The sequence below is a fragment of the Bradyrhizobium sp. STM 3843 genome, from assembly GCF_000239815.1.
In the GTDB taxonomy this organism is placed as follows: Bacteria; Pseudomonadota; Alphaproteobacteria; order Rhizobiales; family Xanthobacteraceae; genus Bradyrhizobium.
The window spans coordinates 56,016-106,951 of sequence record NZ_CAFK01000010.1 but is presented as its reverse complement, the minus strand read 5'-3'; the positions used below and the strand labels follow the sequence as shown (position 1 = coordinate 106,951).

At 64.1% G+C, this 50,936-nt stretch carries 49 protein-coding genes and 3 tRNA genes; 22 read left to right on the top strand and 30 right to left on the bottom strand.

Annotation, left to right across the window (positions count from 1 at the left end; genetic code table 11):
* Positions 1-78: 78 nt before the first annotated feature.
* From BRAS3843_RS02085 to BRAS3843_RS02070, 4 genes are read left to right on the top strand one after another with little or no spacing between them, the layout of a single operon-like run.
* Positions 79-1,089, top strand: a complete 1,011-nt coding sequence (locus BRAS3843_RS02085) for an ABC transporter permease subunit (protein ID WP_008967036.1) — start codon at positions 79-81, stop codon at positions 1,087-1,089.
* Positions 1,086-1,997 carry an ABC transporter permease subunit gene (locus BRAS3843_RS02080; protein ID WP_008967035.1) on the top strand — a complete coding sequence of 304 codons (912 nt, stop codon included), beginning with the start codon at positions 1,086-1,088 and terminating at the stop codon, positions 1,995-1,997. The genes BRAS3843_RS02085 and BRAS3843_RS02080 overlap by 4 nt, the downstream gene beginning before the upstream one ends.
* Positions 1,998-2,015: 18 nt before the next feature.
* Positions 2,016-3,041 (top strand): ABC transporter ATP-binding protein, encoded by a 1,026-nt coding sequence (locus BRAS3843_RS02075; protein WP_035980567.1) that lies wholly within the window; start codon positions 2,016-2,018, stop codon positions 3,039-3,041.
* Positions 3,038-4,015, top strand: coding sequence for a peptide ABC transporter ATP-binding protein (locus tag BRAS3843_RS02070; protein WP_008967033.1), 978 nt, complete (start codon positions 3,038-3,040; stop codon positions 4,013-4,015). Before BRAS3843_RS02075 ends, BRAS3843_RS02070 begins: the two co-directional genes overlap by 4 nt.
* Positions 4,016-4,033: 18 nt before the next feature.
* Here the strand turns inward: BRAS3843_RS02070 and BRAS3843_RS02065 are convergent, their stop codons facing one another.
* Positions 4,034-5,383: an 8-oxoguanine deaminase gene (locus BRAS3843_RS02065; RefSeq protein ID WP_008967032.1), complete on the bottom strand. Its 1,350-nt coding sequence runs from the start codon at positions 5,381-5,383 to the stop codon at positions 4,034-4,036.
* Positions 5,384-5,545: 162 nt separating this feature from the next.
* On the opposite strand from BRAS3843_RS02065, the gene BRAS3843_RS02060 reads away from it, so the two are divergent.
* The gene (locus BRAS3843_RS02060) at positions 5,546-6,373 is read left to right on the top strand and encodes an FAD binding domain-containing protein (RefSeq protein WP_008967031.1); all 828 of its coding nucleotides are present in this window, start codon (positions 5,546-5,548) and stop codon (positions 6,371-6,373) included.
* Positions 6,370-9,093: a molybdopterin cofactor-binding domain-containing protein gene (locus BRAS3843_RS02055; protein ID WP_008967030.1), complete on the top strand. Its 2,724-nt coding sequence runs from the start codon at positions 6,370-6,372 to the stop codon at positions 9,091-9,093. Before BRAS3843_RS02060 ends, BRAS3843_RS02055 begins: the two co-directional genes overlap by 4 nt.
* 20 nt (positions 9,094-9,113) lie before the next feature.
* Here BRAS3843_RS02055 and BRAS3843_RS02050 read toward each other — a convergent pair whose 3' ends face one another.
* On the bottom strand, positions 9,114-9,407 hold the full coding sequence (locus BRAS3843_RS02050; RefSeq protein WP_008967029.1) for a hypothetical protein: 294 nt from the start codon (positions 9,405-9,407) through the stop codon (positions 9,114-9,116).
* 88 nt (positions 9,408-9,495) lie between these two features.
* Between BRAS3843_RS02050 and BRAS3843_RS02045 the strand changes: the two genes are divergently transcribed.
* Entirely contained in the window at positions 9,496-10,698 is a 1,203-nt protein-coding gene (locus BRAS3843_RS02045; RefSeq protein WP_008967028.1) for a urate hydroxylase PuuD, read from the top strand.
* Between the two features lie 170 nt (positions 10,699-10,868).
* On the opposite strand, the gene BRAS3843_RS02040 is transcribed toward BRAS3843_RS02045, so the two are convergent.
* The 4 genes from BRAS3843_RS02040 to BRAS3843_RS42470 form a co-directional block, all read right to left on the bottom strand.
* On the bottom strand, positions 10,869-12,767 hold the full coding sequence (locus BRAS3843_RS02040) for an adenylate/guanylate cyclase domain-containing protein (RefSeq protein ID WP_008967027.1): 1,899 nt from the start codon (positions 12,765-12,767) through the stop codon (positions 10,869-10,871).
* A 209-nt stretch (positions 12,768-12,976) separates the two neighbouring features.
* A tRNA-Gly gene (locus tag BRAS3843_RS02035) sits at positions 12,977-13,050 on the bottom strand.
* 357 nt (positions 13,051-13,407) lie between these two features.
* Positions 13,408-14,016, bottom strand: a complete 609-nt coding sequence (locus tag BRAS3843_RS02030; protein ID WP_008967026.1) for a TMEM175 family protein — start codon at positions 14,014-14,016, stop codon at positions 13,408-13,410.
* Positions 14,017-14,322: 306 nt separating this feature from the next.
* Positions 14,323-15,123, bottom strand: a complete 801-nt coding sequence (locus tag BRAS3843_RS42470; protein ID WP_008967025.1) for a BA14K family protein — start codon at positions 15,121-15,123, stop codon at positions 14,323-14,325.
* A gap of 257 nt (positions 15,124-15,380) precedes the next feature.
* Here BRAS3843_RS42470 and BRAS3843_RS02020 point away from each other — a divergent pair, with 257 nt between their 5' ends.
* Positions 15,381-17,273, top strand: a complete 1,893-nt coding sequence (locus BRAS3843_RS02020) for an acyltransferase family protein (RefSeq protein ID WP_244425097.1) — start codon at positions 15,381-15,383, stop codon at positions 17,271-17,273.
* A 2-nt stretch (positions 17,274-17,275) separates the two neighbouring features.
* Here the strand turns inward: BRAS3843_RS02020 and BRAS3843_RS02015 are convergent, their stop codons facing one another.
* The 3 genes from BRAS3843_RS02015 to BRAS3843_RS02005 form a co-directional block, all read right to left on the bottom strand.
* Positions 17,276-19,174 carry an acyltransferase family protein gene (locus BRAS3843_RS02015; protein WP_008967023.1) on the bottom strand — a complete coding sequence of 633 codons (1,899 nt, stop codon included), beginning with the start codon at positions 19,172-19,174 and terminating at the stop codon, positions 17,276-17,278.
* Between the two features lie 280 nt (positions 19,175-19,454).
* Entirely contained in the window at positions 19,455-21,353 is a 1,899-nt protein-coding gene (locus tag BRAS3843_RS02010) for an acyltransferase family protein (RefSeq protein WP_008967021.1), read from the bottom strand.
* A 182-nt stretch (positions 21,354-21,535) separates the two neighbouring features.
* A tRNA-Tyr gene (locus BRAS3843_RS02005) sits at positions 21,536-21,621 on the bottom strand.
* A gap of 213 nt (positions 21,622-21,834) precedes the next feature.
* Between BRAS3843_RS02005 and BRAS3843_RS02000 the strand changes: the two genes are divergently transcribed.
* The gene (locus BRAS3843_RS02000) at positions 21,835-22,674 is read left to right on the top strand and encodes an RNA methyltransferase (protein WP_008967020.1); all 840 of its coding nucleotides are present in this window, start codon (positions 21,835-21,837) and stop codon (positions 22,672-22,674) included.
* Between the two features lie 60 nt (positions 22,675-22,734).
* On the opposite strand, the gene BRAS3843_RS01995 is transcribed toward BRAS3843_RS02000, so the two are convergent.
* From BRAS3843_RS01995 to BRAS3843_RS01985, 3 genes are all read right to left on the bottom strand, one after another.
* Entirely contained in the window at positions 22,735-23,154 is a 420-nt protein-coding gene (locus BRAS3843_RS01995; RefSeq protein WP_008967019.1) for a hypothetical protein, read from the bottom strand.
* Positions 23,155-23,205: 51 nt separating this feature from the next.
* Positions 23,206-23,670: a hypothetical protein gene (locus tag BRAS3843_RS01990; protein ID WP_008967018.1), complete on the bottom strand. Its 465-nt coding sequence runs from the start codon at positions 23,668-23,670 to the stop codon at positions 23,206-23,208.
* A 212-nt stretch (positions 23,671-23,882) separates the two neighbouring features.
* Positions 23,883-24,578, bottom strand: coding sequence for a hypothetical protein (locus BRAS3843_RS01985; protein WP_008967017.1), 696 nt, complete (start codon positions 24,576-24,578; stop codon positions 23,883-23,885).
* A gap of 181 nt (positions 24,579-24,759) precedes the next feature.
* Between BRAS3843_RS01985 and BRAS3843_RS01980 the strand changes: the two genes are divergently transcribed.
* Positions 24,760-25,221, top strand: coding sequence for a hypothetical protein (locus tag BRAS3843_RS01980; RefSeq protein WP_008967016.1), 462 nt, complete (start codon positions 24,760-24,762; stop codon positions 25,219-25,221).
* 153 nt (positions 25,222-25,374) lie between these two features.
* Here BRAS3843_RS01980 and BRAS3843_RS01975 read toward each other — a convergent pair.
* The 4 genes from BRAS3843_RS01975 to BRAS3843_RS01960 all read right to left on the bottom strand — a co-directional run bounded on the left by BRAS3843_RS01975 (position 25,375) and on the right by BRAS3843_RS01960 (position 27,633).
* Positions 25,375-25,449 (bottom strand) — tRNA-Thr (locus tag BRAS3843_RS01975).
* A 143-nt stretch (positions 25,450-25,592) separates the two neighbouring features.
* A complete protein-coding gene (locus BRAS3843_RS01970; protein WP_035980564.1) occupies positions 25,593-26,174 on the bottom strand; it encodes a DUF2147 domain-containing protein in 582 nt (193 codons plus the stop codon).
* A gap of 56 nt (positions 26,175-26,230) precedes the next feature.
* The gene (locus tag BRAS3843_RS01965) at positions 26,231-26,893 is read right to left on the bottom strand and encodes a DUF3313 domain-containing protein (protein WP_008967014.1); all 663 of its coding nucleotides are present in this window, start codon (positions 26,891-26,893) and stop codon (positions 26,231-26,233) included.
* A 134-nt stretch (positions 26,894-27,027) separates the two neighbouring features.
* Positions 27,028-27,633 carry a TetR/AcrR family transcriptional regulator gene (locus BRAS3843_RS01960; protein WP_008967013.1) on the bottom strand — a complete coding sequence of 202 codons (606 nt, stop codon included), beginning with the start codon at positions 27,631-27,633 and terminating at the stop codon, positions 27,028-27,030.
* Positions 27,634-27,965: 332 nt separating this feature from the next.
* Between BRAS3843_RS01960 and BRAS3843_RS01955 the strand changes: the two genes are divergently transcribed.
* Entirely contained in the window at positions 27,966-28,550 is a 585-nt protein-coding gene (locus BRAS3843_RS01955; protein ID WP_008967012.1) for a hypothetical protein, read from the top strand.
* A gap of 149 nt (positions 28,551-28,699) precedes the next feature.
* On the opposite strand, the gene BRAS3843_RS01950 is transcribed toward BRAS3843_RS01955, so the two are convergent.
* Positions 28,700-28,807 carry a hypothetical protein gene (locus BRAS3843_RS01950; RefSeq protein ID WP_008967011.1) on the bottom strand — a complete coding sequence of 36 codons (108 nt, stop codon included), beginning with the start codon at positions 28,805-28,807 and terminating at the stop codon, positions 28,700-28,702.
* Between the two features lie 179 nt (positions 28,808-28,986).
* Here BRAS3843_RS01950 and BRAS3843_RS01945 point away from each other — a divergent pair, with 179 nt between their 5' ends.
* Complete coding sequence (locus BRAS3843_RS01945) at positions 28,987-29,241, top strand: hypothetical protein (RefSeq protein ID WP_008967009.1); 255 nt, start codon at positions 28,987-28,989, stop codon at positions 29,239-29,241.
* Between the two features lie 89 nt (positions 29,242-29,330).
* Here BRAS3843_RS01945 and BRAS3843_RS01940 read toward each other — a convergent pair whose 3' ends face one another.
* From BRAS3843_RS01940 to BRAS3843_RS01925, 4 genes are all read right to left on the bottom strand, one after another.
* Entirely contained in the window at positions 29,331-29,570 is a 240-nt protein-coding gene (locus tag BRAS3843_RS01940; protein ID WP_035980563.1) for a DUF6719 family protein, read from the bottom strand.
* A 225-nt stretch (positions 29,571-29,795) separates the two neighbouring features.
* Positions 29,796-30,509, bottom strand: coding sequence for an outer membrane beta-barrel protein (locus tag BRAS3843_RS01935; protein ID WP_008967007.1), 714 nt, complete (start codon positions 30,507-30,509; stop codon positions 29,796-29,798).
* 336 nt (positions 30,510-30,845) lie between these two features.
* Positions 30,846-31,259, bottom strand: coding sequence for a hypothetical protein (locus BRAS3843_RS01930; protein WP_139024692.1), 414 nt, complete (start codon positions 31,257-31,259; stop codon positions 30,846-30,848).
* A 206-nt stretch (positions 31,260-31,465) separates the two neighbouring features.
* A complete protein-coding gene (locus tag BRAS3843_RS01925) occupies positions 31,466-31,888 on the bottom strand; it encodes a hypothetical protein (RefSeq protein ID WP_008967005.1) in 423 nt (140 codons plus the stop codon).
* Between the two features lie 291 nt (positions 31,889-32,179).
* Here BRAS3843_RS01925 and BRAS3843_RS01920 point away from each other — a divergent pair, with 291 nt between their 5' ends.
* Positions 32,180-32,731 (top strand): tetratricopeptide repeat protein, encoded by a 552-nt coding sequence (locus tag BRAS3843_RS01920; protein ID WP_008967004.1) that lies wholly within the window; start codon positions 32,180-32,182, stop codon positions 32,729-32,731.
* Between the two features lie 137 nt (positions 32,732-32,868).
* Entirely contained in the window at positions 32,869-34,263 is a 1,395-nt protein-coding gene (locus BRAS3843_RS01915) for a serine hydrolase domain-containing protein (protein WP_008967003.1), read from the top strand.
* Positions 34,264-34,274: 11 nt separating this feature from the next.
* Here the strand turns inward: BRAS3843_RS01915 and BRAS3843_RS01910 are convergent, their stop codons facing one another.
* On the bottom strand, positions 34,275-35,837 hold the full coding sequence (locus tag BRAS3843_RS01910) for a peptidase S10 (protein WP_008967002.1): 1,563 nt from the start codon (positions 35,835-35,837) through the stop codon (positions 34,275-34,277).
* 246 nt (positions 35,838-36,083) lie between these two features.
* Between BRAS3843_RS01910 and BRAS3843_RS01905 the strand changes: the two genes are divergently transcribed.
* The 5 genes from BRAS3843_RS01905 to BRAS3843_RS01885 all read left to right on the top strand — a co-directional run bounded on the left by BRAS3843_RS01905 (position 36,084) and on the right by BRAS3843_RS01885 (position 41,281).
* The gene (locus tag BRAS3843_RS01905) at positions 36,084-36,746 is read left to right on the top strand and encodes a hypothetical protein (protein ID WP_008967001.1); all 663 of its coding nucleotides are present in this window, start codon (positions 36,084-36,086) and stop codon (positions 36,744-36,746) included.
* A gap of 11 nt (positions 36,747-36,757) precedes the next feature.
* A complete protein-coding gene (locus BRAS3843_RS01900) occupies positions 36,758-38,911 on the top strand; it encodes an adenylate/guanylate cyclase domain-containing protein (RefSeq protein WP_035980561.1) in 2,154 nt (717 codons plus the stop codon).
* Positions 38,912-39,129: 218 nt separating this feature from the next.
* Entirely contained in the window at positions 39,130-39,909 is a 780-nt protein-coding gene (locus tag BRAS3843_RS01895; protein WP_008966999.1) for an NAD kinase, read from the top strand.
* A 118-nt stretch (positions 39,910-40,027) separates the two neighbouring features.
* A complete protein-coding gene (locus tag BRAS3843_RS01890; RefSeq protein WP_035980560.1) occupies positions 40,028-40,573 on the top strand; it encodes a response regulator in 546 nt (181 codons plus the stop codon).
* 123 nt (positions 40,574-40,696) lie between these two features.
* On the top strand, positions 40,697-41,281 hold the full coding sequence (locus BRAS3843_RS01885; protein WP_008966997.1) for an Hpt domain-containing protein: 585 nt from the start codon (positions 40,697-40,699) through the stop codon (positions 41,279-41,281).
* Positions 41,282-41,315: 34 nt separating this feature from the next.
* Here BRAS3843_RS01885 and BRAS3843_RS01880 read toward each other — a convergent pair whose 3' ends face one another.
* The 5 genes from BRAS3843_RS01880 to folE all read right to left on the bottom strand — a co-directional run bounded on the left by BRAS3843_RS01880 (position 41,316) and on the right by folE (position 45,627).
* Entirely contained in the window at positions 41,316-41,732 is a 417-nt protein-coding gene (locus BRAS3843_RS01880) for an L-2-amino-thiazoline-4-carboxylic acid hydrolase (protein ID WP_244425096.1), read from the bottom strand.
* Between the two features lie 113 nt (positions 41,733-41,845).
* Complete coding sequence (locus BRAS3843_RS01875; RefSeq protein WP_008966995.1) at positions 41,846-43,021, bottom strand: DUF2336 domain-containing protein; 1,176 nt, start codon at positions 43,019-43,021, stop codon at positions 41,846-41,848.
* 287 nt (positions 43,022-43,308) lie between these two features.
* Positions 43,309-44,310, bottom strand: a complete 1,002-nt coding sequence (locus BRAS3843_RS01870; protein ID WP_008966994.1) for a transglycosylase SLT domain-containing protein — start codon at positions 44,308-44,310, stop codon at positions 43,309-43,311.
* 150 nt (positions 44,311-44,460) lie between these two features.
* Positions 44,461-44,883, bottom strand: a complete 423-nt coding sequence (hisI, locus tag BRAS3843_RS01865) for a phosphoribosyl-AMP cyclohydrolase (protein WP_008966993.1) — start codon at positions 44,881-44,883, stop codon at positions 44,461-44,463.
* A gap of 33 nt (positions 44,884-44,916) precedes the next feature.
* Positions 44,917-45,627 (bottom strand): GTP cyclohydrolase I FolE, encoded by a 711-nt coding sequence (gene folE, locus BRAS3843_RS01860; RefSeq protein ID WP_008966992.1) that lies wholly within the window; start codon positions 45,625-45,627, stop codon positions 44,917-44,919.
* A 185-nt stretch (positions 45,628-45,812) separates the two neighbouring features.
* On the opposite strand from folE, the gene BRAS3843_RS01855 reads away from it, so the two are divergent.
* Complete coding sequence (locus BRAS3843_RS01855) at positions 45,813-46,277, top strand: iron-sulfur cluster assembly scaffold protein (protein ID WP_008966990.1); 465 nt, start codon at positions 45,813-45,815, stop codon at positions 46,275-46,277.
* A 39-nt stretch (positions 46,278-46,316) separates the two neighbouring features.
* On the opposite strand, the gene BRAS3843_RS01850 is transcribed toward BRAS3843_RS01855, so the two are convergent.
* A complete protein-coding gene (locus tag BRAS3843_RS01850; RefSeq protein ID WP_008966989.1) occupies positions 46,317-47,213 on the bottom strand; it encodes a hypothetical protein in 897 nt (298 codons plus the stop codon).
* Between the two features lie 269 nt (positions 47,214-47,482).
* Here BRAS3843_RS01850 and yidD point away from each other — a divergent pair, with 269 nt between their 5' ends.
* Together yidD and BRAS3843_RS01840 are read left to right on the top strand one after the other, a co-directional pair.
* Positions 47,483-47,827 (top strand): membrane protein insertion efficiency factor YidD, encoded by a 345-nt coding sequence (gene yidD, locus BRAS3843_RS01845; protein WP_035980558.1) that lies wholly within the window; start codon positions 47,483-47,485, stop codon positions 47,825-47,827.
* 117 nt (positions 47,828-47,944) lie between these two features.
* Entirely contained in the window at positions 47,945-48,127 is a 183-nt protein-coding gene (locus tag BRAS3843_RS01840) for a hypothetical protein (RefSeq protein ID WP_008966987.1), read from the top strand.
* A 22-nt stretch (positions 48,128-48,149) separates the two neighbouring features.
* Here BRAS3843_RS01840 and BRAS3843_RS01835 read toward each other — a convergent pair whose 3' ends face one another.
* The gene (locus tag BRAS3843_RS01835; protein WP_035980577.1) at positions 48,150-49,367 is read right to left on the bottom strand and encodes a hypothetical protein; all 1,218 of its coding nucleotides are present in this window, start codon (positions 49,365-49,367) and stop codon (positions 48,150-48,152) included.
* Positions 49,368-49,386: 19 nt separating this feature from the next.
* Positions 49,387-50,763, bottom strand: a complete 1,377-nt coding sequence (locus tag BRAS3843_RS01830; RefSeq protein WP_008966985.1) for an amino acid permease — start codon at positions 50,761-50,763, stop codon at positions 49,387-49,389.
* Between the last annotated feature and the right edge of the window lie 173 nt (positions 50,764-50,936).

The window sequence follows — 50,936 nt, the reverse complement described above, 5'->3', positions numbered from 1 at the left end:
CGGGGCGAGGTAATCCCCCAGTCCGCGCGACATGTGTGCACCACGGTAGCCCTTCATGGGGCGATGACAGAGAACGGCATGCTCCGGTTTATTCTTACCCGGCTGAGCCTCGTGGTTCCGACCTTCATCGGGATCACGCTGCTCGTTTTCGTGCTGATCCGCTTGATTCCCGGCGATCCGATCGAGACGATGGCGGGCGAACGCGGCATCGATCCGGCCCGCCTGACGCAATTGCGCAAGGACTACGGCTTCGATCAGCCGGTGCTGGTCCAATACGGTCTCTATCTGTCACGGCTGGTGCACGGAGACCTCGGCCGCTCCATCGTTACCCATGAGCCGGTGATTGCCGAATTCCAGAGCTTGTTCCCCGCGACGATCGAGCTGTCGGTTTGCGCGATCCTGTTTGCCGTATGTCTAGGATTGCCGGCCGGCATCATCGCCGCTGTCAGGCGCAACTCGATCTTCGATCACGGCGTGATGGGGATCTCGCTCACCGGATATTCGATGCCGATTTTCTGGTGGGGACTGCTGTTGATCCTGTTGTTTTCGGTTCAGCTTGGATGGACCCCGGTCTCGGGCCGGATCGCGGTGCAGTACTTCATCGAACCGGTGACCGGCTTCCTGCTGATCGACACGCTGCTGGCCGGTGACTTTGACGCATTTCGTTCGGCCTTGTCACATCTGGTGTTACCTACGATCGTGCTCGGTACGATACCGCTCGCCGTCATCGCGCGCATGACGCGGTCGGCTATGCTGGAGGTCCTGGGCGAGGATTACATCCGCACCGCCCGCGCCAAAGGCTTGCCGCGTTTCCGGGTGATCGCAATTCATGCGTTGCGCAATGCGCTGATCCCGGTGGTCACGGTGATCGGCCTTCAGGTCGGCGTGCTGTTTACCGGCGCCATCCTCACGGAGACCATCTTTTCCTGGCCGGGCGTGGGCAAATGGCTGATCGAGGGCATCAACCGCCGCGATTACCCGGTGCTGCAGGGCGGCACGCTCTTGATCGGCGCGATCGTCATGACCGTCAATCTGCTGGTTGACATCGCCTATGGGCTGATCAATCCGCGCATCCGGCACACAAGATGACCATTGAAATCCTCGAAACCCGCGTCGAAGCGGCGAAAGCGGACGCCCCGCCGCATCCGCTGTTGGAATTCTGGCTCGATTTCAAACAAAATTTCGGCGCGGTGGCGGGCCTTGTCGTGATCGCCATTCTCATTCTGCTCGCGCTCTCAGCCGATCTCGTCGCGCCACATTCGCCTGTTCTGACCAACAACGCGGTCTTTCTTAAACCGCCCTTCTGGCAGCAGGGCGGATCAATGGCCTATCCGCTCGGCACCGATGCGATCGGCCGCGATATCCTGTCTCGTCTCATCCATGGCGCGCGGCTTTCGCTGCTGATCGGCATCGCGGTGGTGACGTTGTCGGTCATATCAGGGACGATCCTCGGTCTGGTCGCGGGCTTTTTCCGCGGCGTGATCGAGATCGCGATCATGCGACTGATGGACATCACGTTGACGCTGCCGAGCCTTCTGCTCGCGATCGTGATCGTCGCGATCCTGGGGCCAGGCCTGATGAACGCCATGCTGGCGGTCGCGATCGTACTCCTGCCGCATTATGTGCGGATCGCGCGCGCCGCCGTGATCAGCGAGGTCGCAAAGGACTACGTCACCGCAGCCAAAGTCGCAGGCGCCAGCCGGCTCCGCCTGATGTTCAAGGAGGTGCTGCCGAATTGCGCGGCGCCCCTGATCGTGCAGGCGACACTGGGCATTTCCACTGCGATCCTGGACGCGGCTGCGCTCGGCTTTCTCGGCCTTGGCGCGCAACCGCCCTCGCCCGAATGGGGGACCATGTTGGCGGACGCGCGCGAATTCGTGCTGCGGGCCTGGTGGGTTGTCACGCTTCCGGGGCTGGCGATCCTCGTGACCGTGCTGGCCTTCAACCTGCTCGGCGACGGACTGCGCGACGCGCTCGATCCCAAGCTCAAACGATAGCGCACTGAAGGCGATCGGATGCCGCTCCTCGAAATTGAAAACCTGTCGGTCGCGTTTCCATCGAGAGCTGGAATGCTGCGCGCCGTGGATGGCGTCAGCTTTGCGCTCGAGAAGGGCGAGGTGCTGGGGATCGTCGGCGAATCCGGATCGGGCAAAAGCGTCGGCATGCTGGCCCTGATGGGACTGGTGCCCTATCCGGGGCGGGTCGAGGCCAACAGGCTGTTGTTCGAAGGGCGGGATCTGCAGACTCTGTCCGACCGCGAGCGGCGCGCCCTCAGCGGCAAGGACATCGCGATGATCTTCCAGGAGCCGACGACATCGCTCAATCCCTCGTTCACGATCGGCTATCAGCTGGCTGAGACATTGCGCATCCACGAGAGGATGGATCGCAAGGCCGCGCGGCGGCGCGCGATCGACCTGCTCGAGCAGGTCGGCATTCCGGCTCCGGAAAGCCGGCTGTCGTCCTATCCGCACCAACTCTCGGGCGGCATGAACCAGCGCGTCATGATCGCGATGGCGATCGCCTGCAATCCGAAGCTCCTGATCGCCGATGAGCCGACGACGGCGCTCGACGTCACCATCCAGGCCCAGATCCTCGATCTTCTGCTGTCCCTGCAGCGCGATCGCGGCATGGCGCTGATCCTCATCACGCACAACATGGGCGTGGTCTCGGACACGACCGAGCGGACCGCCGTCATGTATGCCGGCCAGATCATGGAGCAGCGCCCGACCTCGAGCCTGTTCGCGTCGCCGCAGCATCCCTATACGGCCGCCCTGCTGGCGGCGCGCCCAGAGGCGAGCGACGGCGGACGGCTCGCAACCATCCCGGGCGTGGTGCCGGGCGCTTACGATCGCCCGTCGGGATGCCTGTTCAGTCCACGCTGCATCCATGCGACGCCGCTGTGCGACAATTTGCGTCCTGATCTGCGACCCTGGCGTGACGGCCTGATCCGTTGTCACTATCCGCTGGGCGATCCGACACGGGATGAGCGCATCGCGGCCGATGGCGGAGCGCCGATCCTCAACTCCGAGGCAGTGTCATGACAGCGCTCGTCACCGCCACCGGTCTCAAGCGCAGCTACGAGATCAAGCAAGGTTGGTTCCGCGCACCGGCGCAGCTGCAGGCCGTGGGCGGCGTGTCGTTCGCGCTTGATGCCGGCAAGACGCTGGCGGTCGTCGGCGAATCCGGCTGCGGAAAATCAACTCTCGCAAGGCTCGTGACTCTCATCGAGAAGCCGAGCGCCGGCACGCTCGTTCTCGATAGGCTTGATGCGGTCAATCCTCCGGCCAGCGCTGCGCAGACATTGCGCCGTACCGTGCAGATCGTGTTTCAAAACCCCTATGGCTCGCTCAACCCGCGCAAGCGGGTCGGCGCCATCCTGGAAGAGCCGCTGATCATCAACACCACACTCTCGAAGCGGGAGCGGCGGGTGCAGGCGCTCGACATGATGACGAGGGTCGGGCTGCGGCCGGAGCAATATGGCCGCTATCCGCACATGTTCTCGGGCGGCCAGCGGCAGCGCATCGCAATCGCGCGCGCCTTGATGTTGCGGCCGAAGCTATTGGTTGCCGACGAGCCGGTCTCCGCGCTCGACATGTCGGTGCAAGCGCAGGTTCTCAATCTCCTGGTCGATCTGCAGCGCGAGCTGGGGCTGGCTTACCTGTTCATTTCGCACGATCTCGGCGTGGTCCGTCACATCGCAGATGACGTGATGATCATGTATCTCGGGATAGCAATGGAGCACGGGCCGAAGGAACGCATCTTTGCGCAGGCCTTGCATCCCTATACACGGGCCCTGCTTGACGCGACGCCAGGCCTTGGCCGCAAACGCCAGCGCATGGTGCCGAAGGGCGAGTTGCCCTCGCCGCTCGATCCGCCGAACGGCTGCGTGTTCTCGACCCGCTGTCCTCATGTGACAGACCTCTGCCGTGCGCAGCGTCCACCCTTGCGCCCGCTCGACGGCCGCCTGGTCGCCTGCCACTACGCTGAGCGTTTCCTCGACACGCAGGCGGCGTGATCGGTTAGTAACACCGGCTCACCCTGCCTGCATCTTGCTTGCCGCGGCGCTGTGGCGCCGGATCAAGTCAGCAACATCGAGCCCCGGAATGGCGCCGTCGATGACGCGCCAGTGGCCGCCGACCATCACCCGGTCGGCACGGTACGCACCACAGAGCACCAGCGCGGCGAGTGGATCGCCCGCACCCGAAAAACGCAGCTCATCGAGCTTGAACAGCGCGAGGTCGGCGGCCTTGCCGACCGCAATCACGCCGAGCTCGGGGCGGCCGATGCAGGCGGCCGAGCCTTGGGTCGCCCAGCGTAACGCATCCTTGTGGCTGACCTTTCCGACGCCATAGCGCGCCCGCTGCAACAGGAACGCGGCGCGCACCTCCTGCATCAGGTTGGACCCATCGTTGGACGCGGAGCCATCGACGCCGAGACCGATCGCGACACCAGCCTCTTCCATCTCGCAGACCGGGCAGCAGCCGGAGGCCAGGAGCTGGTTGCTGCAGGCGCAGTGCGTGATGCTGGTCTTGGCCCGGCCCAGTCGCGTCATCTCCTCCGCCGTAAAGAAGATGCCGTGCGCAAGCCAGGTGCGCGGCCCCAACCAGCCGCATTGTTCGAGGTAATCGAGCGGCCGGCAGGCGTGGATCTCCTGGCAGAAGGCGTTCTCGTCCTCGGTCTCCGCCAGATGCGTGTGCAGGCGCACGTCGAGCTTGTCGGCGAGATCGGCCGTCGCGCGCATCAGCGAGGTCGTGACCGAGAATGGCGAACATGGAGCCAGCGCAATCTGCACCATCGCGTCCGGTCCGCGCTGATGATGCTTGCCGACGACCCGCGCGCTATCGGCCAGAATCGTGTCCTGGTCCTGCACCACGCTGTCCGGCGGCAAGCCGCCATCCCGCTGCGAGCGGTTCATGGAGCCGCGCGTCAGCGACACCCGCAAGCCCAGCCGCTTGGCCGCCGCCACCTCGATGTCGACGGCATCCTCGAGGCCTTCAGGGAATACGTAGTGATGGTCGGTGGTCGTGGTGCAGCCGGACAGCATCAGCTCCGCCATCGCCAGCGTCACGCCGAGATCGAGCGCCTCCGGCGTCAGCTTCGCCCACACCGGATAAAGGGCCTGCAGCCAGGGGAACAATTCGCGGTCCATCGCCGGCGGGAAAGCCCGGGTCAGCGTCTGGTAGAAATGGTGATGCGTGTTGATCAGGCCGGGGATCACGACATGCGCGCCGGCCTCGACGACCGCGGCACCTGTGGTCGCGGGTTCGCGCCCTGCCCCGACCAATTCGACGATACGGCCCTCATTGACGACCACGCCGCGTTCGGCGCCGTCGGCGAGAATGGCAAGAGGGTCCTTGATCCAGATCGGCTGCGTCTTGCCCATGCTCCAACTCTCGCTGCCCCGCCTGTCGGCCGCTCACGGAAAATTACACCTGCACGTCAGGTTACACCTGCAATTGGAAGGCCAACACCGTCCTATTGCCAGTTGGCGCCGGTCTTGCAAGGATTTCCGCGGCGGTGGTCGCCTCACGAGCGTCAGTTGATCATGGATCTGAACACCATCACTGAAGTGGTTCGTCCGCAGAGCCGAGCAGACCTGCCGGCCTGGAAGGCGGGCGATGCCTGGCTCGCCGGCGGCACCTGGCTGTTCTCCGAGCCGCAGGCGCATCTGTCGCGGCTGATCGACCTCACCGATCTTCGCTGGCCCGCGCTGGTCGTCGGGGACACCAGCCTGACGATCGCCGCGACCTGCACGGTCGCCCATCTCGATGCGTTCCCCTGCCCTGCCGACTGGCAGGCCGCGCCTTTGATCGATCAATGCTGCCGGGCCTTTCTGGCCTCCTTCAAGATCTGGAAGACAGCGACCGTCGGCGGCAATCTCTGCATGTCGCTGCCCGCCGGACCGATGATCTCGCTGCTGTCGGCACTCGAGGGCATCTGCACGATCTGGAAGGCCGATGGCAGCGAGCAGAAAATGGCCGTTGCCGAGTTCGTCACCGGCAATCAGCGCAACGTGCTTGGCCCGGGCGATCTGTTGCGCCAGATCGAGGTGCCGCTTGCCGCATTGAAGCGCCGCGCGGCGTTCCGCCAGATCTCGTTGACGCCGGTCGGCCGGTCGGCCGCATTGGTGATCGGCACCATCGGACGTGACGGCGATCTGCTGCTGACCATCACAGCCTCCACCGTGAAGCCGGTCCAGTTGCGCTGGCCCACAATGCCCACGCGAGACGCCATGCGTGACTCGATCCTGCGCGACGTTCCAGACGGCCTCTATCATGACGACGTGCATGGCAAGCCTGCCTGGCGCAAGGCGATGACCCGGCGGCTCGCCGAACAGATTCGCGATGAATTGACGGGTAGCGCGCAGGCATGAGCTTTCTGATCAACGGCAAAGACGTATCGGCAACGCCGCGCCCCGGTCAGTGCCTGCGTACTTTTCTGCGCGAGACCGGCCATTTCGGCGTCAAGAAAGGCTGCGATGCCGGCGACTGCGGCGCCTGCACCGTGCTGCTCGACGGCGAGCCGGTACATAGCTGCCTGATCCCGGCGTTCCGTGCCGAGGACCATGCGATCACCACGATCGAAGGCCTGGAATCCGATGGTGGGCTGCATCCGATGCAGCAGGCGTTCGTCGATGCGCAGGGCTTCCAATGCGGCTTCTGCACCGCCGGCATGATCCTGACCTGCGCCTCGCTCAACCAGGCGCAACGGCAGGATCTCGGTGCTGCGCTCAAGGGCAATATCTGCCGCTGCACCGGCTATCGCGCCATCGAGGATGCGCTTGATGGCGTCTGTAACATCGAGGACGTGCCGGCCGGCGAGGCTTTCGGCCGCAGCCTGCCCGCGCCCGCCGGCCCGCAGATCGTGCGCGGCCAGGCCCGTTACACCTTCGACACTGCGGTCGATGGCCTGTGCCACGTCAAGCTCGCACGCTCGCCACATGCCCACGCGAAGATCGTTGCGATCGACAAGACCGCCGCCCTCGCCGTGCCCGGCGTGATCGAGGTGCTGACCCATGAGGATGCGCCGAGCGCGCTGTTCTCGACCGCGCGCCACGAGAAGGCTTGGATGGACCCTGACGACACGCGCGTGCTCGACGATACGGTCCGCTTCATCGGGCAGAAGGTCGCGGCGGTCATTGCGGAGAGCGAGGCGGCGGCCGAGGAAGGCTGCCGGCGGCTCGCGATCACCTATGAGCCTCTGCCTGCGGTGGTTGATCCCGGCGAGGCGATCGCACCGGGTGCACCGGTGATCCATCCCGGCCGCACGCCGCAGGATCGTGTCGCCAACGCCGCACGCAACATCGTCGCGGAAGGCCACGGCGAATATGGCGACGTGGCGGCCGCGCTTGCCGTCTCCGCCGTGACCTACGAGGGCACGTTCACGACGCAGCGGGTCCAGCACGCCGCGCTGGAGACCCACGGCGGGCTGGCCTGGCTCGACGCATCAGGCGTTCTCAACATCCGCAGCAGCACGCAGGTGCCGTTCCTGACCCGGCGCGCGCTCTCCGACATCTTCAACCTGCCGCCGGAGACAATCCGCGTGTTCTGCGAGCGCGTGGGCGGCGGCTTCGGCGGCAAGCAGGAGATGTTCGTCGAGGACATCCTGGCGCTGGCGGCGCTGAAGACGGGCCGACCGGTGAAGCTCGAATTCACCAGAGAGGAGCAGTTCATCGCCAGCTCGACGCGGCATCCGATGCGCGTCACGGTCAAGGCCGGCGCCGACAGAGACGGCAAATTGACGGCGCTGCAGCTCGACGTTCTCTCCAACACCGGCGCCTATGGCAACCACGCCGGGCCCGTGCTGTTTCATGCCTGCGGCGAGTCGCTCGGTGTCTATAATTGTCCGAACAAGAAGGTCGATGCCGTCGTCGCCTATACCAATACGGTGCCAGCGGGCGCCTTCCGCGGCTATGGCCTGCCGCAAAGCCTGTTCGCCGTCGAAGCGGCGATCGACGAGTTGGCGCAGCAGCTCAAGATCGATCCGTTCGAGATCCGACGGCGCAATGTCGTCAAGCCCGGCGATCCCATGCTGTATCCACCGGATAACGGCTATCGCGACGTGATGTACGGTTCCTACGGGCTCGACCAGTGCCTCGACCTGGTCGAGCGGGCGATGTCGGAAACTACGTCGACGCCTGATCTCTCCGCTGAATGGCTGACCGGCGACGGCATCGCGCTGACAATGATCGACACGGTGCCGCCGGACGGCCATATCGCCGACGTCGCGATCGCACTGCGCGACGACGGCGGCTTCGCGCTCACCGTCGGCACGGCGGAGTTCGGCAACGGCACCAGCACCGTGCATCGGCAGATCGCGGCGACAATCCTGGCGACGACAGTCGATCAGATCACTCTCAAGCAGTCCGACACCGCGCATGGCGGCCACGACACCGGCGCCTATGGCTCGGCCGGCACTTTCGTTGCGGGACGCGCCACCCAGGCGGCGGCGGAGCATCTGGCCAACGAACTCAAGACCTTCGCCGCGCAGTTCTGGACCGTCGATCCCAATGCCTGCGCGCTGGCCGATGGCCGCGTCATGCATGGCCGGCAGCGCCTCTCCTTTGCCGAGCTTGCGCGGCAGGCAGGAGCGGAAGGTGTGAGACTGTCTGCCACCGGCAACTCGCAAGGCACGCCGCGCTCGGTCGCCTTCAACGTGCAGGGCTTTCGCGTCGCCGTGAACAAGCACACCGGCGAGATCAGGATCCTGAAGAGCGTGCAGGCCGCGGACGCCGGCCGCGTCGCCAATCCGATGCAGTGCCGCGGCCAGGTCGAAGGCGGCGTGGCGCAGTCGCTCGGCGCCACGCTTTACGAGGAGATGGTGATCGACGCGACCGGCCGCGTGGTCAATCCCAAATTCCGCGACTACCATCTTCCGTCCTTCGCCGACGTGCCGCGCACGGAGGTGCTGTTCGCTCAGACCAGCGATGCGCTGGGTCCGCTGGGCGCGAAATCGATGAGCGAAAGTCCCTACAATCCCGTGGCCGCGGCGCTCGGCAACGCGTTGCGCGCTGCGACCGGCATCCGCTTCACCTCGGTTCCGTTCAAGCCGGACCGGCTGTTTCCGCTGTTGCAGGAGAAATACGGCGATTGAGCAGCGGCAGGACGATCAAGCTATTGCCTCGGCCTGCGGTCATAGGACAGACCGAACAGGCCAGAGCGCTCGGTCTCGGTCTCGGGCTCCGGCTCCGCGGTGGGAGCAGGCTTTGCCTCGGCCTGCGGTGCCGCTGCCGGCGCGGGCGGCTTCGGCAATGTCTCGCATTTCATCGAATAGACCAGCTTGCCGTCCTCGGTCCGTCCGATCGGGGCGCAATTGTCGGCGCGCTTGGCGGCATCCTTCGCCACCGGCTTCATCTGCGCCCAGGCAGGCTGCGCCAGCAGCAGCATGACAAGAACCAGCTTCTTCATCGAACCGCCTCGTTTCATCCTGGCTTATTGAACTTGATCGGGCGCAGGAAGTCCACCGCCTGCCAACCGTACGACTAATGGAGACGATATGTGGGGATCGATCATATCGGAGTGGCTGAGCCTGATCTTCCGCTGGCTGCATGTGGTGGCCGCGATCGCCTGGATTGGCAGCTCGTTCTATTTCATCCACCTCGACCTCAGCCTGAAGCCGCGACAGGGGTTACCCGACGGTGTGTTGGGCGAGGCCTGGCAGGTGCATGGCGGCGGCTTCTATCACATGGTGAAGTATCTGATCGCGCCGGCGCAGATGCCGAGCGAACTGACCTGGTTCAAATGGGAGGCCTACACCACCTGGCTGTCCGGCTTCGCACTGATGATCGTGGTGTACTATCTCAATGCCGACCTGTTCCTGATAGACAAGTCGATCCTCGATCTGACACCGCTGCAGGCCGGCCTGTTCAGCTTCGGCTCGCTCGCCTTGGCGTGGCTGCTCTATGAAGCGGCCTGCCGCAGCGGACTCGCGCGCCACGAACTGCCGTTTGCAATCGGCGGCTATATCTTCCTGGTCGCGCTCACCTATGCCTTCACGCATGTCCTGAGCGGACGCGGCGCCTTCAACCAGATCGGTGCGATTATCGGCACCATCATGGTCGCCAACGTCTTCGCTTTGATCATCCCGAACCAGAAGAAGATCGTTGCAGCATTGCTGGCGGGCGAGGCGCCGGACCCAAAACTCGGCAAGGCCGGCAAGGAACGCTCGGTGCACAACAACTATCTGACGCTGCCGGTCGTCGTGCTGATGATCAGCAATCACTATCCGCTGCTGTTCGCCACCCGCTACAATTGGGTGATCGTCGCGATCGTGCTCGCGCTGGGACCGGTGATCCGGCACTTCTTCAACGAGCGGCACAAGGGGCGGCCCTCGCCCTGGTGGGTCTGGGGCATCGCCGCCGCCGGCATGATCGCGATCGCGCTGTTATCAGCGGCAGGTCCCCGCGACGCCAAGGGCGAGGCCAAGTCCGCGTCGGCGCCGGACACCCCCACTTTCGCGCAGGTGGAAGAGATCGTGCTGTCGCGCTGCAGCATGTGCCATGCCGCCGAGCCGGTCTGGGACGGGATCATCACGGCGCCCAAGGCCGTGCTGCTCGACAGCTCGGAGCACATCCAGCGCAATGCACGGCTGATCGCGCGCAACGCCGCCTGGTCGAGCGCCATGCCGCCCGGCAACATCACCGAGATCACACCCGAAGAGCGCGCGGTGCTCGCCGCCTGGGCATCGAACCAAGATTGACCAGAGGAACGCGTCGGCTTGGCCGGGCATGGAGCCGATGATGCAGCTCTCCTGCGGCCCTCAAGTCCCCAGAGCGACCGATTTGAAAAATGCCTGAAGCGGAAGCTTGGCGGACGGTACACAGCGGCAGCGAGCGCGACCATTGGCGCCGTCCATTGCCCATCAAGCCTCTACTCCGGGAGACCCGCCTTGCCCAACCCTTCAGCGATGCGCTGAAATTCGTCAAGGAAGACGACGTCATCGGACCACGCAGATCCATCCTGCAACCAAAGGGCAACTGTGTAGTTGGGCCTGAGCCGGCGAAGCTCGGCAATTGCCGCTTGAGCTTCATCCTGATGCCCGGTCAAGGCGCTAGCGGCGGCGAGATCCGCGTAAGCGATCCAAAACGGCTTTACTGCGATTGAGCGGCCGCACCAATCGATCGACTCGTTGTATTGAGCGAGGTGGGTGTGCGCATGGCAGACGTAAAAGTACCAGGTGTTTAGGAGGGGATCGCGGGGGCTGAGCTGAATCGCCACCTGGAGAGGTGCAAACGCCTCTGCAGAGCGGCCGACACGTATCTTGGCAGCGCCGAGCGCGCCATAGGCGGGAGCGAGACTCGGATTTATCGCGATTGCCGCTGCATATTCGTTCACCGCAACCTCGAGCTTTCTGCCCTTCGCCCGCTGGATCTCGCCCTTAACAAAGTGCGCCATCGCGTCACTCGGAAAACGGGAAAGAACCTGATCTACCGCATTCTCAGCCCGGCCTAGCTTTTCTCCAGGCGCATCGGTCCAACGATAGTTGACTTCCACTGCCAAAGTATCTGCCAATCCCACGAGAGCCTTGGGGTAGCCCGGGTCGATCTGCAGCGCGCGCTCGAACAGGGCGCTCGATTGAGCCAACTGTTCGCGTGAATAGGGTCTGTTGAGCACGGCCCATCCCCGCATCGTAAGATCGACCGCGTCCGGACTGTTAGGCCGCGCGATCTCGGCGTCACGGCTTTCCTGGTTGGTCAGTTCCAGATCCAGCCGCCGCGCCAGTCGGCCCGTGATCACGTCCTGAAGTTGCATCGACTTGGACCAATCACCGTCGACGCGCTCGGACCATATCTCTGCGCCGGTCCGAGCATCGATCAGTTGGGCATTAACCCGCACAATTGACTGGGTCCTGCGCAAGCTACCGTCGAGAATATAGCGTATGCCGAGTTCGCGGCCGACGCGCTTGGGGTCAACGTTCTTATAGGCGCGGGCTGTGCTTGGCGCGATGACCAAGCTGTCCTCGATGCGTGCGAGATCAGCGCTTAGATCGTCGGCAACACTTTCGGCGAAGTATTCCTGCTCAGGTTCGTTGCTCAAATTCGTGAACGGCAGCACGACAATTGATAGCCGATGGTTCGGCAATTGCAGCTCGCCCCAGCGGGTGTACCAGTAACCCACACCGCTGATCGTCATGAGCAGGAGAATCGCTGGGCCCACCCAGGCTCGCCACGACCACAGACCAGGCGGGAAGCGGCGCGTTATCTTCAGGAACGAAACATTGGGCAGCGGATCGGCGAACTGCAGAGCATAGGCTCGGATCGGGAGAGCGATATTTTTGAGATTCTGCTCGCCCAAATCGGCGAACGCAACAGCGAGCTTGCCACGGACTTGATCATAGGCGGCGGAAGATATGCAGATGCCACCGGGCTCTGCGATGCCCTCAAGCCGCGCCGCAATATTCACACCGTCGCCGAAAATGTCAGTCGGCTCGACAATGACGTCCCCGATATTGATACCCACACGGATAGCAATGCGTTTGGCTTCCGGGTCATCGATTGTAAGTTCCTTGACCCTAGCCTGGAATTGTAAAGCAGCTCGCACCGCTTCGACCGCGCTCGGAAACTCGGCCAAGAACCCGTCACCGGTATTCTTGACGATACGGCCACCGTGTTCGGCAATTGCAGGCGCAACCGCTTCCGTCAGGAGTGCGGTGAGCTTCGCATGCGTAGCCTCTTCATCGCGGTGCATCAGCCGCGAATAGCCCGCAACGTCAGCAGCTAATATCGCCGACAGCCTGCGCTCGACACGGATTGGTCGCTGCTGCTCCATGATCCGTAGTCCACCGAAAAGTAAATGTTACGACGGATCGGCCGTGGCACCAACGAGCTTGAGGTCAGGCAAGAACCGCCGCAAGAGCGCCCATCAAGTAGCGCGCCAGGCAAGCCGAATCCGGAAAGGAAGGGTGAGACCGATAATGAGAATGGAAACGAGTCGCTTGTCCGAACCGAAGCGTACCGGCGCTAAGTCATTGAAAAGATTGGAGCGGGTGAAGGGAATCGAACCCTCGTATTCAGCTTGGAAGGCTGCTGCTCTACCATTGAGCTACACCCGCATTGGGCGGTCTCCCTAACACGCCGCAACGCCCGCCTCAACCTCTCCCGACGCGCCAGCCGGTGTGTCCTGTGGGAACCAGAGGCCGCTTCTGATCACCCCACAGCACGCCGCCACCCTTTCCGCGCCGGGCTCGACCCCCTATATTCAGTTTTCCATCAACAACGAAAGGAGGTGATCCAGTGTCTTTCACCAAGCGCTGTCACCTCGCTGGGATCGCCCGCTGAGCCTGTTTTGAGGGCATGATCCGTCCGGGATCATGCGCCGGCTCGGCCTACGGGGCGGTCTCGGCCCTGGACCAGCGAGTTTCAAGATCGGAACGCGGCGGGTGCAAGCCCGCCGCGTTTTGCGTTTGCCGTCAGCCATCGTTGACGGAAACATCGTCCCACGCGGAATCGGCGCGCGCGAAACGCCGCGCCACCAGCCCGCCGAAGCCGAGCAACCAGAAATATGGCGCATATCCCGGAAGGAACGCCGCGATCACCGTCCCCGGCACGAACACCGTGATCGGAAAGATCGCGCCCACGACCTCGGAGCGCAGCCGGCCACGGCCGGCGATCCACCAGAGCAGCGCATTGAGCGTGGCGATGATCGTCAGATGGGTGCCGTAGAGCACCGCGACCGCGCTGCTCAACCGATAGTTGCTGTAGAGCCCGTTGGTGACCGGCAGCAGGACGATCGAGAGCAGAAAGAACAGATTGAGAATGACGGTCCCGCGGCCGGCATAGGGCTGGCGGGCCAGCCTGCGGTGATGACTGATCCAGAATACACCGGCGATGATGAAGCTCAGGATCAAGCCGGCCAGCCGGCCGGAATAGACGTGAGCCAGATCGTCCCAAGTCGGCAGTTTGTCAAAACTGGCCTTGGGCATGTCATAGGCCAGCAACGTCATCGCCACGCCGAAAATGGTGTTGGACAGCGATTCGAGCCGGCGCATCTCGAACAGGTCGGACTGAGTGTCGCTCATGATTAGACGGCGGAGGTCTGCGCAGCAGACGTTCCGGCCGCGGCAGGGGGGAGCCTCACCTTATAGCAAACTGCGGCGCAGGTGCCGAAGCTTCACGCGGCTCCGCCATTGTGTGGATCTGGGGAGAGTGGCCGCCGACAGCGCCTGCTTGCTTGGAGTCCCCGGAAGCGAGTTTGCCCAGATCACCCAGAGATCAATCTGAGGACTGAGGCGGGCCTCTACGCCATGCACCGCTGATCTCCTATCAGCGGTGCAACCAGAACTGCGTTATGAGCGTGATGCCGGACGCCGGTCGTGAGCTGCCGATCAATGGCAGGCGTACATATGGCCGTCGTAGCCGAGATAGCTCCTGGTCGTCGGATTGTAGCTGCGGAAGTGGGTGCAGGCGGGACCGGCAGCCGCGGTGCGGAGCTTCGCCTTGCTGTCAGCCAGCTGCTTCACCGGCGCAGGCTGTGTCGTCGGTTTCACCATCGCCAAGCGCTTGGGTGCCGGTACAGCTGCGGCCGGCTTGATGTTGCTTTCGCCCTCCTTCGCGGCGTGACGGCTCGCCTTCTTCGCTCCTGCCGTTTGCTGGGCGGCCTTCTTGGCAGGCGGCGCGGCCGGCTTGTCGGCAGCCGGCTTCGCAGCCGCCGTCTCCGGCGCGGGCTTGGAAGCTGCGGTTGCCGTTGTTTCTGTCTCTGTCGTGGAGGGCTTCGGCATCTCGGCCTTCGCAGCGGCCTCGCTCTGAAGCGCGGCCGGCTTCGCCTCCGCCGCGCTGGTCTCCGACGCTACAGCCGGCTTGTCGGCCACGGCGGGCTTGGTCTCGGCACCGACCTGCTTGTCGGCGGCAGGAGACTTCTCATCCGACGCTAGCGGTGTCTCCGCTGCCTTCTTGATGGCCTTTTTGCACTCCAGGGGGAAAACCAGTTCGCCGGACGCGGTCAAACCGATCGGCTCGCAACCGCCGAACGGTCCGCTGTCCTTGGCGGTCTCGCCCGTCGATGCCGGCGCGGCCGCGGCGCTCGACGCATCTGCGGTCTCGGCCCACGCCGCCCCGCATGCAACCTTAAGTAGAATGATGCCGCCAATCACTCCGGCAAGGCCGGCCTTCGGACTCGACTTACGCATGACACTGTACTCAACGAATTGCCTGGAACCAAAGGCCATCACGGCATTGGGGCAAGTCTGTGAACGCAAGCAGAAATTTGTGAGCCACAATCGCGATCGCCAGGCACTGTGCTCTATCTGCAATAGCGGTTGTGCTGTATCGGCTCTGGCCATGCTGGCGTATGCTCGGCAGCCAAGCGGACTAATCAGGGTAATATATTGCAGCAGCTGCTATCACTGCGTGCCGGCATCACCGCCCATCGTTATGGATGGTGACCTTGAGACACCTGTCCTATCGCCCCGATATCGATTGTCTGCGGGCCTTCGCTGTCATTTCGGTGATTGCCTACCACTATGACATCTCGCCGTTCCGGAGCGGCTATGTCGGCGTGGACGTTTTCTTCGTGATCTCCGGCTTTCTGATTACGAGAATTCTGCGGACAGAGATTCTCGCCGGCACATTTTCGATCGCGAACTTCTACCAGCGACGAGTGCGCCGCATCCTGCCGGCCGCGTTCGCGATGCTGGGCACGGTTCTGGTCTGCTCGAGCGTTTTGCTTTTGCCGCAGGACGCCGTCTCCGTTGCGCACCAGGCGCTGGCCGTCGCGACCTTTTCGTCCAACGTCCTGTTCTGGTCACAGCAGGGCTATTTCGATGCGGCTTCCATCACCAAGCCACTGCTTCACACCTGGTCGCTCGCTGTCGAGGAGCAGTATTACCTGCTCTTTCCGGCCGCCGCGGTGGCGGCGTTTGCGCTGCGCCGTTCGTTGACCCTGCTCAGCTTCGTGATCGCAGCTCTTGCTTCCTTTGCGATTTGCGTCCTGCAAACGCCCTTGCAGCCGGCAAGCGCGTTCTACCTGCTGCCGGCGCGCATCTGGGAGTTCGCCCTTGGTGCCCTACTAGCGATCGAGGCGCTGCCGGAACCCGCCACGGAACGGCTCAGGATCGCAGTGGCCGCGGCTGGATGGATTGCGCTCGGCGCGTCCGCCAACGTGTTCTCGTCGCGAACACCGTATCCGGGGACAGCCGCATTGCTGCCTTGCCTTGGCGCGGCGATGGTGATCTGGGCCAATCCGGCACCGAGCAAAGCCGTGCTGACGGCCGCGAAGCCGATGATCACGGTCGGGCTCTGGTCCTATTCGCTTTACCTTTGGCACTGGCCGCTGCTGTCCCTCACCTATGCGGCCTGGGGTCCACCGACGTCAGGCTTCGACAAATTCGTGCTTGTCGCCTTTTGCACGGCTCTGTCGATTGCAAGCTATCATCTGATCGAACAGCCGGCCCGACGGGCAGAGTGGCGGATCACGTGGCGGTGGCTTGGCACGACCGGGATCGCTGCGGTCGCCTTCGCCGCCATCATGATCTGGTCCGCGGGCTTTCCGTTCCGCTTCTCTCCGCAGGAGCTGACGATCGCAGGCTTTCTCGACTACAACTACCGACCGGTTTACGAGGAGCGCACCTGCTTTCTGGATCCGGCCCAGTCGGTCGAGGATCTCGCACCGTCCTGCGTCGCCCCCACTACCAAGCCCAACCTTTTCGTGTGGGGCGACAGTCATGCCGCACACCTGACCCACGGCTTGCGACAAGTCCTCCGGCCGGGTGCCGTGCTGAGGGCGACCATGGCCGGATGTCTGCCCGCCCTGAGCTACGGTCAGCCGGCCCGATGTGCACCTTTCAATCGGCGGGTTCTCGCGCTGATCAGCGAGATCAAGCCGGATGTGGTGCTGATCTCTGGCGACTGGGCCCGCTCGGTGGAAGCGCAGCAAACGCGTCAAAGCCTGCTCGCCGCGATCGGATCGATCACTGCATCGGGAAGCCGCGTCATCGTGGTCGGCCCCGGCCTGCAATATGACGCAGCGATGCCGCGGCTTGTCGTGTCAGCGATGCATTTCGGCGCGGCGCCGGACAGCCATCTCCAGTCCTTCGTTCGGAGCTCGGACGATATCCTGCGCAATCTGCTCAAGGACATCCCGGAAACGGAGTACATCTCGCCGGTTCGGTTGTTGTGCCCGAACGCCGCCTGCCCCACGCTGGCGTCAGGGGCGCCGATTGCGTGGGACCAGGGTCATTTGACGGCGCAAGGCTCCGTGCTGCTGGCAACGCGAATTGTCGAGACATCGGCGAGCTTGAAGTCGGTCCTGGAGCCCTCGCCGACTGCCGAGTCCCCGTGAGGCTAATCGTCCGAGAGAACCCTTGCGAAGATGGTGCGAGCGCGCTCGCCCATGCGCTGCGCGCCTGCCACCGTGAAATGGCCGGCATCCTGGAATAGCCACACGCCGTGCTCGACGACCGGACAATCCTGGTCGCAATAGACCTCGGACGGCCTGAGCAGCTCGACCTTCGCAAACGGCCTGATCGCCTCCGACAACACCGCATCGATGATCTGATTGGCGGCGATCGCCTCACCTTTCGGGACCGGAGCGCATGGCTTGGCCGGCGCGTGCCACAGGGGCCCCGGCAGCATGCGCAGCTGATCGAAGCCGCAGCTTACGGGCCGCACCTGTCCGCCGATGACGAGGAAATGCCGGCCCGGCCGGTCGAGCAGGCGGATCGTCTCGGCGAGATCCTCGGCCACGGCAGCATTGTGCGTCTGCGCCTCCGGCCCGTCGCCGAGGTCGAGATAATGCTGCCAGGCTTGACCGATCACGACGAAATCGGCCTGCGACTGCTGGATGCGCGGAAGCTCGCTGTCGCGTAGTTCCGCGCACACCTGCGCGCGCGGCCCCTGCGCAGTCAGACCGGCCAGCGTCGGACAGCCGCTCATGGTCGAGACATGGCCGATCATGCCACGCGCCTTCAGCGTGGTGTCGAGCGCGGCGACATATTGCTGGACAAAGGAATCGCCGAGCAGTTCGACCCCCCGCGTGCCTTCGAGATCGCCGAACGCGCACAGACGGCCGATGGTCCGGCTGCACTTGTTCAAGCCGAAGCCCTGCAGCCGGAATAGCGCGAGCTGATCGGGCGGCAGCCGCGAGACGACGCCGTCGGCGAGGAACGTCGCATGGGTGAGAGCGGCGCAGACGAGCAGCGTGGTCGCAAAGCCCGCCGCCTGGCTCCAGCGCGGCCAGGGCAGACGACGCAGCGGCTGCTCGACCAACGCGTACATCAGCGCGGTGAATGCGGTCATCAGCACGCATTGCAGGCCAAGGCCGGCGGCAGTCTCAGCCGCATCGCCGAAGATGAAACGGATGAAGAAGATGACGGGCCAATGGACGAGATACAGCGAATAGGACACACGGCCCACGGCGCGCACCGGCTCTGACGTCAAGAGCGGTGCGGGTACGTTGGCGGCGATGATGATGACGGCGGCGATGCACGGCAGCAGTGCGGCGAGGCCGGCATAGGCCTGGTAGCGGCCGATGACGAGAAGGCTGCCGAACAGGACGGCGGCGCCGCAGGCGGCGGCAATGGAGCGCACGCGAGGCAACGATGCGAGACGCGCTTCAAGCGGAATGGCAAGCGCGCCGAGTCCGAATTCGAACACCCGGAATGGGGTCAGGAAGAATACGGCTTCCGCATCGCGCGGGAGCCACACCGCAGCGGCAGCGAAGGAGATCAGACCGATAGCCGCGATGGCGCTGAACACATGCCGGCTCCGCCCTACCCACATCAGGACCAACGGCGCCAGCGCGTAGAACTGAATCTCCAGCGACAGCGACCACAAATGCAACAGCGCCAGCTGATCCGCGCTGGGCGCGAAATAGTCGCTCGCTTCCCGCCAATACTGGACGTTGGCGATCGAGAGCAGCCCGTGTGTCGCCTCCTTTGCCAGCTGGCGCATGGCTTCGGGCGACAGAAAGAGCCAGCCGACGGCGAAGCTCGCCGCGATCGTCACGATCAACGCCGGGAGGATGCGCCGCGCCCGCCGCAAATAGAAGTCGGACAGCGAGAAGCGTTGCGCCGTGACGTCGCGCAGAATCTGTCCGGTTATCAGATAGCCGGAGATGACGAAGAAGATGTCGACGCCGGCAAAGCCGGCCTCGAAGCCCGTGATCCTCAGATGGAACAGAACGACGATGACGACGGCGATCGCCCTGAGGGCATCGATATCGGCACGATGACTGCGTCCCAATGTAGTCCACCCCGCGTATTCTTCGAGGCGCACGAGATGCACAGACACGGATGGCAACAGCGGGAAACAGTCATGACGTCATCGGACCCATCCGGTGACGTCTGGCCGGCACTGGGGTGGCAGAATTGCTTCGACACGACCCACAATGCAGACATGATCGGGACCCTATCCGGTGGGACCAAGCTCATCGGACGGTGGTTGGCTCCGTATTGCCGGCAAGGGCGGATTGTCCGGACATCAGCGATCTTGAAATCGTCCTGGCCCCCCAAGTCCGGTGACGCTATTCGCCCGAGAGAAGCTTGGCGATGATCGCGCTGGCCCGTTCGCCCATCCGTTCCGCGCCGGCGACGGTGAAGTGGCCGGCGTCCTGGAAAAGCCAGACGCGGCCTTGCACCACGGGACAGTTCTCGTCGCAATAGACCTCGGACGGTCTTAGGAGCATGACATTGGCATAGCGCGCGAGCGCCTCGGCGAGACTCCGGTCGATGGCGCCTCCATCCGCGACGGCCGAGGTCTTCGACAGCGGCTCGCAGGGCTTCGGCGGCCGGTGCCATAGCGGTCCTGGCAGCATGCGCAGACGATCGAAGCTGCAGCCGAGCGGGCGGACCTGCGCACCGATCACAAGAAAACGGCGCCCCGGCCGATCGAGAAAGCGGATGGTGGCGGCCACGTGCTCGGCAAGTGCGGCAGCCGGCGTCAGCCCGTCCCGCACCCTTGAGACTTCAACATAGATCTGCCAGGCCTGACCGATCACCACGACATTGGCCGGCGATTGCTTGACGCGCTCAAGCTCGCGGTCCCGATACTCGGCGCATTGCCGTTCGCGCGGTCCCGGCAGCGTGACGCCGATCAGCACGGGGCACCCGCTGACCGTCGAGGTGTGACCCGCAAGCGCGCGCGCCTTCAGCGGCGCGTCCAGCGCCGCGACATATTGCTGGACGAAGGAATCTCCCGTCAGTTCGAGCGAAGGTGATCCATTGATGTCGCCGAACGCGCAGTCGCGATCCGTTCGCGTTGCACATGCCTCCAGGCCGAAGCTCTGCAACTTCAGCAATGCGAGCCGGTCGGCCGGCATCCGCTCTATGACGCCGTCAGCCCGGAAGCTTCCATAGGTGATCGCCACGCAGGCGACGATCACGGCAGCGAAGCCGGCCGCCTGCTTCCATTTGGCGAGATGGAGCCGCCGTAGCGGCTGTTCGATCGTGACGAACTGAACAGCCGTGAGGACCGCCATCGCCGCAAGCTGCGCCGCAATCCCGCCCAACGTTTCGGCTGCGGCTCCGAAGATGAAGCGGGCAAAAAAGATCACCGGCCAATGCACAAGGTACAGTGAATAAGACGAGCGGCCGACTGCCAGCACGGCCGGATTGGCGAGCAGGCGCATCGGCCGGTTGGCCGCGATAATTGCCGCTGTTGCCAGACACGGTGGCAGCGCGGCGATGCCGCCCGCCGCCTGGAAGCGGCCGATCGCGAACAGGCTGCCGATCAGCAGCACGTAGCCTGCTGCGGCGGCAATCATGCGGCCCGCCGATGACGCTGCGAGTCGCCCTTCGAGCGGGATGGCGAGCGCCCCGAGCACGAATTCAAACACACGGAAAGGCGTGAGGAAGAACACGGCTTCGGGATCATGTGGCAGCCAGATAAGCCCTGCGAGCAGCGACAGAAGCCCGGTCAGCGCGATCGCCGAGAACACGTGACGCGTGCGGCTCAACAGGACCAGCACCAGAGGCGAAACAAGATAGAACTGCGCCTCGACCGACAGCGACCATAGATGCAGCAGCGCAAGCTGGTCGGCGCTCGGCGCGAAGTACTGGTCGGCCTCGCGCCAATATTGGATGTTGGAAATCGACAGGAGGCCGTGGGTCGCCTCCTTGGCAAGCTGGCGCAGGAACTCCGGTGCGAGATAGAGCCAGCCGGCAAGCAAGCTCAGCATGATCGTCGCGATCAGAGCCGGCAGGATTCGGCGCGCCCGCCGCAGGTAGAACGCGGCGAAAGAAAATCGTCGCGCGGCGATGTCGCGCAGGATATGGCCGGCGATCAGATAGCCGGAGACGACGAAAAAGATGTCGACGCCGGCAAAGCCAGCTTCGAATCCGCCGATCCGCAGGTGGAACAAGACGACCAAACCGACCGCGATCGCCCGCAGGCCATCAATATCCGCCCGATACCCGCGTTCCACGTCCCACCATCACGCATTGCAGCGCGGTGGGTAAGCACATTGAGATACACACAGCAATATCCCGATACAGTCTAACCGATCAGCGGCAGCTGCATACCGGCTGCTGCGGCGGGCTTACCGAGCACCGATGTCCGCCACGACGAGAGATTGGGGAGAGCTTGGTCTAAAGCTGTCAGTAGGGATGGTGGGGGAGGCAGGACTCGAACCTGCGAAGCCATGAGGCGGCTGATTTACAGTCAGCTCCCTTTGCCACTCGGGACACTCCCCCGTTTCAACGGCATTGCCTGTCCTCCGCGAAAGCGGCGTACGGACCATCAGCGCCATCAAGACGGTAAGACCGCGGGGCCCTTGGAAGCGGGCGCGCGCGGCCGGGGCCGTTATGGTCGAAGGCGGCCCGCAAAGTCAACCAAGGGAATGGTCATTTTCCGCTCCCCGCACTGCCAAATTGCCAGAATCTGGTCCGCATGACACAAGCCATTTCATGAGCGAACGCGATCGAAGGTCCCCTGCCCGGCGTCCGGGCGGCAAGTCGGCCGGCAAACCCTTTGGAAAATCGGGCGGTTTCGGCCGGCCGCCCGCCTGGCGGGAGCGCGAGACCGGCCACGACGGTCCGGCGATCCTTTATGGCTGGCATACGGTGACCCTGGCGCTCGCCAATCCGAAGCGCCGCATCCGCAAGCTTTACCTGACCGAGAATGCGGCGCGCCGGCTCGCCGACGAACGGATCGCGACCCGGGTGACGCCGGAGATCGTCCGCCCCGGCGATATCGACCGGCAGCTCGGGCCGGACGCCGTCCATCAAGGCCTGCTTGCCGAAGCCGATCCCCTGCCCTCACCCGACATCGAGACGCTCGAGACGCTCGGCATGATCCTGGTGCTCGATCAGATCACCGATCCGCACAATGTCGGTGCCATCCTGCGCTCGGCCGCGGCCTTCGACGTGAAGGCGATCGTCACCACCGCGCGGCACAGCCCCGAAGCGACCGGCGTCCTGGCCAAGTCCGCCTCGGGCGCGCTGGAGCTGGTGCCCCTCATCACCGTGCAGAACCTCGCCCGCGCGCTGACGCGGCTGAACGAACGCGGCTTCCAGACCGTCGGCCTCGACAGCGCGGGATCCGCGAACCTCGCTGCGATCGAATTGCACCAGCCGCTTGCGCTGGTGCTCGGCGCCGAGGGCAAGGGCCTGCGGCAGCTGACGCGCGAGACCTGCAGCGCCGTAGCCCGGCTGGATTTGCCCGGCGACATCAAGAGCCTCAACGTCTCCAATGCCGCGGTGCTTGCGCTCTATATCGGTGCGAGCCGCCTCGGGCTCATGACCTGAACAGCAAAACGCCCGCTCGCAGCAAGCGAACGGGCGCCGAAGCCGAAGCGCGAGGCGCGATCAGTAGTAGCGGCGCAGCACCGGGCGACCGTGATAGTAGCGCGAGTGGCCCCAGCGATAGGCGGTGCGATGGCCGTAGACGGCGGGACCAGCGACGCCGGCACCGTGATAGTAATGGGTATAACCGTAGACCGGCAGCGCACTTTCCCGATAGGCCGGATAAGGCGCAAAGGCGCCGGGGCCGCTATAGGTCGGTCCCTGGTTCACGTAGTAGTATTGCGTGGTCGGCTCGACCAGCCGCTCATAGGCCGCGCCGCAGCTCCCGCAGTAAGTGTAGGGATATGCTGGCTGATAAGTATAGGCGGGCTGATAGTAATAAACGGGTGACCCGCATGGGGTATATCCGCAGGCCGCTGCGGGCGCAGTGCCCGCGACGGCCAGGCCGAGAACGGCCACAACTCCTGAAATGATCTGACGCATTACTCTCTCCTGTTCGATCAGACTTTTTATTTTGGTTTGAACGTCTTTCGGCTATCGGCGATGATCCGGGGATGGCCTACGGAAATCACGATGGCCTCCGCCTTCGCGCGGCGCCAGGATCACCTCCGGTGGATACATCGGCACTTGCGGCTGGGCCGGCTGCATCATGGACTCGGCGCCCCACGATCGATGATAGCTCTCGGCCGGCCTGGGAAGCTTGCGGTCGGCGGGCGGCTCGATCTCCATCCGTCCATAGCCCGGCTTCACTCCGAGGCTTGGGTAGTAGTGGCCGACATTGGGCTCGGCATCGATATAACGTCCGCCATAGATGGTCGGCTGCATCTGGTAGCCACGGCCAAGGCCGAATTGACCTTCCACGACGGCGTAGGACGCGTCGATGCCGTTGATGATCACCGGTACGCCGGGACGCATCGGAATAACGATCTCAAACCCTTCGCTGGCGAAGGATGCGGATGCCGTTCCAACAAGGATGGCCAGAGCTGTTGCGAAGCGCATGGAATTCACGTGGCGGTTGTCCCCTCACAATACCCGAACGCGCGCCGGCAAAGGTTAAAGCCACGCGTCAGTCTTCCGGTAAGCCTAACGCGCGCAGCATTCGTCTTCGTTAATGCCACCGATTGTCGCAGCAATCCGGTTGCCACGTGATTGCCATGTCGATGAAACGTGGTTGCGACAATCCGCGGGGCTGCGCTCGTGGACGAACCGTCTCAGGCGAAGGCCGTCATCAGGATGGTGCGGACGCCGATCCCGATGGTGACGACTGCCACCGCAGCTTGCAGGACATGATTGGCCACGGAGAGCCCACGCGCCGAAATCGCGAACGGCACCGCAATCACCGCCGACAGCGCCGCCATCCCGATCATCGATCCCACACCGAACAGCAGGATGTAGATCAGCCCGGCGGCCGGCGTCGGAGCCTCGGCGACCGCGAGCACCAGCAGGGCTGCGGATCCCGCCATGCCGTGCATCAAGCCAATGAACAGGGTCCGCCAACGGAAGCCGTGCGCGTGGGCGTGGACGGCGCGGGCATGCGGGAGTGTTTCGCCGGCGTGGCTATGGGCATGGAAATGCGCGGTGCCGTCGCGATGGCTATGCCGGTGGAAATGCACACGGTCGCGCCACAACCGCCATATCAGGTGCGCACCGAGACCGATCAGCATGATCCCGACCGCCGTCTCGAGCCGGCGGGACAAGAGCTCCGGAATGACATGGCCGACCAGCAAGGCCGCGCCGGCACACACGAACAGCGTCAAGGTGTGCCCCAGCCCCCAGGTCAGACCGTGCTTGACGATGTCGCTGATATCGCTCCGACGGGCCGCGATACTCGATACGGCCGCAACATGGTCGGCCTCCAGCGCATGCTGCAAGCCCAGCACAAACCCCAGTGACAAGATCGCCAGCATTCGCCCCGCCCGATAATCGCGACAGCCTAACACCACAACCGTCCCCGGCAAGCCGAAGCGGGGCGGCATCGTGCGCCTTATGTTCCTGCGTCTCACGCCAGTTTGAATAACGGCGTACCGGTCTGTGGAACCCTATCCCGATATCGGGCTTAGCAGGCGGGGCACAACAACGGAGTTTCCCATGAAAATGATCGCTATTGTTGGGGCAGCGGCAGTGTTGGCGACTGCCTTGTCAGGCCCGGCGCTGGCCAAGCACGTCAAGGGACACCACGGCGTCATGCGTGAGCAGACGATGCCGCAGCGGGCCGACGCCGGCTGGAACAATGGCTGGAATAACAACGGCTGGGACCGCCGCAACAGCGGTTTCTGGCCGGGTGACGTCGCTGCGGGCGCGGTGGGCACGGCCGCCGGAATCGCGGGGGCTGCGGTCGGAACTGCCGGCGCGATCGCCACAGCTCCGTTCCGCGCAGCCGACGCTTATGCCTATGATCCTGGCCCGTACCACTACACCCAGCCGACGTTCGACCGCGGCCCGAACGGCTACTACGGAAATTGGGACAGCTATGCCACCCGCAACGGCATCGCCTGCCGACCGGGCACGATGTTCAAGGGCGCCGACGGCGCGATGCATCTCTGCCAGTAACGAGCAGTCGAGATATTCGGCAAAGGGCGGCCTGCGAGCCGCCCTTTTTCGTTGCGATTGCTCCGAGCGCAATCGACCGTCGCCGGAGCAACGCCTGCAGGCCCTCGGGCAGAGCTTTCTTGATAGCGACATTTTCTCGGCAGCGACGTGCGGTGGTGCCGGCTGAGGGGATTGAACCCCCGACCTTCGGTTTACAAAACCGCTGCTCTACCGCTGAGCTAAGCCGGCGAACGCATCGTCAGGATCGAACCGCCCGCCGGGCAAAAATGAAGCTGACGGAGGCGCGCGGCGCCGTTCCTACCAGAGTTGTCCTGTCGAGGCTACTGCTGTCCGGCGCTCGGTTGTGTCGTTCGGAGCGCGGCTGCGAGACCTTAGCGGGTGCGTGCCTTGGCGGCAGTCGCGGCCGGCTGCCGTGGCACGGCCCATTCGGGGTCGGCAACGGGTCCTGCGGTATCCCCGGTTACGCCGAGCAATTGCCCGATCGCCGCATCTCGCGTCTGCGTCCAGCTTTGCGTTGCGCAGAACAGCCCAAGCAAACAGCCTTTTACGGCCAATTGGCCCGCGCTGTCGCGCCACACCGAGACGCCATAGGTCTTGCCGTCCTCGGCATTGTACACTTCGCCGGCGTAGCGGCCGTCGGGGCCAGGTTTCAGTCCGAGGAGAATCTGGTGGCCAAGCAGCGCCCGTGAACGCCTGGTCGGATCAGGATTGAGCCGATCGCGAAATGGCTGACCTTTGGCGTCGGCCATCTCCTTCATCCAGACGATGTAGCCGCAGATCCGCTCCGGCGCGGCGCCGCATCGCTCCAGGCGGACCCGGGCGCGGCCATCCTCCGTCAGCCAGGTGCCGCTGGGATCGACAGCCGTCACAGCCTGCCCGCGCCCTTCGGCCACCGAGAGCAGCGTGCTCAGGACGAGACGCAGGACCAGGCGAAACAGGAATCTCAATCTCATCTCGATGCACCTCGTCCTCGTGGAAGCCTCCAGCCACGCGTTGCCCCGCATGCAGGTCACCTGAGCTGCGCCACCAGGGCATCGGCCCCCTTGTCGATGCCTGCTTCTGCGGCTGCGAGCGCACCGACGCTGGCCTTCACGTCGTAAGGGCTGGGGTATTGCTTGCTGACAAAGGCGCTCAGGAGCCGTCCGCTCGGTGCATCGAGAACCTCGACGACGTAGAGTACCGATCCGGTCAGCAGCCCTTCACCGTCGCGCGCCGTCTGCACGCCATTGTAGACCGCGCCCGCCAGATCGAAGCGGGACATGGTCCCCAGCACGGGCGTGTTGGTCACCGCCCCGGTCAGGGTCAGCCGCACGCGCAACGTGTTCGGCTGACGCTGGCCGACGACCGCAAAGCGCGTGCTCAGGCTTTCCAGGAAGCGCGATCGCATATAGGCGGCAAGCTTCACCTTGTCCTGCTCGGACATGTCGCCGAACTGGTGGTCGCGGCCGCGATAGATCACGACCGGATCAAGCATGACCTTGTCGTAACTCCGCCAGTCGACCGAGCTGGCATAGCGATATGGCACGCGTCCGGACGAATCGGATGTGTTCGGTGCGAGGTAATGTGCCGAGGCGACCTCGGAATACGCCACGGGCGTAACGGTGTTGCATCCTGCAACGGCACTCGACCACAGCAGCGCCAGCACGCCGCGATGGCGGATCGGAAAACGCATTCTTGCCCTCCAGAGCGTAACGCCATCCTCCCCGGAGGGGGCGTTCTGATGCAGCACACAATAAAACCGACTAGACGGTTTGTAGAGTGGAGATGCAAGGCACTGGCGACAAGTCGGAGCATTCAAGCATCAGATCAGGTTTTCGAAGCCACCCGAGGGACGGTCTTCCCTTCGGCCTGCTCCAAAGCAGTCCATCGGCTGTCGTCTGAGAGGCGCGCGAACAGCCGCTCCAGGTCGTCGCCGGCGATCGGAGAGATTCGGAGCATGGCCATCAGCGCCAATCCGCGGGCCGCGGCCCAGCGAAGGACAGCCAGATCCGGGTCGGATGCTTCCGCCTTGATCTCCGCAATCCGTTCAGCGTCGCCTGCGCGCGCATCGGCCAATAGCCCGGGATCCTGGGCCAACGCGCCCAGCATGGCCTGCGCCACCGAATATTGCTGTGCGATCAGCTCGCGCGAGGTCGCGATTTGCGTGGCGAGCTCAGGCTGATCCGAGGAGTTGGCCGTCTTGCTCCTAAATTCCTTGGAGAATTCACCGAAATGGACGAATTGCTGTTCGAGCAGCGCCCTCAGCACCGCTTCCTTGTTTCGGAATTGGTGCATCAGCCCGCCCTTGCTGAGCCCGCTTTCGCGCGCGATCGCATCCAGCGTCAATCGACCCGGCCCGTCGCGTGCGATGATGGTGAGAGCAGCGGACAGAGCCGCTTTGCGCGACCGTTCAGAACGGGAGGGATTATCCATGATCCAGCTTGGGTGGATGGCGGCGCATTCGTTGTGCGACTTCGGATTCGAAGGACACCAGGGCCATAGGCGGAAATCCCGTTGCCCCTGTCAAGCCGCGACAGCCCGAGTCATTGGCGTCCCCCCGCGGCGCAGGCTTGGACCTACGCGGACTCGCGAAGGTTTGATCCGATTGGGGTCGCTGGGCGGCGCAATCGAGGGCAAAATGCGGCAGTGGCGCTGTCGTATTTCATCCACGACTTTCAATCATCCCCAGAACCCACTGGTGGCCCTACTTGATCTGGGTTGGGGACTTGCTGCAATCATTGGCGAGGGCTGAGGGGTAACGCGCCATGGGCTGGAAAGAAGAACGTGACGCCTTGATTGCGCAGACGCTGGCCTTCGTCGAGCAGGTCACGGGCAAGCCCGCTGATTTTTCCAAGCTGGCTCCCGCTCCGGCCGCCGCCACGCTGCCCGGAGCGCAGGGCACGCGCCCCTCCGCAATTTCCAACGCCGCACCGGCCGGCGCGAAGGATAGCCACCCTGCCCTTGCCGCAACTGCATCCGACGAACTCGAGCGCGACATCGCGCTCGCAGTTCTTTCCCTCGAGCCGGCCGCAAATGGGACCAGCGAGACGGCCTCTGGATCACCGGTGCAGGCGGCGGCAAGCCCGGAGGCAGAGGAGCAGCTTGGCCGGGCCGAGGACGAGGCGTCTCCTGCCAATTCATTTCGGGCAGAGCCGTTCAAGAGCGCCGTCTCGCCGACTCTCGCCGCGCAGCTTGGAATGCAGCGGGACATGCAGGACGAGATCCGCACCCGCGTCGCGAAGTTTCGCGCCCATCAGGAGCGATTCAACCGCGAGCGGCAGGAATATTTCAGCTCGACCTTGGCGCGGCTGCGCGCCTCGATGGAGCGGACCTCGCGCGACGACAAATAGGCCGCGCGCTGCGCCGACATTCTCCCATCCCGGACCGGCGCATGAACGAAGGCATCAGCGCCTAAAGCATGATCCGGAAAAGTGCGGGGCGGTTTTCCCTCGCGACAGACGCGGAACGCGTTTGCGCGGAGATCATGCTCAATCAAAACCTAGAGCCACGCGCACAGCAGCACCACATTGGCGATGAAAGCCAGCAGCAGCCCGAAGCCGAGCACGAGCTGGATACACCCGCAAAAGATGTGGCGATCGGTCCTCATGGGGTTAACCATCCGGCGATTCTAGCCCCGGAGTCCCACGGATTCTTTTTTCCAAAGTTGAGGACTCGTTTACGACTCGCGGACGGAAAACGCCGCTTTCCTGCCAAAGGGCCGCCTGCGTCTCGGCGCAAGCCCTGTTCATCCTCGGTTCATCATCGAGTCGACTGGAGCCGTTCGGAATGCCCTACGCCCTGTTTTGCAACGATGCCAAATTGAGCAAGGCCTATCCGACGGAGGCCGACGTCTGGAGGCTGGCGCACCAAAGCGGGCTCGTGGTTGATGTTACGACGAGCGCGCGCCGCTCCGACGTGCATCTGCGTCTCGACAACGACTACGAGATCAAGCCCTGTGCGGTGGAGCCGGAAGAAGATCCCTGGCAGAACCGTGCCGATGCCGAGCGGCAGTTGCAGCTCGGCATCCTGTTCTCTTCCTGAGCACTGAGTCCGCTAACAGCGCAGAGACGACTTTTGCGCTCGCGGGCAGTGAGACTGCCCGCGATCAGTGGGTCGACCGAGGCCGCGCGTTATGGCGTCGCGATTGCAAGCGACGCCTGCTCGGCGGGAAGCGCCACACAGGCACGCTTGCGGCTCAAGCCCCGGATTGCGCCCGTCACCTTCAGCACCTTGCCCGACGGGCACGACGTGGTCTGAACGAGGGCCACCTCGTAGGGCGCCAGCATCAACGGCTCGGACTTGAGGATGGTTTGAGCAGAGCACGGCAACGCCGCCGCAGATAACAACAGCACCGACACCAAGATACGCATGGGGGATCATCCAACCAGACCGGCGAACGCATAATAGCAATCGTGGGCGAAAGTTTCACGAAGCTTTGAAAATATTTTTGATGCGGTGAGTCCGCGATCGCGGCAGCAGACTGAGCAAATCACAAGCAGCAACACGCCCGCAATTGAGGCGGGCGTGTGCATTGTTTGAGCTTTGATGCCGCGCCGATCCGATGGCTCAGCGGTCGATCATCGCGATCTTGCGCGTCAGTATTTGCTGGCGACCGGTCCGCCCCAGCCGAAGCGGTAGTTCACCCCGACCTTGACCGTATGCTCGTCGCTGTTGAAGCGGCTGCCAACGATCGGCGCCGGGCCGGCGGTGAAGGTCGTGTTGCCGAAATTGTAATACTGATACTCGGCCTTGGCCGACCAGTTCGGCGCGAACATGTATTCGAGGCCGGCCCCCACGGTGTAGCCATCCTTGTGGTTGCCGTTGGTCGTGAAGGCCGCGGGCGTGCCCGCAACGGAGACGCCGACACCATTGCCGTCGCGCCAAGCGTAACCGCCCTTGGCGTAGAGCAGCGCCGGTCCCCAGGTGTAGCCGATCCGGCCGGTCACGGAGCCAAGCTGGTTGGCGCCCGTCGATGAAATCACGGTCGCGCCAGGGAAGCCGAAAGTGGTGGTGTTGCGATCCATCCAGCTATACTGGGCCTCGATGCCGGCGACCCAGCTCGGCGCGAACTGATAGTCGAAGCCGCCCTGGACACCGCCAAGGAAACGCCCGTTATTGCCTTCAAGGCTGTTCCCGCCGGCAAACGCGCCGCCGACGTGGCCACCGATATAGAAACCCGTCCAGTTATAGATCGCCTGCGGCGGGGTATAGACCGGCGCCTTAGTATAGGTGCGCGCGGGCATATCGGCGGCGAATGCCGGGGCTGCCAAAGCCGTAAATGCGACGGCGCTCAACAAAACTCGGTTCATCGAAGTCCCCGTTATTCAGTTGCGACATCTATCGAACATCGTGGCCGCATTTGGGTTGCCCGATGGCGCTGACGCAGCTGTGATTGGGCGGCGTCTGTCACCAGGGGGCAACAAAGGCCTTTTGTTCCATAGGCTTCCCGAATTTTTCGTGAAGCGCGCGCCTTGCCTTAGACCCTGCCTTAGATTTGGTCCGGCGAGGGCAGGACTTGTTCATCCCTTCCCCTAATTGTGATGGCAAATGGGCGCCCGCAAGGCATGAAGCTGCAAATCCGGGTCGGGCCGCCGACATCCGCAGGCGAACCTCCCCAAGGAGGAAAGCGGATCTCGGCCCCGGAACTAGCGCGTCAAGGTTGCCAGCTCGGGAAAGGGTCCGTAGGCAGCCCCGGCACAGAGCTCGCCCGCATCGTCGACGACGCGGTCGAGGCGTCCGTCGACATAAACGATGGCGCGCTCGCGCGCCGGGCGATAGGAGCCGTCGGTGTCCCGGGCGGCATACCTGATGCAGCTGACATAGCGCAGCCGACCGCCCACCGTCCGCTGCACCGGCTCCGCCATCGCCGTATCGTGCAGACCGACCGGGTTGTTGAGGTAGGTCCGCATGAACGCCAGGATTTCCGTACGATAGTTGTTCGGGAACGGCTGAGCGGCAACCCCACGATCAGCGGTGAAAGAGATGGGGCGATTATCCTCAGTGCTGAGGAGGTTCCCAGTGGCAGTGGAGCAGCCCGCCAGCGCAAGCGAGAGCAGTATCGCCAAGCACCCTTTCGAGCCCCCCTCCGAGTTCCCCACGGCCCTGCTCTTTCCGAAGTCCCACCAAGCATCGCCTTCTAGACAATTTGGAGCGCCGAGCAAGTGTGCCCGCGCGGTCAGCCGGGCGGCAGGCCCGCCTCCGTCCGGTTGTCTGCATGTTCGGCGCAGACAAGGCGGCAGGCGGGCCGGCATTTCGCGGCTGAGTTTCAGCCGCGGCGCAGAGCGGGCGTGGTCCGCTTGAAGCTGACCTTCTGCACTGGCTTCTTGTGAGTGCTCTTGTTGAAGCCGATCTTCGCCTTCGGAGCGGCATGCGACTTCACCGAAGCGTGCATCGCCTTCACCTTCTTGTGATACCGATGAGCATAGTGCCGATGGGCGCGGTGATGGCGAGTGATCTTGGCCGAGCGGAGATGCGACTTGGCAACCGTCGGCTTAGCCTCGGAAGTCTTAGCCTCGGAAGTCTTGGCCTCGGAGCTCTTGGTCTTGGCCATCCCGGTCGTGAGCTGGGTGTTCGGCGTGCTCTGGGTCTGACCGGCGGACATGTCCGGCTTCACTTTACCGCCGGCAGCGAGCGCGGGTGCAGCCAGAATCGACGCGGCGAGCAGGGCAACTGACATCTTCTTCAGCATGGTCATCTCCTTCGGATGGGATCTGGAGGGACCGGCCGATCGGCCGGCCTCGTCGATCATGTGAAGGAGCTTAGGGGGCGGGCGCTGAACCCATCCTGAAGCGAGTTCCAGCTTAGCGTTCATCTCGATGACTGACTTGTTACCTAAATGACCGTCCTGTCACCTTCCCGCCGGTATATTGCACAGATCGCGGCGCAAAATCCGCGCAAATGGCCGGGAATATTTTCGCACTGCGAAGGTTCAAGTCGCAGTTGTTACCGTTGGATCGCCAATCGAACTCGGGAGATATGAATGAACAAGTCTGCGATCAGGATTGCCACGCTGGCGCTGTTTTCGATGGCAGTGGCCTCCGGGCCGATGCTTGCATCGAAAGCTTTTGCCGCGGGCAGCGACACGCCGTCGTCGCCGCCGGCTTCTGATTCGACCAAGAGCAAGAAGAAAGGCGACAAGAGCTCGAGCATCGAGGATCCGAAATTCCTTGCCGCCTATCGGACTGCCTACACCACGATCTACGACCGCGGCGACTATGCCACCGCGATCGATCAGCTCAAGGCGCTGCATCGGGAAGACGTCGCCGACGTCGCCAACCTGATCGGCTACTCCTACCGCAAGCTCGGCAACTACGAAGCCTCCAAGCAGTATTACGAGCAGGCGCTGGCGGACGATCCGAACCACGTCCGCACCTGGCAGTATTTCGGCCTGTGGCAGCTCGAACAGGGCAACCGCGAACAGGCCCAGTATCACCTCGACAAGGTGGCACAGCTCGCCGGCACCAACAGCGCCGAATATCGCTCGCTCGCTGCAGCCCTCGAGAAGCAGCCGGGCACCGGCCTCGTCTACTGATCGGCAATCGCTCGATCATCGTCTTGAAACAGAATGGCGCAACCTCCAGGGGTTGCGCCATTTGCTTTGGCGCATCATGATACCCGGACAATTGTCAAAAGCCGTTTTGATGGTGGGCTTCGGGGGAGGATTGCGGGGTGGACGCATGGCTTCGTGCTGCGCTTGATTACGTCCGTGACTGGCTGGAATTTCAGGTCCAGGTCTCGCAGCAGCCCGGCTGCATCATCGCCATCGCCCATCGCGGGGATATCATTGCGGAGCATGCCTTCGGCCATGCCAATCTCGACACCGGCGAGAAGCTGACGCCTCGGCACCGCTTTCGGGTCGCCTCGCATACCAAGGCATTCACGGCGGCCGGGATCATGCGATTGCGCGAGCGCAAGCGCTTGAGGCTCGATGATCCCGTCGGACAATATGTCAGCAAGCTGCACCCGGACGTCGCTGCTTGCACGATCGCGCAAATGCTGTCGCACACGGCCGGCCTGATCCGCGACGGCGGCAACTCCGGCCAGTTCACCGACAGCCGCTCCTATCTCGCACCCGAGGAGTTGCTCGCCGAGCTTGCGCTACCTCCCGCGATCGATCCGAATACGCGGTTCAAATATTCCAACCATGGCTATGGGCTGCTCGGCCTGGTGATCGAAAGCATCGTGGGCGAGCCCTATTCCGCCTGGATCAGGCGCGAGATCATGGAGCCCGCAGGGCTGCGCGAGACCGTGCCGGATATCACGCTCTTGGCCAAGGCCGCGCCATTTGCGCGCGGTCATTCGCGACTCGCGCCACTCGGCCGCCGCGTCGTCATCCCCGGCGACAATCCCACCCACGCGATCATGCCGGCCGCAGGCATCGTCGCGACCGCGGCCGATACTGCGCGCTTCTTCGCCCAGCTCGCCCCTCACGCAAAAAACAGCGTGCTGTCGGCCGCGAGCCGGCGCGAAATGACTCGCCGGCACTGGCGTGTTCCGCAGGAGGTCGAGGAAGCCTATTACGGCCTGGCATTGGCGAGCGGCACAACAGCAGGCTTCGACTGGTTCGGCCATGGCGGCGGCTTCCAGGGCTATATCTCACGCACATCAGTTATTCCGGCGCGCGAACTCGCCATCACCGTGCTGACCAACAGTGTCGATGGCTGGGCGCCGGGCTGGGTCAATGGGGTCAAGTTCATCCTGCAGGCATTCGCGACCCATGGCGCACCGTCGCGCCGCACCCGCGACTGGACCGGACGCTGGTGGACGCTTTGGGGCGCGATCGATCTGCTCCCGTTCAACGAACGGGTGATGATCGCCAGTCCCTACCTCATCAATCCCTTCATGGATGCGGCACAAATCGAGGTGACAGGCCGAGACAGCGGCCGGATCAGCGAGGCTGCCGGTTTTGCGAGCCACGGCGAGGCGGTGCGGCGCGTGCGTGAGAAGTCCGGCGCTGTCAGCGAGATCTGGCTCGGGGGTACGCGCGTCCGCCCCGAGCGGGTCGTCAGCGCCGAGATGGAGCGCAACTATCCGAAGGGCCGCACGCGCCGAAAAGGCGCGTGAGGCCGTCCGCCCTACTTCATCAGCGCTTCGACCTCGCTGCGGAAGGCTTTTCGCGAGTCGTCCCGCGAATAGAACATGTGGCCGCCCGGGTAGACCACGAGCTTCGTTCGTGGCGGCTGCGCGAAGGCCGGCAGCTGATCGAGCTTGATCTTCGATCCGTAGTAGGGCGTCGCGAGATCGAACAGTCCGTGACCGACCAGGAGTTTCAATTTCGGGTCCAGCGCCAGGATCTGCCGGAGCTCGCCGATCGATTCCGCAGGTCTCAGGCCGCGGCCGAAATCCCAGGCCTTGTTGACCGAACCGCTCAACAGTTCATAGGAGCCGTCCGGCCGCCAGTTGAGCTTGCCAGTGGTGAGGTCGACGATCGCGCTCGTCATCGGCGCGGTCAACCCGTCGCCCGAGGGATCGCTGAAATGGTAGAAGCTCGAATCCGGATAAGGATCGGGTGCCAGCACCGAAGCGTCGTAGCGCCCGGTGATCCTGCCGTCGCGGCGGTCGAATTCGCGGCGGAATTCCGCGATGTCGAACCGACCGGCAAGCCGGCGGCTGATCGACTGATCGATCCCGGTCAAGCTCGCAACCTTGTCGGCGAGCCGATTGGTCGCCTCGACATCCGCCGCGCCCTTCACGAGATCAAGCAGGAAGTCACTGCTGGCGTAGTGCTCGACATCGGCGAGATCAGCGCGTGTGACCGGCCCTTTTTGCTGCCGCGCCACCGCCGCAAATGTCGGCAGGCTCGCGACATATTGCAGGAGGCTCGAGCCGCTATAGTCGCGGAAGTCGAGCACCGGTGAAATCAGGATCAGTCCGTTGACGCCGACGCCCTGCTCCATCTGCAGATTGCGAACGAGCTTCGGTCCGCGGATGCCACCATAGCTCTCGCCGACGACAAACTTCGGCGACGACAGCCGATCATGTTTCTCCAGCCAACGCCGCACCACAAGCGCCAACGAACTGACGTCGCCATCCACCGAGAAGAACCTCTTGCGAGCGTCTTCGCTCGTGGTCACGAAACGGCTGTAGCCGGTACCGACGGGATCGACAAAGACGAGATCGGTAAAATCGAGCCACGTATCGGCATTGGGCTGAAGCGTCGGCGGGCTCGATGGGGTGACGTTGTCTGCATTGATCGGCAGCCGCCATGGTCCGCTGTTGCCGAGCTGCAACCAGGCCGAGGCAGCGCCCGGCCCACCGTTGAAGAAGAACGTGACCGGACGGCTGCCGCGATCGGTACCGTCAAGCTGGTAGGAGGTGTAGGCGATATCGGCCTGCGGCTCGCCCTTGTCGTCGAACAGGCGGATCGAGCCCGCGGTGGCGGTAAAGGCGAGCGTGCGTCCGGGCAGTTCGACCGTCTGCTTCGTCGTGGAATCCGGCGGCAGTTTGTGCTGCTCGGCGGCGGCCGGCGATGCTGGCGTATTCGCAGCGCGGGCACCGGTTGAGCCCGCGCGGGGTCCTGCCGGGGTGGTCGCCTGCTGCGGCTGAGGCGGCGGCGGTTCCTCCGCGCGGACGACGCCTGCCCAGGCCTGCAGAACACAGCCGGCGGCCGCAACACGCAACGAACTCAGCACTCTCATTCCGTCTCCTCCCACCCGGCCGCTCGACCGCCACAAGGCTGTCCTGCGGCCAGAACTGACCATCTTTTGCGACACGAACATGAAGTCGCGCAGCCAACCTAGACCATGTTATCAGTGAAATGGTTCACATCGCGGCGAGTGCCTGTTCCCGCCAACTGTGCTATGCGCTCGAACCAATCGGCCCTCCGCTGCGTCTACATCAAGGGGGCATCGGGGACGCTGCGCCGCCGTTCATGGAGTTCACGCATGAAGACACCACCGCTCATCGTCGCGGGATGGATCGCCTTGGCAGCGCCGGCATTCGCGGCGCCGCCGGTTGCATTGGTCGAGGAGATCCAGGGCGATGTGACCGGCGCGGAGCTGATGGACTACGTCGTCCCCGGACAGACGATCAGGCTGGGACCGGACGCTACGCTGGTGATGAGCTACCTGAAGTCCTGCCGCCGCGAGACCGTCAACGGACCCGGCAGCGTCACCGTGGGCCCCGGCGAAAGCAAGGTCGAGGGCGCCACGCTCAAGAACGACGTCGTCAATTGCGATGCCGCGCATGCCCAGGCGACCGCACGGGAGACCAGCGAGGTTGCCGCCACCATCGTCCGCGGCATCGGGCCCGACAACCCGCCGGTTGCGCAGGCGATCATCTATGGCGCGTCGCCGATCTTTGAGGTCAGCGGTCGCGGCACGCTGGTGGTCGAACGGCTCGATCAGCCTGGTGACCGCCAGCAAATCGAGCTCAACGGCCGCCAGTTCAAGGGCAGGTTCTACGATTTCGCCGGCACCAGCCATCCGCTGACTCCAGGCGGCACCTATGTCGCGAGCTTCGGAGCCTCCCGCGTCGTCTTCCGCGTGGATGCGCAGGCCAAGGCCGGTCCCGGACCCGCGGTCGGCCGCCTGCTGCGGATGAATTGATTGGCGGCGCCGTGACGATCGGGCGACGGACGCGCGACACGCTCGCCGTTCTTGCGATTGCAGTCGTGAGCGCGGCCTTGTTCGTCTCTCCTGCATTCGAGCGCGGCCGTGGCTTGTCGCTGGACATCCTGACCTGGCTGCGCTTCGAGGCGTTCGGCAATCGGCAGGCGCCGGAGCAAAGCCCGACGGTGGTGGTCGCGATCGATGAGGAAAGCTACGCGACGCCGCCGTTCAACGGTTCGCCGTTCCTGACCTGGACCGGCGAAATCGGCCGCGTGCTCGGCGCCGTGCTGGATGGCGGCGCGAAGGTGGTGGGCTTCGACATCGTGTTTCCGACCTCGATCGAGCAGTCCGAGATCCCGTTAGGCGATAGCACGCTGGGCGACAAGACCCGCGGTTTCGATCGCGATTTCCTGCGCGCGCTCGCTGCAGGCGCCGCGACCGGCAAGGTCGTGCTCGGCGAGGTCTTCGCCGAGCAGCCGGTCATCCCCGCGCCCGGCCAGCGCATCGCCGTCCGGCAGCAACAAAATTTGCGTCCGCTCAACACCTATACCGACAGCGACGACGTCGTGCGTCGTCATCCCCTCACGGTCGCCGTCGATGGCCACCCGGTGCCATCAATGGCGCTGGAGCTCGCCGCACGCGCGCGCGGCACCCCGCTGACGACCGATCCGGACGGCGCCGTGCGGTCCGACGACATCAGCACCGCCGGTCGCATTGCGAATACCGTCACGCTCAATTTCGACGGCGGCGCCGACGACATCCCGACCTATTCCTTTGCCGACCTGCGCGCCTGTGCGGTCAAGGGCGACAAGGACTATTTCCGTCGTGAGTTTGCCGGCAAGGTGGTTCTGATCGGCACTGTCGGGATCGAAGACCGCCGGCTGACCTCGAAACGCTTCGCCACCCGGGCCGAGGGCGCGCGACGGCCGCGCTGCGTCCTGGGCGAACGAAAGACGACAGCAGCATTCGCGCGCAGCACCATCGCAGGCGTGTACATCCATGCCACCGCCATCAACAACCTGGTTAGGCACGACGCGGCGATCGAGCTCGGATGGCGTGCGACGGGCGCACTCGCCCTCGCCTTTGCGCTGGCCGCAGCGACGCTCGCGCGGCTCGCCAGGCCTGCCACCGCCGCGGCAGCACTGCTGGCGCTCGCCCTGCTCTACGCGGGCCTGGCGACGGTGCTGTTCAACGAAGCCTTCGTGTTGCCGCTGGGCGAGCCGCTCGGCGCCGCGGCGCTCGCGCTCGCCGCAACCATCGGCTATCGGTTCATGGTCAGCGACAAGGACCGCAGGCTGCTGCAGAAGGGCTTTGCCTATTACCTCGCGCCGCATCTGATCGACCGCATGCTCGCCTCGCACAAGCTGCCTCAGCTCGGCGGCGAGACCCGCGACATCACGGTGTTCTTCTCCGATATCGAAGGGTTCTCGGAGATTGCCGAGCGGATGACGCCGTCGGCGCTGATGGCGCTGACCAATGAATATCTGTCGGCGACGACGGACGTGATCGAGAGCCATGGCGGCTATGTCGACAAATATATCGGCGACTCCGTCGTCGCCGTGTTCGGCGCGCCGCTCGACGATCCATTTCACGCCACCAATGCGGCGCGCGCAGCGCTTGCGTGCAAGGCCCGGCTCACCGAGCTCAATCGGACGTCAGCAGCGTTCCAGGGGATCAAGGTCGCCCAGCGCATCGGCATCAACAGCGGCGAGGCGCTGGTGGGTAATTTCGGCTCGCAGCGCCGCTTCAACTATTCCGTGATGAGCGATGCGGTCAATGTGGCCTCGCGCCTGGAAGGCGCCAACAAGTTCTATGGCACGACCATCATCGCCTCCGACAGCACTGTCGCGCGTGCCGCCGATGAGTTTACCTGGCGCGAGCTCGACACGGTCAGGGTCAAAGGCCGCGAGCAATCCTTGAAAATATTCGAGCTGCTCTGCCTGGCGGAGGAGCTCGCGCCGGACCAGCAACGCGTGCTCGCCGACTATGCGGAAGGCCTGGCGCTTTGGCGCGCCGGCAAATGCGAGGCGTCCGCAGCGCGCTTTGCGCGCGCGGCCACAATGGACCGTCCGAGCGCCCTGTTCGCCGAACGGGCCCGGGCCGCGCAGCACGACGCCCCCTCTGCGGCCTGGGCGGCGGTACGGAGCCTGCAGGAGAAATGACGAGCGTATAACGAGCTCATCGCGCCGCCACCGGCCTCGCACCCTGGGCAGCCCAACATTCCGCAACCCAGCCTCATTCCCGGCCAGCAGGCCACGCAATGCTGCCCGATGGTCGTGAAACAACGATTCGCAAGCCGGTCATCTCGACAACCGAGGCCAAGGTCGGTTAGACGAAACTCCGTACCGCCAAAAGCCGACCAATTGAGCCTCGCGACTGCATGACAACGCCCAAGCACTATGATCGGATCGCCTTTGTCGCGAGCCCGAGCGCCGAGGCCCAGGCTGCGCTAAAGCAGCTCGCCGAGCTCTACGGCAATTGCGATCCCGCCACGGCCGATGTGGTGGTTGCGCTCGGCGGTGACGGGCTTATGCTGCAGACCCTGCACGACCACATGCGTTCGGGAAAGCCGATCTACGGCATGCATCGCGGCACGGTCGGGTTCCTGATGAACGAGTTCAGCACCGTGGACCTGCGGGAACGGCTGGGCGCGGCGCAGGAATCCCTGATCCATCCGCTGCTGATGCGCGCAACCGACGTGAACGGCACCGTTCACATCCACCACGCCATCAACGAGGTCGCCCTGTTCCGGCAAAGCTATCAGGCCGCGCGGCTGCGCATCCTGGTCGATGAGCGCGAGCGCATGCCTGAACTGGTCGCCGACGGCGTGCTGGTTGCGACACCGGCGGGCTCCACGGCCTATAACCTCTCGGTGCAGGGCCCGATCCTGCCAATCAATGCGGCGTTGCTGGCAATGACACCGATCAGCGCCTTCCGGCCGCGGCGCTGGCGTGGCGCCCTGCTGCCGAACACCGCCTATGTGATCATCGAGGTGCTCGAGGGCGACAAGCGTCCGGTCGCGGCCGTTGCCGATCATGACGAGGTGCGCGACGTCCGCCGCGTCGAGGTGCTGTCCGACAAGACCATCTCGATGCGGATGCTGTTCGATCCCGGCCACAGCCTGGAAGAGCGCATCCTGCGCGAGCAATTCGGCTATTGAGCGGACGCAAGGCTTTCGCAGGGCTTTCCTGGCCGGCGGCAACCGTTCCTTAACCCGCGAACCTTTATGGTTAATGCAGGTCTACCGCCTCAACCGGTGACCCCTGCAGGCCGGCTCAATGTACCGCATCGACTTCAACAAGCTGCGTTTCCTCGTTTGCGACGACAATCCCCACATGCGGCGCATCCTGCGGACGCTGCTGCATTCGTTCGGCGCGCGCGAGGTCTATGAGGCCGAGGACGGCGCCACCGCGCTCGAAATGTACACCCACTACGTCCCGGACATCGTCATCACCGACTGGGCGATGCCGATCTTCGACGGCCTCGAATTGGCGCAGATGATCCGCCAGCCGGAAGCCAAGGGCAATCCTTACGCGCCGATCATCATGCTGACTGGACATTCCGAGAAGCGCCGCGTCACCGTGGCGCGGGACGCCGGCGTCACCGAATTCCTGGCCAAGCCGATCTCGGCCAAAGGCCTCTATCAGCGCATCCTCAATGTGGTCGCCAATCCGCGGCCCTTCATCAAGACCAAGACCTATTTCGGTCCGGATCGTCGCCGCAACACCAATACGGCCTATATCGGCCCCGAGCGCCGCGTCGGCGGCGAAGCCGAGATCGTGCAGCAACCGTCACTTCTGGATAAAGCGCGTTCCGCGGTTTAGCGCTGAACCAGTGAGGGCTCATTAACGCAAACTGGGAATCGGCGCTCCCGCGTCGGCGTAACTCAGATATCAGGGTACGAGCAGTCGAACGCGTTCTTGGAAGACGCAGCGCAGGAAATTCCGATGGCGAAACAGAAAGCTCCGGCGGTCGAAGTCACGGCTTATGCCAATCATCACGTCATCACCCAGCCCAATCCGCTGAAGAAGGTGCTGCGCCACGCCGACGACAAGGATCTCGACGATCCCGTCGCCCGTGCGGAAGCCGCACTTGCCGACCTCTCCGGCGAGTTCAAGTCCTGGATGGTCGTGGAAGCCGAACGTCTGTCGAAGGCTTACGCGATGATCCTGGAGGACGGCTTTCACCAGGAGGCCTGCGACGAGTTGTTTCGTGCCGCCCATGACATCAAGGGCGATGCAGCGACCTTCGGCTATCCGTCCGCCGGTGCAGCCGCCGACAGCCTGTGCCGGATCATCGAGCATGCGCCGGATCTCGACAGGGTGCCGCCGGAGCTGTTCACGCATCATATCAACGCCGTCAACGCCATCGTGCACGATCACACCAAGCTCGACAGCGTCACCGTGGCCCGCCAGCTCAGCCGCAAGCTGCGCAAGGTTGCCGACGAATATCTGATCCACGTCAACCGCGATCGTCCTGAACATCTCGAAGCGCTGCTGGCCCCGAGCATCGTGCCCGGCGATCAGCCCTGAGCTGACCTCCGAACGGCACGACGGCCATTCCCGATCAGTCGCTTGATCGCTTGTAGCGGAAGTCGCAACGGGGCGCGCCCTGCATGATCGTCTGCGACCGCGCCAGCTCCACGTCCGAGCCGAATCCCTCGATCACGTGGAAGTCCGCGCTGCAGACCAGCAGAAAGCCGAGGTCCGGCTCGCCCAATTCCTGGTAGAATTCGGCGTAGCGGCATCTGGTGACGTCGATCGCGTAGCTATCCGCGGATTGCTCGACAACCTGATAGTCGAGCGCGTCCTCGCGCGCGTAAGTCGCGAATGCCGACGCCATCGCCTGTCCCAGGTCGTTCTCGCGCCGCGTCCGCCTGAACGCTTCGCCTTGCGCGCGATAATGCGTCCCGAGCGCCTTTCGCACCAGCGCATTCGCCCGCCCCTCGCCGAGCTCCGCCTGTAACATCTTGATGAGAGGCACGAGGACCTGCGCCTGAACCTGGCCTGCTCGATCACGGAAACGCCCATGGCCTCCTCCCTGGTCTTGAGGGAGGATGATAGCAGCTCCAGCGCGGCCGTGCCGGACTCGATCGCTTAGGCTGCGATCAGCCCGAACTCGATCCCGGCAACGAAATCCTCGGCCATCACCTCGTCGCAGAGCATGCGCGCCTCTTCACGCGCGGACTCGGTGGCAAACCGGCGCAGCAGGATCAGCAACGGTTCGGCCGCATCGCGATCCGTCGCGCAATGGGTGAGCACCCGCTCCACCATCCGCCGCCGCAGCCGCGCCGCGCCGCTCGCCGTATCGGCAAAACCGGTCTCGTGGCAGGCGTCGAGCGCGACACGGAAGGCATCAAAGGTCGTCTCCGGAATACCGGCCCGACGCAGCAGCGCATGCAGGCTTGCCGTGCCGCGGTCCTTGAGCAGGCCGGACACCCGCGCGCGCGGCAGGTCGGCGAGTTCGGACAACGCCGTCTCGAACAGCTCGACATTGCCGGACAGCAGCGCGCGCAGGATCAGGCCCGCGGTGAGCTGCGACGTCGTTCGCAGATGCTGCACCAGGCCGGGCAACTCCTCGCCGCGCGAGCGCGAGGCGATATTGATGGTCGAGCGGTCGCGCGCTTCGCAGGCGACCTGCCCTGCCCGGTCGGCGCTGAGCCAGTTCTTGGCAACGACGAACTGCGCCAAGGTCTCGGAGAGTTTGTCGACCAGGGCGGCGCGCGTCGCAGCCGGCAGGTCGTCGAGCACGAGCATCGCTTCCCGGATCGCGGCCAGATGGCCGTGACGTTCGACGATGCGATCCCAGGAAAACGGCGCCAGCTCGGCATAGGGATTTTCGATCAGCTCGAGCGCGGCCGCGGCGCTGCCGACTTCGGCGATGGCGGCGCACACCGGGGCCGGCACCTTGATGCGCCGGGCGATCGCACATTGCGTGTCCGAATTGCCGGTCGCGACGATGTCGACCAGGTCGGCATCGATGAGAAGCGGCGAATGTTCGAGGATCGGCGCTGCGACCGAGGGCTGGTCGGACGACAGCGCCTGAACGATGGCGGCCGGAGCGTCGTTCGACCGGGCAAAGACCTCGGCCATGGCCTGCCGCACCAGCGGCGAGGGATCGTCCAAGAGCATCAGCAGCGCGCCTTCGGCGGCGCCCCGATCCTCATCCGTAAGGTCCGAGATCAACCAGGCCCGCGCGAGGGCCCGGGTGGCGTCGGCCCGCTCACCGGCGGGTGCTGTCCTAACCCAACTAAGAAACTGCCGAACGATCATGGTCTTTCCGGCTTACGCAACTGTCCAATGAGACCGACCTGGTCTCAACAGCACCGAAAATAAACCACGACGCTTAACAAAGCGTTCACCATAAGTGACTGGGATTATTGATGTTTTGTTAAATCAGCCACATTTATCTGTACCAAAATACCAGAAAACCGTCACTTCTACGCACTAATACGGGCAAAGGGCGACGAGCTCGCGCACCCTGGTACGCCGGGCAGCGCAAGGCCGTCAGCGAAAACTCAGCTGCCGAAATGACGAGGGATGCGGCCGATTCGCGGGCGTCAGCCGGAGAATGTCCCGTTTGGATCGCTGAACAGATCAAGCGGGCGCGCGCCGCTGCCCTGCCCGGCCGGCGAGGTGCTGGCAGCGGACGAGGTGCCCCACAATTCGCGCACCGAGGATGACACGACCTGCGGCGACTGACCGTCGACCTGGAACAGCGAGCGGAACATCGGATCGGCGGACGCGCTGCCCGTGCTCGCATTATCAGCGATGGTGGTTGCGGCCGGCGCGGAGTTGCGCACGTCGGGGAACATCGACAGGAAGGTCGCCGTATCCGTCGCCGGCAGCGTGCTCGAGCCGCCAGGGTTGGATGACGAGCCCCCATAGAGCGCGAGCGCGCCCCGCGTCGTCGACGAGTTGGCCGCGCCGGAATAGCGGGTGGTCAGCACCGAATAGACTTCGGACACGCTGCGGGCGCGACCGTCGTGGTCGTAGAAGATGGGGCGATTGGCGGCAGCGGCGTTCGGAAACAGCCGCGCAGCGGAGGCTTGTGGGCTGTCCTGCGCGCTGGTGATCAGCCTGGCTGCCCCACCGACTCCCATGAAATGGGCCATATAGAGCTCGGCATCGCTCGGCCGACGGCCGATCATGCCGGTGAGCTGGAAGCTGTTGGACTGGGTCAATGCAGCAGCCATCGCGGATGCCGCCTTCGGATCGTCGCGCAGCTTCATGATCGACTGGCGCATCGCGGGATCGCTGACCGTGTAGTCGCCCGACGATGTCTTGGTGATGGCATCGGCATAGTCGCTGTAGCCGAGCTGGGGACCTGCCTCCTTCACGGTGCCGAGCCAGGTCTGATCGATGAATTGGTACAGGCCGCGCGCCGAGGAGGTCGAAGCGCCCGCGCTCGGATTGAAATCCGACTCCATCTTCGCGGTCGACAACAGATATTCGAAGCTGGTGCCGACCGTATCGGCAGCCTGCTTGATGGCGCCGGCGACCCGCGCCCGGACCGTATCGAGGACTCCCGTGGATGAGGAATTGGATGCGTCGACCGACATCAGGTGACCCGCTTTTCGCAGAGAATCTTGGCAGACGAACGCGCCGGAAATGTCCGGCAAACTGCGACGGGTATGGTTAATGGTGAGTTAAGATTGCCCTCGCAGCAGGCCAATGACCGAGCGGCCGCGGCGCGCAGGGAGGGCATTGGCTTACTTGCGATAGACCGCCTGCGGATCGAACAGCCGATCGGCGTCGACGAAAGCGAGTCGCGCCGAGCCGTCGCCAGCATTCTCCACCTTGCGATAGAAGCAGGAGCGGCGGCCGGTGTGACAGGCGGCCCCACGCTGCTCCACCCGCAGCCAGACCGCGTCCTGATCGCAGTCGGTGCGCATCTCGACCACGCGCTGGGTCTGACCCGATATCTCACCTTTGCGCCACAAGGCGTTGCGCGAGCGGCTGAAATACCAGGCCTCGCCGGTCGCCACCGTCCTGCGCAGCGCCTCGTCATTCATGTGCGCGACCATCAGCACCTCGCCGGTTGCGACATCCGTGGTGACGCAGGTGACGAGGCCGGAGGCGTCGAATCGCGGCTGGAAGGAGAGCCCCTCCTCGCGCTCATTGTGATCTGACATCGCGAACCCGGAAAGCCTGCCAACGCATTGGCACTAGTAACGTTGTGGCGCACGCACCATGGACAGGAAGCGCGCCTGCTCGGCCGGATTGTCCCGGAACATGCCGGTGAAGCGGCTGGTGAAGGTCATGGCGCCGTGTTTTGCGACGCCGCGCACCGACATGCAGGTGTGCTCCGCCTCGATCAGCACGGCCACACCGCGGGGTTTGAGCACCTCGTCGATCGCGGCCGCAATCTGTGCGGTCAGATGTTCCTGGGTCTGCAAGCGACGCGCGAAAATATCCGTCAGCCGCGCGAGCTTCGACAGGCCCACGACCCGCTCGACCGGCGTATAGGCGATGTGCGCCTTGCCGTAGAACGGCATCATGTGATGCTCGCATTGCGAGGTGAACTCGATGTCGCGGACCAGCACGAAATCGTCATAGCCCGCGGTCTCGCCGAAGGTGCGGTCGAGCACCTCGGCGGGGCATTGGTGATAGCCCTGATAGAGCTCGTCGAAGGCCTCGACCACCCGGCGCGGCGTGTCGAGGAGGCCCTCGCGGGTCGGGTCCTCACCGATGTAATTGAGCAGCGTATAGACGGCCGCTTCGGCTTCCGCGCGCGAAGGGCGTGCGCGATCGGCCCGCACCGCGGCTGCAAGGAATTCCGTCGGATCGAGCTCGGCGGGACGGGCCTCCGGCAATTTCGCCTCGGGTCCCTTGTTGTCTTGCTTGTTGGTTCGCAGGGTTTTGATCAAAGCGTCCATCTCAACTCCGTTCGACCGGTCGGCGATCCGACCGGAGTGTCACCGGCAGACGGGGCGCCTTGGCGCCGGACGCCTGAAGGATATGGCTGGTTTTTCCGCCAATCGTTTCCATATAGTCCCAATATAGGGCGATGAAACCGGGCCGCCAAGGCCGCCTTACATGGGTATTCCGGGACGGAAGGCACATGCTGAACGACATCTACAACAAGCGAATCATCGAGCTGGCCGGCAACATTCCGCGGCTCGGACGGCTGGACAACCCGGATGCCAGCGCCACCGCTCATTCCAAGCTGTGCGGCTCGACGGTCAAGGTCGACCTCAAGATGGATGGGCCGGTCGTGACCGATTTCGCCCATGACGTGAAGGCCTGTGCACTGGGACAGGCCTCCTCCTCGATCATGGCGCGCCACGTCGTCGGTTCCAACGCGCAGGAGCTGCGCGAGTTGCGCGAAACCGTGCGCAAGATGCTGAAGGAGAACGGCGCTCCGCCGCAGGGCAAATGGGCCGATATCGCGCTGCTCGAGCCGGTGCGCGACTACAAGGCGCGCCATGCCTCGACCCTGCTGACCTTCGACGCCGTGGTCGATGCGATCAACCAGATCGAGGCGAAAGCGACAGAAGGCAGAGAGCCAGCGGCCGCTCAGGGCTGATAGGATCCCGGCGCTCGATGGCGCCGGGTCGAAGGCCGGCTATTGCGCCGGGGTGGTCGCGCCCGTGCTGTTCGTCGCCGTCGCCTCCGCGGTCCGCGTCGACTTGGCCGATGGCTTGTCGCCTTGGTCTGCTGCCGGCGCGAAACGGTCCTGTCCCTTCGGCGCAAGCTCAGCCATCGGAATTGCCGGCTTGGCCTGCGGCAGCACGTCGGCGGCGACCTCCGTGGTCACGAGGTTGGTCTGCCCGAGTTCGCCGCGCGACAACTCATGCAGGTCCTCCCACGGCGGCACGTTGAGCGCGAGCGACAGGAGATCGCCGGCGCCGCCCATGTCGAAGGTGTATTTGGCAAGGCGGCCGATATCGCGCTCGACGATCATCATGTCCTGCGCCGAATAGCTCGCAGCCTTGGCGTCATCGGCGCGGTCGCCCATCCAGATCTGATGCACGCGGACATGCGCCCGATCCGGCACGTAGCGCGTGGTGCCGCCGAGCAGCAGGAACACGCACATCGATTCGCAATAGGCCTCCGGCGCGATGCGCGCCGATTCGCCCGGACGACGCGCGCGAAGGCTGATGCCCACCGTGGTCCGCAGCTTCAGGTCCCGGAAGCGGCGGCCGAGCGTGATCGCGTCATTGACCGACCCGCCGCTCGAGTCCAGCACCACGGTGGCGCCGCTCAGATCCCGATTCCTGGCGAAATCCTCGAAGTCCTTTGGGCTATCGCCGGTAATGATCCCAACGGCGCTGACCCAGCCGCAATTCGGCTCGCAGGCGACCCAGCCGAAGCGCATCGGAAGTTTGCGCTCCTCAAGCGAGGACCCGGCCTGGGCGCTGTTGGAAAGTGTGAGGATCGCGCCGCCGAGCGCGGTTCCGATCGCTGCGACGCCGAGAAGCGTCCAGCGCAAAATGCGAGACCGCAGCAGCTTCACCTCCAATTGTTCCCCCTACCCAACCTCAGATCCAAACCGCGCCGTGTCACGCGGGGCCAGTCAAGACGTGGCAAGCTTTGCCTCAATGCATTATTATTCTGTCATACCGTCGTCAGGAAAAACTATCCGGGCAACTCCCTACCGTCCAGGTACGTGTCGCTGCACTGCGCCGAAAAACGTGTGATAGTTGCATCACTTTAGCACAAAAATGCGCGATCACCGGTTCCCCGCTCAGGAACCGTGCAGCGCTCCGCCTACGGCTCCAGCATCCGCCCATGAAGCACGCATGTTCTCATTCTCACGTCCACCAGGTGCCGGCGGCGCTGTCTCGTTTGCCGCGCCGCGTGGCCCACGGGCTGATCTGGATCTATCGGCACACGCTGTCGCCGCTCGTTGGGTACAACTGCCGTCATCTGCCGACCTGCTCGGTCTATGCTGACGAAGCCATCGAGCGGTTCGGCCTGTGGGCCGGCGGCTGGATGACCTTGGCGCGGCTGCTGCGCTGTCAGCCATTCGGCACCTCGGGGATCGACAATGTTCCGCAGACCGCGCCTGCAGGCGCAACCTGGTATCTGCCCTGGCGCTACGCGCGCTGGCGCGGCGTCAACGCCGAGAGCTGATTCTATCTTCTCCCTGCTGCCCTCTGCTGCGGCGCACCTCGGGTCGCGAGACGGTAGGCGGAACCTCGCTGTTTCGTTCGCATTAAGTTGATACTTCCCGCTGGGAGGAAAACAACAATGCGCTGGAAAATCAGCCCCAAACATTGGCCCGGCAACCGCGACGCAAGACAGATCGATCTCATCGCTATCGCCGCTTTGCTGATCGTGATCGTTGCTGCGTGGCGTTATCTCGACGACTCCACTGCCCTGCCCCCAAGCAGCACGGACTTCATCGTCCCCAGCCAGAGCACGCATTGGTGAGGCTTTCGCAAAAGCCTTTTCGTCACCACCCTGGCCAGAACCAGAATCCGCCGCGCCGTCGCGGTGGGTAAGCCGGGATCGGCTCCGGTGGCCTCGGCACCCGCCGCGCACGCGCAGGCTGGTAGACCGGTTCGGTCGGGAGCATGGCTTCAGCCGACGATGTCGCATCTGCGGCTGGCAGCCTGACCGCGAGCAGCAGATTGGATTCCCGCGTGCGCCAGCGATAGCCGATGCCGAACTCCAGCGGCTCGGCGCGCTCGAACAGATCCGCGTAGCCGTACTGATACATGCTGGGGAACTTGTCGATAGGACCGGCATAGCGCCCGAACGGGAACAGCCGCCAAGCCTTTGAACCAAAGCTGGCAAGCGGGACTCCGGAATCGTCCTGGACGATGCTTGCGCTGTTCTTCAAGAGCCAGCTGCGTACGACCGAAAAATTGCCGGAGTGCAGCAGATAGGATGCGCTCTTGAGGAGGCTGTTGCCGGGCGCCAGCGGCTCGCAGAATTTCAGGAAGCCGCTGGTCTTGACGCCGGAATTCGAGAGATCCGTCGAGAAGTAATAGAGCGTCCTCTCCACACCATCGCTCCCGGCGAAAGTGATGCGCGCCCCGCGCGTGGCATTTGGTGGCGGCGGTTCGGCCGCCTCATGCAGTCCGCCATTGTCGTCGAGCCAAATCAGCCCCGCATCGTGGATCGTCTTGCCGCTCCGCGCCAGGAACACGTAGAGCAACGGCAAGCTGCCATCGATGTCGCCCTCGTGCAGGTCGACCTTCATCTGCTTGGTGATAAAGAACGAGAAGCTCAGGATCGATTGCAGCGAGCGCTCGACATAGGATAGCTCCGGACCCACGCTGCCACGCGGCAGCCGTGTCAGGTCGGGTATCGGACCGGTCGGTTCGAGTGCGGCCATCACGTAGGTGGTCGCCTTGGAGTAGAACGCGTCTGCGTACAGAAAATCCGGTCCGGAGAAGAAATAGAACATCGTCGGCCGCGGCGCCGCGAGATTGGTGTCCGACCAGGCATGTATCTTCGCAAGCTGACCCTGCTGCAGCTCGCCGAAGGCATGATCGAAGAATTTTGCGTGGCGCTGCCACGACGGATCCTGTGTCAGGGCAGCCAGTGGCGAGCCGGCCGAGGGCTGCATTCCCGCAAGGACCCGCGCGGTGTCGTCGGGGGTGGCCGTTTGCGCAAGCGCAGAGCCGATCGTCAGAAGAGCGATCCACACTGCCTGCATCAGCATATTGGCAAATCGCGACATCTCAATCTGCACCCGGCAATGCTGTCGCGGCGCTCCGGCCCGGCCGCTTGTGAGCGATGAGATAGATCAGGACGCCGGACATCATCGCCGCCGCGCCGAGGCCGGCCTGCAGCGGCCGCTCCGCAAACAGATAGGACATCATGAAGCCGGTTACGAGCAGGAACAGCAAAGGCGTCAGCGGGTACCCCCACGCCAGATAGGGCCGCGGCAGCTCCGGCCGTGTGACGCGTAGTTTGAACAGGCCGAGCACGGTGAGGAACGAACACGCGAGCAGCGCGAACTGGATGAAGTCGAGCACGGCCTCGAAGCTTTCGGTGAACAGCATGAGATTGGCGATCGCGAGCTGGAACAAGATCGCGTAGACCGGCGCGCCGTTCTGCGACCTGCGGGCAAACAAGGAGAGCGCCGGAACATCTTCGCCCATCGTCATCAAGACGCGCGGACCGATCCACATCATCGCCGCGATCGAAGGCACCAGACCGATGCAGATCATGCCGGCAACGATGCGTCCGCCCGTGGTGCCGAAGATGTAGCTGCCGGCGATGCTTGCGACCTGCAGCTGACCGGACAGCCTGTCGGTCGGCGCGGCAAGCAGGAACACGGCATTCAGCGCGACATAGAGCGCAAGCACGATCAAAGTGCCCGCGAGCAGCGCCCGCGGCAGCGTCCGTTGCGGCGTATGCAACTCACCGGTGATGTAGGTGGCGGCGTTCCAGCCGGAAAACGCGTACATCACGAACACGAGCCCGATCGCAAACGGTCCACTGATGACGTAGCCGATATCGGCCCTTGCGGGGACAAAGCTCACAGGCTGCGGAGAGGAGACTGTGAAGCCTGCGACCAGGAAGGCGACGATGAGCCCGACCTTCAGCAGCGTCGAAATCAGTTGAAAACTTGAGGACAGCCTGATGCCGCGAAGCTGCACCGCGGTGACGAGCCAGACCGCGCCGACCGCGAGCACTAACGACGGTGCGCCCGGGAAGACGGCCCTGCCATATTCGCCGAACGCCATCGCCGCGAGCGCAACCGGCGCCGCGAAGCCGACCGTTGCGGACACCCAGCCTGCCATGAAGCCGAGCGCCGGATGAAAGGCGCGCGAGAGGAAATTGTACTCGCCGCTCGAACGCGGAAACATGGCGCCCAGCTCGGCGTAAGAAAAGGCACCACACAGCGCCACGACACCGCCGATCGCCCACAGCAGCAGGATGGAAAAGCCGGAAGGAATATCCTTCACCTGGAAGCCGAGACTGGTGAAGACGCCGACGCCGATCATGTCGGCCACGACGATCGCAGTGGCGACCAGCACGGACACCGAAGGAACGGCGCTCTCGAGCAGCCGGCCGGGCCAGGACGCATCGTGTGTTTCGGATGCAGCCATGTCGCATGGGGCGCCGAACGCCCCTTCCCTTCGCTCCGGCCCAAAGGTCTCGCCTAAGCTCCGGCCCTAGGTTTCCAGGCAAACCATTCAAACATGGTTAACGGGGGCTAAATATGGCCTAGCCAAAATGGTATCCTGAAACCTTTATTCAGCCCCGGCAGCGTACGGCATTG

What these genes read in the sequence shown, in the direction of transcription:
- BRAS3843_RS01940 (WP_035980563.1), bottom strand. Translation starts at nt 29,570, where the DNA reads ATGCGTATCTTGGTGTCGGTGCTGTTGTTATCTGCGGCGGCGTTGCCG.
- BRAS3843_RS01965 (WP_008967014.1), bottom strand. Translation starts at nt 26,893, where the DNA reads ATGCGTTTTCCGATCCGCCATCGCGGCGTGCTGGCGCTGCTGTGGTCG.
- BRAS3843_RS01960 (WP_008967013.1), bottom strand. Translation starts at nt 27,633, where the DNA reads ATGGATAATCCCTCCCGTTCTGAACGGTCGCGCAAAGCGGCTCTGTCC.
- BRAS3843_RS02055 (WP_008967030.1), top strand. Translation starts at nt 6,370, where the DNA reads ATGAGCTTTCTGATCAACGGCAAAGACGTATCGGCAACGCCGCGCCCC.
- BRAS3843_RS01910 (WP_008967002.1), bottom strand. Translation starts at nt 35,837, where the DNA reads ATGAGAGTGCTGAGTTCGTTGCGTGTTGCGGCCGCCGGCTGTGTTCTG.
- BRAS3843_RS01905 (WP_008967001.1), top strand. Translation starts at nt 36,084, where the DNA reads ATGAAGACACCACCGCTCATCGTCGCGGGATGGATCGCCTTGGCAGCG.
- BRAS3843_RS01945 (WP_008967009.1), top strand. Translation starts at nt 28,987, where the DNA reads ATGCCCTACGCCCTGTTTTGCAACGATGCCAAATTGAGCAAGGCCTAT.
- yidD (WP_035980558.1), top strand. Translation starts at nt 47,483, where the DNA reads ATGAAGCACGCATGTTCTCATTCTCACGTCCACCAGGTGCCGGCGGCG.
- BRAS3843_RS02045 (WP_008967028.1), top strand. Translation starts at nt 9,496, where the DNA reads ATGTGGGGATCGATCATATCGGAGTGGCTGAGCCTGATCTTCCGCTGG.
- BRAS3843_RS01920 (WP_008967004.1), top strand. Translation starts at nt 32,180, where the DNA reads ATGAACAAGTCTGCGATCAGGATTGCCACGCTGGCGCTGTTTTCGATG.
- BRAS3843_RS01935 (WP_008967007.1), bottom strand. Translation starts at nt 30,509, where the DNA reads ATGAACCGAGTTTTGTTGAGCGCCGTCGCATTTACGGCTTTGGCAGCC.
- BRAS3843_RS02050 (WP_008967029.1), bottom strand. Translation starts at nt 9,407, where the DNA reads ATGAAGAAGCTGGTTCTTGTCATGCTGCTGCTGGCGCAGCCTGCCTGG.
- BRAS3843_RS02080 (WP_008967035.1), top strand. Translation starts at nt 1,086, where the DNA reads ATGACCATTGAAATCCTCGAAACCCGCGTCGAAGCGGCGAAAGCGGAC.
- BRAS3843_RS02000 (WP_008967020.1), top strand. Translation starts at nt 21,835, where the DNA reads ATGAGCGAACGCGATCGAAGGTCCCCTGCCCGGCGTCCGGGCGGCAAG.
- BRAS3843_RS01980 (WP_008967016.1), top strand. Translation starts at nt 24,760, where the DNA reads ATGAAAATGATCGCTATTGTTGGGGCAGCGGCAGTGTTGGCGACTGCC.
- BRAS3843_RS01840 (WP_008966987.1), top strand. Translation starts at nt 47,945, where the DNA reads ATGCGCTGGAAAATCAGCCCCAAACATTGGCCCGGCAACCGCGACGCA.
- BRAS3843_RS01970 (WP_035980564.1), bottom strand. Translation starts at nt 26,174, where the DNA reads ATGAGATTGAGATTCCTGTTTCGCCTGGTCCTGCGTCTCGTCCTGAGC.
- BRAS3843_RS02070 (WP_008967033.1), top strand. Translation starts at nt 3,038, where the DNA reads ATGACAGCGCTCGTCACCGCCACCGGTCTCAAGCGCAGCTACGAGATC.
- BRAS3843_RS01875 (WP_008966995.1), bottom strand. Translation starts at nt 43,021, where the DNA reads ATGATCGTTCGGCAGTTTCTTAGTTGGGTTAGGACAGCACCCGCCGGT.
- BRAS3843_RS01925 (WP_008967005.1), bottom strand. Translation starts at nt 31,888, where the DNA reads ATGCTGAAGAAGATGTCAGTTGCCCTGCTCGCCGCGTCGATTCTGGCT.
- BRAS3843_RS02060 (WP_008967031.1), top strand. Translation starts at nt 5,546, where the DNA reads ATGGATCTGAACACCATCACTGAAGTGGTTCGTCCGCAGAGCCGAGCA.
- BRAS3843_RS01955 (WP_008967012.1), top strand. Translation starts at nt 27,966, where the DNA reads ATGGGCTGGAAAGAAGAACGTGACGCCTTGATTGCGCAGACGCTGGCC.
- BRAS3843_RS02075 (WP_035980567.1), top strand. Translation starts at nt 2,016, where the DNA reads ATGCCGCTCCTCGAAATTGAAAACCTGTCGGTCGCGTTTCCATCGAGA.
- hisI (WP_008966993.1), bottom strand. Translation starts at nt 44,883, where the DNA reads ATGTCAGATCACAATGAGCGCGAGGAGGGGCTCTCCTTCCAGCCGCGA.
- BRAS3843_RS01890 (WP_035980560.1), top strand. Translation starts at nt 40,028, where the DNA reads ATGTACCGCATCGACTTCAACAAGCTGCGTTTCCTCGTTTGCGACGAC.
- BRAS3843_RS42470 (WP_008967025.1), bottom strand. Translation starts at nt 15,123, where the DNA reads ATGCGTAAGTCGAGTCCGAAGGCCGGCCTTGCCGGAGTGATTGGCGGC.
- BRAS3843_RS01855 (WP_008966990.1), top strand. Translation starts at nt 45,813, where the DNA reads ATGCTGAACGACATCTACAACAAGCGAATCATCGAGCTGGCCGGCAAC.
- BRAS3843_RS02065 (WP_008967032.1), bottom strand. Translation starts at nt 5,383, where the DNA reads ATGGGCAAGACGCAGCCGATCTGGATCAAGGACCCTCTTGCCATTCTC.
- BRAS3843_RS01885 (WP_008966997.1), top strand. Translation starts at nt 40,697, where the DNA reads ATGGCGAAACAGAAAGCTCCGGCGGTCGAAGTCACGGCTTATGCCAAT.
- BRAS3843_RS01830 (WP_008966985.1), bottom strand. Translation starts at nt 50,763, where the DNA reads ATGGCTGCATCCGAAACACACGATGCGTCCTGGCCCGGCCGGCTGCTC.
- BRAS3843_RS01995 (WP_008967019.1), bottom strand. Translation starts at nt 23,154, where the DNA reads ATGCGTCAGATCATTTCAGGAGTTGTGGCCGTTCTCGGCCTGGCCGTC.
- BRAS3843_RS01985 (WP_008967017.1), bottom strand. Translation starts at nt 24,578, where the DNA reads ATGCTGGCGATCTTGTCACTGGGGTTTGTGCTGGGCTTGCAGCATGCG.
- BRAS3843_RS01990 (WP_008967018.1), bottom strand. Translation starts at nt 23,670, where the DNA reads ATGCGCTTCGCAACAGCTCTGGCCATCCTTGTTGGAACGGCATCCGCA.
- folE (WP_008966992.1), bottom strand. Translation starts at nt 45,627, where the DNA reads ATGGACGCTTTGATCAAAACCCTGCGAACCAACAAGCAAGACAACAAG.
- BRAS3843_RS02040 (WP_008967027.1), bottom strand. Translation starts at nt 12,767, where the DNA reads ATGGAGCAGCAGCGACCAATCCGTGTCGAGCGCAGGCTGTCGGCGATA.
- BRAS3843_RS02030 (WP_008967026.1), bottom strand. Translation starts at nt 14,016, where the DNA reads ATGAGCGACACTCAGTCCGACCTGTTCGAGATGCGCCGGCTCGAATCG.
- BRAS3843_RS01950 (WP_008967011.1), bottom strand. Translation starts at nt 28,807, where the DNA reads ATGAGGACCGATCGCCACATCTTTTGCGGGTGTATCCAGCTCGTGCTC.
- BRAS3843_RS02085 (WP_008967036.1), top strand. Translation starts at nt 79, where the DNA reads ATGCTCCGGTTTATTCTTACCCGGCTGAGCCTCGTGGTTCCGACCTTC.
- BRAS3843_RS01870 (WP_008966994.1), bottom strand. Translation starts at nt 44,310, where the DNA reads ATGTCGGTCGACGCATCCAATTCCTCATCCACGGGAGTCCTCGATACG.
- BRAS3843_RS01895 (WP_008966999.1), top strand. Translation starts at nt 39,130, where the DNA reads ATGACAACGCCCAAGCACTATGATCGGATCGCCTTTGTCGCGAGCCCG.
- BRAS3843_RS01835 (WP_035980577.1), bottom strand. Translation starts at nt 49,367, where the DNA reads ATGCTGATGCAGGCAGTGTGGATCGCTCTTCTGACGATCGGCTCTGCG.